Here is a 57,671-nt window from a genome sequence, read left to right on the forward strand (position 1 = left end):
AGCGCGAGGGTTCCGCAACAAGCAACGATTCCGCGATGCCATCTACTTCCATCTCGGCGGCCTACAGTTGTATCCGGCTGGAGTTCGTCAATGATTACCCACCATGATTGGGGAAGACCCAAAATGCTAGAATCCTGCGCCTTTGCCAACCCAAGCCTATACAGGAGACCCCATGTCCAAATCCGATGCCGAAATGCACACAGAGTGCCTGAATCGCTTTATCGACCTCGCCAACACCATGAAGAACGAGGGGGTGGGCACACACGTGATTTCCGCCGCCATGATGTCCGCCTCAGCCGTGTATGCGAACTTTGTGGCTGTTGGCAATACCGGCGGACTGACGGAGTCGGGCGTGGACAAGATTGTCGAGGCCTACCGTCACCAGATGAAGCAGGTGCAGGCGGCGAAGAAGGCGGAGTTTGAGCGGGTAAGCCAAACTGACCCGGGAGCGTAGAGCCTTCTTGAGTCAGGCAGCGGCCTTGCGTCTGTCTGGCAGTACACGGCGGTCTTCGATAATCAGCATGCCGTTGACCTTGAGCGGGAAAGTCACCGGCCTGCCGCTGCGCCGGTCCGTGGTGCTGCGCTCGACCATCTGGCTGGCGGTGCGCGTCAGGGGCCTTGTCCGCCGGTGTTTTTCATCGCTCGACACATAGTTCCTGGCCGCCACGGTGAACACGTACGCGGAGATTGCAATAGCGCCGAGTCCTAGCACACCGAGGATGACAAGTATAATGTCCATTCTTTTCGCGGACCTTGATCAATGCAATCGCGGAAGCACACAATCGCTACTATTTTTATGCAATAAGCACGCCCAGTTAGTTTGTGCTTGTTTTTATTGGATTTAAACGCAATGGTAGCTCGCTGCGATGGTCGCAACAATAGAAAAGTGTAAATTATACTGACACTGGAAGACCGTGTCAGCGGCAGGCTTCAGGCGCTCAGCGAGCGCCCTTGCCAAACAGGACCACTTCAACCGTGGTGAGGCAGATCATGATATCCAGAAACAGACTGTGATTCTTCACATAGTAGAGGTCGAACTGGAGCTTCTGCCGTGAATCGTACTCGGATGCGCCATAGGGATAACAGAGCTGGGCCCAGCCGGTAATGCCCGGTTTCACGCAGTGGCGTAGCTCATAGTAGGGAATGCGTTCGTTCAGCTCTTTTACAAATTCAGGTCGCTCGGGCCGGGGGCCGATAAACGCCATATTTCCGGCCAGCACATTGATGATCTGGGGTAGTTCATCAATCCGGGTTTTGCGAATGAAATTACCCACTCTGGTCACCCGGCTGTCACCTGGAGTGGCCCAGCGGGCCTTGCCGTCACCCTCCGCGTCTACGCTCATGCTGCGGAATTTCAGAACGGAAAAGGTTTTTCCGTGCAGACCGACCCGCTTTTGCCGGAAAAAAACCGGCGCGCCTGCACCGTCCTCGATCCAGATTGCCATGGCGGTCAGCAGCATGATCGGCCAGGTAAACATCAGCAGGCCAAAGCTGGCAGTGAGGTCGAATACGCGTTTGGCTCGATTGGGTGCTCCACAGCATTTGAATCCGTCATTGAACGCCATCCATCCGGGGGTGGTGTAATCCACGAGGATCTTGCCCGCTTCCCGCTCGAAGAAATTGACCAGGTCCAGCACCTTGACGCCGTGCATCCGGCAATGCAGCAGCTCATCCATATCCACCTGGCTGCGCTTGTCGTCGAGGGCAACCACAATCTGGTCGATCTCGGTCTGTTTGGCATAGACCTCCAGCGGCTGACGCAGGTTGATGATGCGTTCGCCTTCGACCAGGGGCTCTTCGCCGTCTACCCGCACATAGCCCACGATGGTGAAGCCCTGTCGATCGGCGCGACGTCGCATGGTGGTATTAATGGTGCTGGCGGCGCGACCCGATCCGTAGACCAGCACCCGGCTCTTGAACTGCTCGCGTTCGGTGAGGCTGCGGAAACAGGAGCGGCTGATCAGGTTGGCGGTAAATGCAACGGCCAGGGTATAAAAAAATATACCGCGCCAGAGGTGTAATTCCGGAAGCAGGTAAAACAGTACGATCATTACGATGGCGGAAGCGACAAATCCCCCGCCGGTTCGTAGCAATATGCCTGAGGCTCCTTCACGCATCCGGGGTTCATACAAACCCATGGCGCCAAGGCATATCACCGTTATGATCGCAAACAGGGCGGCCCGTGCCGGGATCTGGGTTATATATTGCTGCAAGTTGCCCGGTTCGGCCATGAAATAAAGATAGGCTCCCAGGTAAAACGAGAGCACGAAAAGCACTGCATCTACCAGTGCGAGCCAATAAAAGGACGAGTGAACGTGGTGATGGAACACTCTGACCGTAGCCATGGTGAAATCCCTTCCCCGGGCAGGACTGCGCTCTAATTTGCGGGGGTGTCAGCCCCCCTCCAAGCAAACAGATTGCACCTGTACCCTGACTGTAAGTGTGAGCGGAAAATTGCGCCCGGTTGTGAGCCAGAATCGCCGCGGACGCATGATTCTGGACTGGTTAAGCTGAAAGCAAGGATAAAAGTAGCAGAGGAAATCAATGCTTGCCGAGAATTTTTCCTGATTTGTGAATCAGTTCAAATAATGTCCAGTGGTGATTTAAGCGCGATAGCCGTTGAGTGAGGCGAATACCTCCCGAACTTTGAGGTTCAGATTTCTCCAGGCTGCTCGTTATAATCAAATGTGATAACAAGGCAGAATCCAGCCGGTGATGTGCGTGGATTTTGCGCAGTTAAAAAAAGATGGGCGAAGAGCGCAGTGAACTGACTCGGAACGGGGCAATCAGGCCTCTTTCGCAAAGCTTAACGAGGTCTGAAATCTTTTAATTATTAGATGGTTAAGCGCTGGCTACCGATACGGCGCGCTGTTCAACCCGGCTCCCCCCGTTCGCCAGACGCGCCCTGGACAAGCCCGCCGCGATGCGGTCCTCCAGGGTGAGGTACAGTTTTCGCAGGTCATCGCGAATATTGGTGATAGCCGTCTCGCTGCTAACGAAGTAGGGCGTACGTCTGCCGTGATACTCTGTTGGGTCTCCCGCCTTCTCCAAGCAGACCCCTGACATGCGCAGCCAGCGGGGCAGGTTACTTTCCATCATAGCGAACCCCTGGCTCCGACCCGCAAGGTCAGCTAATGCGAAGGCGGAGAGGAAGGCAGCAATACCGATAAGCGAAAAGGTGCGTTGCTCCTGGTGGCAGCAGTCGAAGGCATCGTATTCGCCCACTCGCGTATGCTGCTCACCAGGGCGTTTGCGGAAACTGTAATCCACGGCCAGCCGGGAGACCTCACACATTGTGTTTCTATTCTCGGCCAGGGTCTCGAGGTAGCCCAGGTGCAGGGCTCCTGCGCAAAAGTCTTCCACCGGCAGGCTGTGCTCATCGGAAGCGCAGATAAGCCGCACGCAGCCCGCTGGCCGGCCCGAGCGGCGATGTGTGATCAGGCTGTGTAGTGAATGGCTGTCGTACTGATCCGACTCCCGTAGGTCCGGAAAAGACTCTGCGGGTTCATAGCCGAATTCCCGGCAGTAAACCCGGTAGCGAATGCGCTCTACAAACTCTAGCTGCCTGGGTGTGGTCACCAGATCCACATCAAAATAATTAAAAAAAGCTTCCGTGAGGGACGGAAATTGTTTGATCATAAGCCGTATCACCTCAGTCGGAGGTGCACCAGCGCAAGGGATCGCTTGCGGGTAAAAGTGTTTTGGATTTCATGTGCCAACCTACGTTGGGCGATGAACTGGAAAGATTATACACAAAAGTGTGATCTGGTTCTCACTTTTTAGGTGATGCTGGGTTGTGTTTTTCCCGATGTCCGTTCCGATGTGCCCGAGCGATGCCTTTGTTGTAGATGCTGGTTGGCGGTGAGTTTATCTGTGTTTCAGTTGTGGCAGTAGCTGGGCTATTGTAGCCTCTAATCATAGGGTCTTGATTTCAGTAGATATTCTGTCCACGGATCCGCTGCAAACAGGAAGGGGTTCATGAAACGTGGCCTGCTGCGCACACGGGTAAAACAGATTGGTTTGGGCGCCGTCCTGCTGCTGTGGGGCCTGACGATACCTGCGGCATTGGGCTCCAGCTTCCCCGATGTCATCGACAGGGTGCGCCCCGGGGTGGTAGGGGTGGGTACTGCCTATCCACCGCGGCAGCCAAACCGTAAGGGTGATGCCGTCAATTACCGGGGCACGGGTTTTGTGGTGGGCAATGGGCGCCAGGTGATCACCAATGCTCACGTCATTCCCGACAAGCTGGATACAGACAATATGCAGACGCTGGCGGTCTTTGCCGGTCGTGGCGCCAGTGCCAGGGCACATACCGCTGCCGTGGTGACGATCGACAAAGCGCACGATCTGGCGCTGCTGACCATTCAGGCAGGCCCACTCCCGGCACTCGAGCTGGGAGATTCGAGCAGGGTGAGGGAGGGCCAGGAGGTCGCAGTAACCGGCTTCCCGATTGGTATGGTACTGGGGCTTTACCCGGTGACCCACCGCGGTATCGTCGCGTCGATTACCCCCATCGCGCGGCCGGTTGAAAACGCCCGCAGCCTGAATGCGGCGCAGATAGCCCGTTTGCGTAACAATCGATTCGATGCATTCCAACTTGACGTCATTGCCTACCCGGGCAATAGCGGCAGCCCGGTGTACGAGGCCAGCACCGGCAAGGTGATCGGGGTGATCAACAGCGTGTTCGTCAAGGAGAGCAAGGAGTCAATGCTGGAGCGGCCCTCGGGCATCAGTTACGCCATACCCGTCAGCCACGTTCGCGCCCTGTTGCGGGCGGGAGACGCTGGGGCACGGTGAAACGGTCCCCTGGGCTATAACTTGCCAGCTTCCGGTCGAGGGCGTCCGCGTGTGATGAAGGTGCCAAATTGACACTGTTTAAGCGTAAATTCGGCGTCCTCTTTATCTGTACAGAGAATATCTGCCGCTCACCGATGGCAGAGGGGCTGTTTCGCCACTATGCTCGACTCAATAGTGTCAATAACAGGATCAACGTGCGTTCCGCCGGAATCCGGGCGTCACAACCGGGCGCCAAACCCGATCAGCGGGCCCAGCGGATAGCCGCGGCAAACGGCGTCCGGCTCAATAAAATCAGGGCGCGGCAGGTGTCAGAGGACGATCTGGCGCGCTACGACCTGATTGTGGTGATGGACCGAAGCCACCTGGGAGCGCTGGCCGAACTGTGCCCACTCGACCTGGGCAGTAAAACCAGCCTCCTGCTGAGCCACGATCCCGAACAGGTCCTGGAGGAGGTCCCCGACCCCTATTACAGCAGTTATGACGGCTTTGCCGAGGTGTATGGGATGATCGATAGTGCGGTCGTCTGTTTGCTAGACCAGGTCGTCAAGCAAGGCCTGTGAGCTATTGAAAATTCATCCAATGGCGCAGCGAGTGGAGCTACAAAACAGATTTCCATTCGGTGTTTGCCACTACTATCGTGTGCCACTGACCTCCCCATACCTGCGCCACCCTGGCAGTGGATTTTCCCCCGCAGTTCACGCAAATCGTCATTATTGCTTAATTCGAAGCGACCCTATCGGTCTGGCGGTTAATGTCTGCTAACATGGTCCCACGTTGGCTCCACAGATCTCTGCTTGATATGGCAAAATGCAGGAATTGCTTGATTTCGGACGCGGTTCCCGGGGTAACTCTGACGGGTGGAATCTGCTCTCTTTGCCAGGATTACGCTCCCAGCGCCAATCAAGTTGTGGAGGCAGAGGCCGCGAGAAAAGAACGGGAAGTCGACCTCGAACAGGCTCTCGAAGCCGCCAGAGGCCAGGCCGAATACGACTGTATTGTCCCCCTCAGCGGAGGCAAGGACAGCGTGGCCCTCCTGTACAAGTTGAAGGAAGAATACGACCTCAAGATTCTCGCTTTCACCATCGACGCGAACTTGCCTGATTTGGCGTGGGACAATATTAATCGCACGCTTGCCAAACTGGATGTCGATCACATCGCCTACAGGCCTCGCAACGGTTTCTACGACAAACTATTCCGTTACCTGCTTCGCAATCAGGAGGAGCGGGGCGCGGTGTATTCGGTTTCTTATGTGTACGCCCCACTATTTGAAGGGGATGCGATAAAACTGGCTATCGAAAAGGGTATTCCGCTGGTTCTGGCGGGTTATTCGCCGGGCCAGCCGGAACCAGAGCGAATGCACTATGAATTTTCACAGGCATTGATGACCTCGGTGGACTGGACGCCACCCGGGATTCGTGACTCTGGCGAATTCAGCGACGAGGAGCTTGCGCGATTCTACAACCCCACTGTTTATCCGGCTGGGACGCAATTTCCCAGGTACCTGGCACCTTTTCACGCCTGGGAGTACAACCAGGACGCGCTTATTCGCCAGGTCGTTGAACTCGGCCTGGTCGCATCGAAAAAGCACGCCAGCCCGATTCACAGTAACTACCCGATCAACTGGCTGTTAATGTACTCGGATCTCAGGCATTTTGGTTACAACCCCTATCTGCCCGAGTTTGCGGCGCTAATCCGCGAAGGAAAGGCGAGCAGAAACTACTGGCGAATTATGGCGCCCCTGGTGGACTTTCTGATTAAAAATCGCCTTGGGCCGGCTGGGGAAGTCAGTCGTAGCCTGAAGAGGCTTGGCTTGACCGCTGGCGATCTGCGGATAAACCGACCCTTTGGCGCCTATGACCCGGTTCTGCCCTGATCCATGAGCACGAGCCCATCAGCCTCCTCTTCTCGAGCCGGACAGGGGACGAGTGTTCCGGCCGTCTGCTCGCTCGGGGAGGCCAGCCAGACAGCGGCAGCGGTGACAGGACTGAAGTATCCCGGGACTATTCCCGGGTTTCTGGCCTGGCGGCTAGCCCAGAGCCCCGAAGCGGTAGCCTGTTATCACCGGGAGGGAGAGTCCGGGTGGAAGGCAACGACCTGGTCTGAGTATGCCCACAGCGTTCAGCAGATTGCGTCTTTCCTGCGGCGCAGAGGCCTGGAAAAGGGTGATCGGGTGGCAATCATGATTCCCACCGGTCGAGAATGGGAGTATGCCGAAAAGGCCGCGCTGTCTCTGGGCTGCGTGGTGGTTGGGATCGAACCCCACGCGACTTCCCTGCACAAGCGCTTTGTTATCGGCCAGTCCGGTGCTACAACTCTCATCGTCAGCAGTTACGACGACCTCGCAGCCCTGGAAAATTGCCCGGTCGATGCCCTGAAACTGGTCTTGAGCCTTGAGGATTCCGCGGCGCAGCACGGTGATAATAGGTTTCCCTGGTCTGCCGCGTTTGGTGAGGTCGATGACCTGGATGAGCATCTTCCGCGCAGTTCAGACCCGGCGACACTGATTTACACTTCCGGGACGACGGGTGATCCAAAAGGCATCTTGTATACCCATCGCCAGTGCATGCTGGCGTGCCAGTCTTTACTGGAGGTCTACGACAATTTCGGTGCCGACGACAACGTTATCTGCTGGATGCCCCTGGCAAGCCTGTTTCAGCGCATCATGAACCTGTGCGCCATAGGAACGGGCTCACGGGTTTACTTTATCGCAGATCCGCAGGCGGTGATGGAGTATGTCGCTGAAATAAAACCAGCGGTCTTCATCGGCGTGCCGCGATTTTATGAGAAGCTCTACAGTGGCATAATGGAACGCATTGCTGGCATGTCGCCATTAGTGCGCCCCGTGGTCACCCTGGCCCTGGAAATTGCCCGGCGACAAACCGGTGTTGCCAACCGCGATTCGGCTTCGCCGCGAGCCCAATCCCTGGTTTACCGGATTTCTGACCGCCTGATACTCAATCGTTTTCGCGCTGTGATGGGCGGAAATATCCAGTATCTGATCTCGGGGTCGGCACCCTGTCCCGCAGAGGTACTTGAGTTTTTCGCAGCCATCGGCATGCCGCTGCTTGAGGCCTATGGGATGAGTGAGAACATCATACCCGTTACCGCGAACGGGCCCGGCGACTACCGCCTGGGCAGCGTCGGCAAGCCGATGCGGCTGAATGATGTCTTGATCGCCGAGGATGGCGAGGTCCTGGTGCGGGGCGAGGGGGTATTCTCCGGTTATTACGCTGAAAACGACCCGGACAGGGGTTTCAACTCCGACGGTTTTTTCGCCTCCGGCGACTATGGTCACTTCGACGAGGAAGGCTATCTGTTCCTGCAGGGCAGGAAAAACGAGATCATCAAGACGTCCACGGGACGCCGTATTGCCCTGAACCGGATTGAAGCCCGGCTGAAGCAGGTGCCGCTGATCGACCAGGTGGTCGTCATCGGTTATGCCCGGAAGTTCCTGGTGGCCGTCCTCTCCCTCGATAGCGATCGGCTGGCCGCCATGAAAAGCACCGGGATCGGCGACAAGGACCATCAGTCGCAGGGCATTGACGCAGCGACACTCACCGCAGTGCTGGCTAAAGAGATACCCCGGGCATGTGCGGATCTAGCCCAGTACGAACAAATTGCAGGCTGTATCATTCCCAGTGAGACATTCACTGTAGAAGGTGGGGAACTCACGCCCAACCTCAAAATTCGCCGGCCCGCGATCGAGGCTAAATACCACGATGAGATCCAACAACTGGATGCAGACATCGAAAGACTCGCCGACGAGAATTCGTCGGCGGTGCACAAGTCAATGCGCTTCTTATGCCTGAACGAATTGTACTGATCACAGGTGCCACCGGCGCCGTTGGCAGTGCGGTCGTACCGGTTTTCCTCGAGGATCCGGCTACGACAGTGTACCTGCTTATGCGCGCAGACTCGGAGGCGCACCTGCAGCAGCGTCTGCGGGACTTGCTGGCCTTCTGGCAGCCTGAAATGAAAGTCGACGAGGCATTGCTGGCGCGGATAAGACCCCTGCGTGGGGATGTATCCGAACCGCGCCTGGGTCTCACCAGTGACGAGTATGAAACACTCGCCGGCGAGCTGACCCATATCGTTCACAGTGCCGCAAACGTAAAGATGAACATGTCGTCTGAAGAGGCGCGTAAAATTTCTGTCGATTCCGCAAGGGAGATAGCGGCGCTGGCAGAGGCTTGCCAGGCTAATGGCCAGTTCTGCAAACTCGAATATATCAGCACAATCGGCGTTGCCGGCAGACTGCGCGGCCTTGTGCCTGAGCGGCCGCTAAGCGAGCCGCGTGAGTTCCACAACACTTACGAGTCCTCCAAGGCGGAGGCGGAGGCCTTTATCCTGGGGAGAATGGAGGCGGGGCTGCCGGCCACCGTTCACCGGCCCAGTATGGTGGTAGGGGACTCGAGGACGGGCAAGATCATTCATTTCCAGGTCTTTTACCACCTGTGCACCTTCCTGTCTGGTCGGCATACTCACGGCGTCCTGCCCAACCTCGAGGGGTCCTGCCTGGATATCGTTCCCTGCGACTACGTTGCGCGGGCCATTGTTGGCTCCAGCGGCCAGTTGGATTTGGTCGGTGAGATTCTTCACCTCTGCTCAGGCCCTGAACACGCGATCAGTCTGACAGATCTCCAGGCTAGGGTGGCAAAAACATTCTCCGAAAACGGAACAGCGCCCCGGACAGTGACGGTGCCTGCTGCCATGTTCAAATTACTGGTATCAGGCTTGGGTCTGGTTGCGGGAATAAAGGGAGCGCGTTCTCTGGGTGCTTTATCCATTCTGCTGGACTATCTGGAGGAGTCCAGGGTGCAATTCTTTGATAGCACGCAAACGAGGGCCCTGCTTGCTCGCCAAGGGATTACCCTGCCGCCTGCGGAGACCTATGTGCAGGGCGTACTTCGTTACTATCTGCAGTCCAAATACCCTGGTTGAACTGGCGTTGCTCCTGGTTTGCGGCGAAGGACGGTTGAGAGCCATTGTGGACGCTTCAAGAGCCAGCGGAAATGCACTACCTGGTAGAGTAGGGTAAGCCTGGTAGGCAAACCGAAGTACGATTTCAGGAGGGTAGGGGGCTATTGGCGCAGTGTAACACTCTCCAGGGCGCTAATCTGTCCGACCCTCTTCGTCAAATGAGGCCGTGATTCTGTCAGAAATTTTTACAAACTACAGTCGCCAGCTTGTGTCACGCATTGATGAGAGAACACTAAATGCCATTAAAAACATATGGTTAGCAATTTTTTAAGGTTCTTGGCACGCACCGTGCATATGTATGAGCAAGCTCGCATTTCGAGCGCTTTTACCAAAACTAGGAGAATTGCTATGTTCACGTTCAAGCCTCGCGCAGCCCTTGCTGCTATTGCTTTAGGCTTCGGGGCGTTGTCGCTGAGCGGCGCTGCGAATGCATTTAATATATATGAACCCGTTACGGGCTTTGAAGACGATAACCTGGAGTACCTGAGCGTCGACCTTGACGGGGATGGTAACTTGGATGTTGGAGACCAGTTGCGAGGAGTGGTTGAGTTCACCAAGATTTTCGGCGTATTTGGCGGCGGATCGAATGTGCCGAATCCCGAGCTGACGGGGATTTTTGAGTTCCAGGTTGCGGATAAGATTGACCTGGGTAACGGTCTCTTCAACTACGCTTTCGCGCCAACCGCCGCGTTCCAGGCAACCTATGGGGCGGGTGCGATGATTGCCATGTTCGAGGGCGGCGGGGATCTTGATGTTGTAACGCCGAACTGTGCAACCATTGCGGCCTGTGAGACACTTGCCACCGATGGTGCCTTCCAGATGACACTCGGCTACGCTGACGCGGATGATATCTGGTTTACTCTGGGTGCACGCGAGGACATATTTAACGTTGCAAATATTCCGGCCTCGACTTCCGTAGGCGAGAATGAGTACTTTCTCAGTATCTTGGATAACCAGACCGGATACGACTATGCGCAACAGGACATCAGTTTAATTACTGGTGGGGTATGTGTGGATGATTGCCTGGTTGACGTGATTGGCTCAGGGCAGTCACTTGGTGGTCAAGGGCTCGCGAACGGTTATCAGATCCGCAGTGATATTGACGCCCAAATAGCATTTATTGCGGTCCCCGAGCCTGGCACTTTGGCTCTGACTGGTCTCGCCTTGCTTGGACTTGGTCTGACCCGTCGCCGTAAAATAGCGGGTTAGTAATTTCTGGCAGAATTTCTGCCCCGGAAGGCTTAAGAAAGGTGTGGCACTGTGCCACACCTTTTTTTGTGCTGCTCTTATGAGACGAGCGATTACCTGGTCTAACTGGATGCTTCCAGGTCAAAGAATTCCAATCAATCAAGAGTGATCTCACCTGTCCGCCGGGGGTAGGCAAGGGCAGGTAGAGGGACTGAGCCAAAGCAAGCAGAGCCTCCAGGTCGGCTGACCCCCTCTCCATCCTGTTCGCCTCCGCAGACCTCGTTCCTGGATGATCATCGGCGTGCAGCCTTCTCTCACTATTGCTGATGACAAACAAGGTCATATCCGACCCGGTACACACCCGAACCCGGCGAGTGATAAATGCTGCCGGTTGGCTTAAGAGCATAAGCAAGGTGGTGGTTTGCCGGGTTGCCCAATTCCTGCTCCCATTCCACTGGGCCGGCGCTTGCGGTTTCAGTATGCCCAGCGTGGCGACCAGCGCACTGCGCAGCCGCCATAGCAGGCATCTTTCTTCCTACCGGACCAGTTTGGCGAGTAGCTCCTCAGCTTCCGCCCGCTCGGGGAACCTGGCGGCGCTGCTGCCAAGGAGTGCCTGCAGTGTCACAATGGCTTGGTCATTGTCTCCCAGCGCTGACTCGATCATCGCCTTGTGGTAGCTGATGGTGGGGTTGCCCGGCGCCGCAGTCAGGGCACGCTGGATGTTGCGATAGGCGACGCGGTGCTCACCATTGAGGTGTTCGATCACGGCCAGTGTATCGAGCACTGCAGCCTGCTCTGGCGCCAACTTGGCAGCCTTGCGAATGTACTCCAGTGCTCGGCTACTGTCCTCGAGCCGCAGGTTCCACGCCAGGTTGTTGAGGGCATCGATATTGTCCGGTTCGACATCCAGAACGGCCTGGTACTGCGCGTTTGCGGCCCGGGTATCGCCTTCGAGGAGCAGGTATCTCGCAAGTTTAAGACGCACCAGCGTATCGCCGGGGTGTTCCGAGAGCCAGTCATGGAGCAGCTTCCACGCCCGGTCCTGCCTCCCGGCTGCTCTCTGCAGGACTGCCAGTTCCAGCACCGTCTGGGTTGAGGGGCCAGCCGCGTAGGCACTCTCGGCGAACTTGGCCGCATCGGCGGCATCGCCGGTTCTTCGCGCAGCCAAAGCCTGGAGGCGGAGGACTTCAGTTGACTCCGGGGCAATCTTCACGAGCGCTTGCAGGTAGCGATCGAAATCCGCTGTCACCTGCTCTTCCATCGCCAGCCTCGCCAGCGCTGTCAGCGAAGGCACGTGAGTCGGGTCGAGCTCTACCGCGCGAAGCAGCGCCTGCTTCATCCGCGTTGCATCGCCTGAACCGCCGGCAGCTCTCGCTAGCAGATAGTGGTATTGCGCTGTCGCGGGGCTGGCTTTGAGCATCTGTCCCAGAGTCAGGTAGGCATCCTCGTACTCTCCCTGAGCAAGTTGCACCTCGGCGGTTAACTCCAGTACGGGAAGGGCCTGACGCTGCATCTCGCCCAAGGTCGCGAACAAGGGAGTCACCTTGTCGAGTTCGCCAGCGCGGAAATAGGAACGCGCCAACACCAGGCGAGGACCGAGCGCGGTAGGGTGGGCGTCAATAGCCTGTTGCAGCCGCGTGACCATTGCCTCCTGGTTTCCCTCGCTGGCCTCCAGCCACGCCAGTTGCACCAGGGTGGGTAAGTTGTCTGGATGCACCTCCAGAATCGCCCGGTAGTGGCTGCGGGCAGCCTTGGCATCGCCGGAATCCAGTGACATTTTCCCCAGGCTGAGGTTGGCGGCCGGGTCGCCGGGGGCGAGTTCCAGGGCACCGGCGAAGGCGTCGCTGGCCTCGCCGGTCCTCTCTGCGGCCAGGTAGGCCCTTCCCAGTAAGTTGTAGGCCAAAACTTTGTTGGGGTGGCTTTCTTGGTACGCTTTAGCCGCCGCTACCGCACCCTCGAAATTCTCGTTGCGCAACTCGTTCATCACCAGCAGAATCTCCGCCTGCTGGAACTCCGGGTCGATCGCCAACGCGGCCTCCAAGTGCCGCCCGGCTTCCTCTGGCGTGCCCGGCGTCATAAGCGCCAAGCGCACCTGGGCCTCGGGTGAATCGGGTTGAAGCTCTGCGATTCTGGCCAGCAAGTCGAGACCCTGGTCCGCCTTGCCGTCCAGCAAAAGGGCATTGGCCATCAGGTTCAGCGCGCCGATGTCATTTGGTTGCGCGTCAATCACGGGCTGTAGCAGCTCCTGTACCTCGCGGGGCTGACGCTGCTTCAGGCGGATGTTGGCCAGCAGCTTTCTGCCTTGCACGCTATTTGGGGCTAAACTAACGTAACGGGTAGCAGCGTTGGCGGCCTGGTCCAGGTTACCCTCAATGAAATGAGCACTACCCAGATAAAAAAGCACGCGGGGAAGCTGGTCTGCGGCGGGTTCCGCGAGAGAGAGCGCGCTGATGGCTGCCGCATAGTCCCTGCCCTGAAAGTCGATCAGCCCCTGGATGTAATTGCCGGCGGGGCTTGTCGCTGAAGTCTTAAGCAGGCTCGCCGCATCTGCACGAGCGGACTCGACCTCCCCTAGCTGCAGGTTGACTAGCCCCCGCTTGAATCGGACATTGTCAGAGTGTGGTGCATGTTTGATCGCCTTGCCAAAGGCGTCCCGGGCCTCTGCCAGCTCCTGCCGTTGCAACAGGAGTTCGCCCTTCAGGTTCCAGGCGTCTGCCTCGTCGGGCGCTGCTTCCAAGACCTCCTCCAGTACGATGAGAGCTCCCGTGGAATCGCCCTGCATGGCAAAAATCCGCGCCTCCACCAGCTTTACCTCGACAGATTCCGGGGCTCTTTCCAGTGCGTGTTCGACCAGGCTGGCAGCCCGCCCGGAGTCGCCCAGTGCCGTCGACGCCATTGCCTTGGACGCCAGGATGTCGGCAGCTGCGAGGGGGGGCAGGTCGTCGTATTCGAACGCGAAGACCTCAGCGTACTTCCCCTGGCTTAGCAAGGCCCGGGCCAGAGCGGGGCGCACATCTTTCTCTGACCAGCCCAACTCCCGGGCCTGGCGCAATTCCTTGTCGGCCAATAAAATCTCGCCGGTATCCAGGTAGAGCTTGCCCAACAACCAGCGCGCCTCCGCAGCGTCTGTATCTAGGCGTAGCGCATTCTTGAGTTCTATGGCAGCGGCCTTGTAGGAAGACGCTTCCAGGTGCTGCCGGGCCTTCTCGATATACTGATCGCTCGACTCCGAACCACCGCAGGAGGCGAGAGCTGACAGAAAGGCAAAAATCAATAGGCGTCGCATCATCACTCCGGACAATTGCTAGAGGTTTGTTAATCTAACCCGAACAGGTGGGGTATGTCGATGAACCAGTTCGCAGTTTCAAGCTTCTGTTAATCCTCCAGGCGATATCTGGTCGACGCCGTTTGCGGGTATCACAAATTCCTTGCTGGTGGCATGAACAATGTGTTGTGGGCAGTGTCGTTGTGATATCTTCAGGCCGGCCGGTCTTTTTGGCTTGTGTAGCGGTTTGGCTAATAAAGATTCTACAATCCGGTTGGCTTCTTTCAAGAAATACATGCGCGTGATCACGTAGGCGATTTGCGCAGTGACTGACATCGCTAGGGGCAGAGGACTGACATCTATGTTTGGATCAGTTGCCTCTTAATGCGAAATCTGGATACGACACAGGAGAGACAAACATGGCGGTATCCCAACTGCCTGCTGCACTGGTAGAGCGACTTTGCACCCAGCTTGGCCCCGAAAATGTCGTTGTAGAAGGGGATCAATTGGAAGAAATCTCTCGCACCTGCATTCCCTATCGGCAATATCCTGCAGCGGCGGTGTATCCCTGTTCTGTAGAGCAGGTCAGCGAATTAGTGAAAGCGGCCGCGGAGTATAACGTGCCCGTGTGGCCGGTAAGCACGGGTAAAAACTGGGGCTACGGGGAGAAGATTGCCTGCTATCCCGGTGGCATTACCCTGGTACTCGAGCGAATGAATAAAATTCATTTTGTCGACGAAGAACTGGGCTATGCCGTTATAGAGCCAGGCGTCACCTATCAGCAACTCAGCGATCACCTGCGGGAGAGCGGATCGCGGTTCTGGTCTGACTCCGCCGGTACCACCCGTTTTGCCAGCGTACTGGGTAATGCGCTTGATAAGGGGCGTGGACTGACGCCCTATGCTGATCACTTTGGTTGCCTGTGTGGAATGGATGTCGTGCTGCCGGATGGTAGTCTGCTTGAAACCGGTGGTGGTCCGCAGGGCAACAATGAGGTGAGGCATACCTATAAGTGGGGCGTGGGCCCGTATATGGATGGCCTTTTTGTCCAGTCCAACCTGGGGGTCGTCGTCCAGGCCGGTATCTGGCTAATGCCCGAGCCAGAGCAATTTGATTTTGCAGTGTTTGAATACACGGCACCTGACGATAAATACGGCGCCTTTATCGATGATATGCGTGAGTTGGTGTTTCAGGGCGCGCTTCGCTCCCACCCTCATATTGCCAACGACTTCGCCATGATGTGTATTCTTTCGCAATATCCTTTCGAATTGTTACAGGGTGCCCGAAGCCTTAACGCCGAGGGTGCCGAGACCTGGAGAAATAAGCAGGGCGTTGCCCGGTGGACCTTCGCGGCGGGATTATATGGTAGCCGCGAGGAAGTCAAATTCCAAAAGCGCACCCTGAAGCGCGTGCTGGGTAAATACGGGATTTTACGGTTCCTGGGTGCGGTAGCAAAAGACAATTGGTACGGCGCGCTTTGGCGAGTGGCAGCTCGATGGGGTAATCGCCTGTTGGGCAAGTCAGATGACCTGTACCAGTTGTTGGACCCCTCAATCAACCTTTACCGCGGAGTCCCGACGGACTATTTTGTTCGACAAGCCTATTTCAAGTCACACGACGAAAAACCGATGGAGGATATTGATCCTGCCCGGGACCAGTGTGGTTTTGTCTGGATCGGGCCGACTGTTCCATTCTCGTCCCGTCACGTGGAAAAATCCCTTGATCTGGCCAGGGCATTATTCACTGAGTACGATTTCGATTTTTTTGTGGAAGTAATAATAGAGAGTGCGCGCTCAGTCTTCCTACTGGCTGGCGTATTCTATGATCGCAATGATCCTGATGAGGAGGCGCGGGCTCTCGCCTGGTATGAGGCCATGCGCGAGACCTTTGTTGCACATGGTTACCCCCCATACCGGGCTACAACCATGAGCCAGGCACAGGCACTTGATACCAATCCGGTTGCCAGGGACGTCCTGGCAAAAATCAAGGAGTCGATCGATCCCGCCAATGTGATCGCTCCCGGGCGTTATGGCACACCACTGCGGGTTGATACATCAGATTAAGCTGCGCATCTGGAGCAAATCTGTGCACAGCGCCAGCTTGCCTTATTGCCTGCCAGGGCCCCTTATGCGTGATGCCGCTTGCGCTTGCCATACACCAGAATGAGCACAGCGGGGAGTAATAGTAGATCAAACAGCAGGGCAGCCAGCAGCCCGACGCAGGTCAGCAATCCAAAATAGGTGATGGGAACAAAGTCGGCTGCCAGTAATATCAGGAACTGGGTACAGAGAATAACTGTAGTGGCAGTGATGGCGCGCCCTGCCTGCCGGTACGTTCTAACGAGGGCGGTAGTAGCGTCTGCCCCTATTCTGAGTCGATAAATAAAGCCGTGATACACATGTATGGTGTCGTCCACGGCGATACCGACGGCCACGCTGGCGATCATGGCCGTGCCGAAATCCAGGCTGATGCCGAAGGCCCCCATGGCGCTGAATATCAGCAGTATTGGCGCAACGTTAGGTATCATGCAGATCAGTGCGTCCTTCCATGAGCGCCAGAGAACCAGCATCAGGATAAAAATCAACCCGATCGCCCCAAGGATGCTTTTCAGTTGGCCTGCTATTAATAAATCCTCTTCGTCCGCAAACATGCGGCTGATCCCTGCGATATCCCACTCCAGGCTGTCTCCGATATTCTCAGCCAGATAGTTTCTCATTCGACTCATCAGGTCGCTTATTTCGTTGGCTCCGTGCACATTGACATTCAGGCTTATGCGGGTGGTGGAAAATTCCTGGTCAACAAAGTCATACAGGTCTTCTCCGTCGTAGACAAACACGTACTGCCTGATCAGGTCGGGGTTATCGGGAATCCTGCTATATGCAAGATTTCCCGCGTTAAAGCCACGGTGCATTTCTTCGACAAAATCTGCGATCGAAATGCTTTTGTCGACCTCATCCTGGCTTGTTGCCCATGTTTGAAAATTTCTGATCTGCTTGAGGCTTTCAGGCGAGATCAAATCGCCCCGTTCGCCGGGGGAGAGCACTACTTCCAGGGACGATGTGCCTGCCATCGTCCGCTGTACATGTTCTGTGGCGATTCTTGTTTTATGCTCGGGAAAGAAAAACTTCAACAGGTTTGTTTCCGCCTCGATCTTTCCTATGTTGGAAGAAAAAATGGCGACAAGGGCTGCAGTGACAGATATCACCAGTACAGGGCGCCTGACACCACATTTAAATAGAATAGCGACAATACCGTCCAAACGATCTTTTCGGGTTGGTTTACTCGGCCACGGTTTGTGGTCGAATCGAATGAAAATGTGCTGCAGCAGATGGTACACAACAATATAAATCAGACCGACGCCCACGGCAGTGAACAGGCCGAGCATCCTGATAGGGGGTATTGAACTCAGGCTCAATGACATGAAGCCGGCCATCGTGGTCAAGGCGGTATAAAGTGCCGGGCGCCTGATTTCCCTGAGGGCTGCACTGATGCGTCTTTCCGGGTCCAGTCCACGTTTTGACGCGTACATAATTGCATTGAAAAAGTGAATGAGTGCCGCAAGTGTCAGTGCCGACAGCATCGGAGGAAGGATGCTGGATATCATGTTAAATGGCTGATCGAACAGTACATACAAGGCGATGGTCGAGTTGATCACAATACCCAGCACGAGCAGGCTAATGCTGACCGCCAGGACTCTGTGGAACAGTATCCAGATCAATCCTAATCCAATCAAAGCAATTGCCGGTATGAAGACAATGTTTTCTTTTATCGAGGCTCTGGTCTGTTCCACATCGGTCGTGATTTGACCTGCGACGGCAGACAGGTAATCACCGAGGTCATTCTGCTTGACCAGGTCAATGATGTAGTCCTGGAGTGCGAGCCGTTCAAGGCTGTTATCGATAGGAACTGGGAGAATGGCTATGGCCAAAGCACTCCCATCCGGCGAAACAAGAAGGCGATTGGCAAACCGGTCCGAAAGAATTCGTCGCTTGAGTTCGCCAGGTAAGTATTTTCTCAAGTCGCCGGCATCGACCAGTGGTTCGATCAAGAACCCGTCGCTTGTACCTGATATATGTTCCTGAGTTGTAATGCTGACAACTTTCTCGATTTGGGGAATGGATATTATCTGATCGGTAAGCGCAGATAGTGCCGCGATAAATTCAGGCTGGTACAGCCCCTGTCCTTCAAACAACAAAACTATTCCCTGGTCACTGGGAAATCCTTCCCGCAGTTTGTCATCTATCAACACTGCAGGTGCGTCCGGTGGGATATACACCCGTGGCGAGTTATTTAAGGTGAGACTTAAGTTCAGTATCAGCGAAACGGTCGTTAACAGGACCAAAAACAATATGACCGCGTAAGATTTAACAGATTTATTTCCCTGGGAGCCAATTGACTTGGGCTGACCGCTGGTTGCATTGAGATCCTGCTCGGGAGATTTATGCTGCATGTCTTTCCAGTCTTCAGCTTCTCTCAAAAGTAAGCGCGCCAGCCAACTGTCACCACGGAATTATCCTGGTGAAACCCGCCCGGGGTTTCTTCGCTGCCGGCAAAATAGTGGCCGGCCAGGTAAATGGAGTAAGCGTTTCGGGGGCGATAGCTCAGCTCGGGATTCACATACACATCGTGCTCGTTGATACCGGTATAAAAACGAATATTCAGTTGCCATTTATCGTTGGCGAAGGGCATGTCGAAGGTCCCATTGAAGGAGTAGGTCTCTTCCCGGTCGAGAACCGGGCCGGCGTCGAGCAGGCTGAATCCGGTGATCTGCAGGTTTAGCCTGGCATCGCCGTCGCCGGGGAACAGTTCCAGCCCTACGCCCCAGTTGATACTTTCTGTCGTTGAAAATTCCCCATTGATTTCGGTGAGCGGAGTATCACTGAGCCATGCCGCTTCAAGTCTGAGGGTACCACCCAGCGCCTCGAAACCCACGTCTCCCCCTAGCACCCATGTGCGTGGATAAACGGATTCCAGCACGTTGCGAGCCGGGTCGTAGGCAAAATAAGGTGTCGTAGCGCGACCTTTTTGCGCAGTCAGACCATAGTCAAACATGGGCGTGATGCCGGTGAAACGGATGCCTGCTCCCCCTTCCGAATCGTGTTCATCCAGCGATACCTTGCTGTTCCTGATGATGGTCCGGCTTAAGGGTGTTGGCTCGAGGCCAATGATCACACCCTCACGCTGGTTGATCGGAAACCAGACGCTGTCTTTGTCGGGTAACTCGGCTCCCCTGAAACGGGGTAGAACGAAAGCGTCGAGTTTGTTATTCCCAACAAAATATTCCAGCCGCATCGCTAACGATGCGCGCCGGCGGTCAGTCATGTCGTCCAGTATAAATCGGGAAAGATCCTGCGTGCTGAGTCGATCCGTCGGTGGTAACTCATCAATTCTTCCCCACAGAATTTTCTGCGCCCCCAGGGTCATTCGCAGTCGATCCTTGTTGTAGCGAATCCATGATTCGCCGTAATCGACCTTAAGCTCTTCCGCGTCCGCTGTCCCGTGCTGATAATAGCCATCGATCCTGCCGGAAAGCTTGAACTCCCATTTTTCTTCGAGGTTCCAGTTCAGGGACGCGCGCCCGCTCAGGTACCCTTGCCCATCAGCTGCGGAATCATCATCGGGAAAAACGCCGTATTCCGCCCACAGTCGGTCGACTGAAAAGCCCTGGCTTTCGCTTGCGCCGTGCTTGACCTCTGCATCATCGCGGGATGGTGTATCCTGTAATTCGACCGTAATTGGCTCGCCTTCTGTATCCTGGTCGATGATGATTATCTCATCGGCGTCGTCGGCAACATCGATCAGGGTTTCGTTACTGGCGACTACCCCATTTGACGGGCTGTACTGGGCTATATGCTGGTGTTGTGCTGCTGCCAGGCTATCGATTGGCATGGCCGCCACCAGCAATGCGCACCAGCCGGGCCAGCGGAGTACATTCGAGGTAAATTCAGGCACCATGCGGTGAAACATCTCGCTAGGAACCCTGGGGCCTGAAAGCTAATTCAGCGCTGTCGTCAGCCAGGGCCTGGTGGCTAAACAGGTTATCCGGCAAGCTCTGGTCGTATACGATCTGCGAGATATCCAGATGTGTTGTGTGGCCTGTCTTCAGGTTCTGCATCCTGCTACTGTAAACAGTCCAGTATCCCTGGACCTTACCGATTTTTCTTGCGGTCATTCGCTTGATGGCTTGGTCACTCCCCCGGGTGTAATAGTCGATCCGCAGCGGGATCAGCAGCTCAGGGTGTATCCAGCTGACCCGCCGGGAGTAAACCGAGTTATCCGAATCGACAGGGACGCTTTCCAGCTGGTAGCACTCGATGTCCCCAATCCGTTCCTTGCCGATCAGGGTGTGCTCATCCTTGGCGACCTCGCGGTCCCTGAGGTCTTCATAGAAAAAATCCGAGCCGACGAAACGTCCGCCGCGGCGTGAAGAGGAGATTCTCCGCACGCGGTCCAGCGCGGGCAGGTAGAGCCATTGCTCGCTGTCGGCGCCGGCGGAGTCACGCGTCAACAGCCCTGTACCCTCGATATCCGCCGGTGTCATGAAACGCATCAGTGTCCAGCGCTGGGACGTGCCCTTGTCCTTTGCATAGCTGTAGAGCAGGCGAAGCCTGGGATCTGACTTCTCACTCTGAAGAGACATCACAACCCTAGCGCTGGCATCCTGGCCCTTTGGTCGGTCGTAAACCCGTTGTGCCAGTTGCAGCCCGGTGATATTTTGATCGTTATCTTCGGCGGCCGGGGCTACTGCCGCCATGAGTAGCAGTGAGCAGCAAAAAAAGAAACCCAGCGACCCTGCTAATCTAGTCATCGACAAACCTTAAGTCCTGCGTATCCTCAGGCAAACGAGTCTGGCAGGTGCACGTTTGTTGAGATTAATGCTTGAAACCGCACATGGTAGCACCAGACCAGGCAGCCTAGCTTCGAGGAGTATATTCAGACTCCAGTATTCCCTGGATGTCCAGGTAGAGTGCTTTAAGTTCGGGGTACATGTTGTCCAGCGTTTCCCTCAGTGTAACGAAATAGGGTGCACGCATTCCGTGATAGTCGATATCACTGCCCACCTTGGTGACACCTATGCCCGCATGAGAGAGCAGCCTGGGCAGGAAGGGTTCCATCATCGCAAAGCCGTTGGTGCAGCCCGCCATCCCCCCAAGGGCCGTGGCGGCGAGGTAACATGATACTGCGATGAGCGGAAAAGTGCGCTGTTCCTCCAGAGAGAATTTTTTCTCTGCAGCGACACCAAAGCGGGTTGTCTGCTCTCCCGACCGGCGGCGGAACTGGCTGTCAACTGCAAGTCGAGAGATTTCGCACATGCTATCTCTCTCCATGGGGTGCTTTTCGAAAAAATCGGCATCAAGGCTACCCTCGCAGAATTTTTCAAACGGCATCTGACCGCCACCCCTGGCAAGTACCACGCGAACACAACCAGCGGGAGTTCCGCTGGGCTTATGGGTTATCAGGCAGTGAAGCGAATCAGCGTCGAATTCATCTCGCTCGATGCCATCGGGAAATGAACTGGCGTCCTCATAGCCGAACTCTTCGCAATACACCCTATAACGCACTCTACCAACGTTTTCCCTCTGATATTCCTGTTTTGCATAGGTAATATCAAAATATTCCAGGAAGTTTTCGGCCAGGGACTTGCTGCGGGCGTTCATAGGATACGTTATATCCCCTTGACGTTAATAGCGAGCTGTCAGAGTTTGCCTGTGCTGCAGACTTATATTATCTGGTTTATTGTAATCCTCGGCGACCAAATTGCCAGTAAATATTGACGGAAAGAAGCATTACCGGGTCCATCTGTTGTATCCAAGGGGCAGAATCAAGTCCCCACTGGTTCATGATGTCGCTATGGCAATGGAATCGTGGCCATTAATCAGCGAGCCAAGGGGCACCTCGATTCCCAACGCCACAGCATGGCCGAATGTCGGGAGCTGAATGAATCAACCAGCATCCCTGGCGCATACTGGAGCTGGCTTCTCGGCTCAGAATCGCTGCGGTTTGACATGGTCGCAAAGATTACGCACCATTCCGCCCGCGTTTGCCATGACTTGAGTCTCGCGAGTTGCCGGTGGGATTCAGTGCTTTGTTTCCAAATAGTGACCAGCGGTCCAACGGAGAGAGTCGCACGATATTTACCGTGGGAAGCCCGCGTGGGTCGTCGGGCCTTTTTTCGCATTATCCGAGCTGACCTGCGGTCGGATTTTGCCGGAGACAGGCCCTTAATTGACAAATCAGGATTTTTCTGTACTTTTCTGCGCAATCTGTTTGACTGCCGACCAGAATAATAAGATTCTGCAAGTGTAAAGGGCAAACCCTCCTAAAGGGGGGGACGCAAAATCACCGGCCTAAGGGTGAAAACCTAGGGTAGCGGGATTGCCGGCAGTAAGAGCCATCAGCGGTACATTCGTTGTACCAGCCCGTGGTTGACACTCCCCTGCAATCCCCCCGGGAGTGAAATCAACCGTGGAGCTTTTAAAAATGTTTTTCTCTAACAAGCAAGGTCTTGCGGGACGGCGCCCGGGCATTGGAAGTCTGGGAAAATCCATGCTGGTGGCGCTTGGTTTGGCTATCGCCAGTGGAGGGCTCCAGGCCGCGCCAGATAGTGATAACCCCTGGCGTGAAGGTCGGATTCTGGTTAAACCCAAAGCCGGCCTGTCAGATGCAGAATTTGACAGGATACTCAAGCGGCAAGGTGGCCGGGCGATCGGGCGGTTGCGGAAACTTGGCATCAAGGTGGTTAAGGTTCCGCCCCAGGCAGAGGACGCAGTGGCGAAGGCTCTGGCCAGAAACAGACACATCAAGTTCGCCGAAAAAGACATGCTGGTGGAGGCGTCGGAATTCATTCCGAATGACCCCAAGTATGCCGAAGCCTGGCACCTGCCAACTTTGAAAGCTCCGCTTGCCTGGGAGATGACTACGGCTCACGGGATCACCATCGCCATCCTGGATACGGGGGTAAATAGCGCTCACCCGGACCTGGTCGGTCAAGTCGTTGCGGGCTGGAACTCTGTGAGCCGCAATGCCGATACGGAGGATGTTAACGGGCATGGTACGAAGGTGGCCGGCACCGCCGCTGCCACGACTGACAATGGTATCGGCGTAGCGGCGATTGGTCTGGGTGCGAACATCATGCCGATTCGTATCACAAACCGCAGCGATGGCTACGCCTACTGGAGCGATATCGCCAACGGGCTGACCTGGGCTGCAGATAAAGGCGCCGATGTGGCAAATATCAGTTACTCGGTCACCGACAGTTCCTCTGTCACCAGCGCTGCCCAGTACATGCGCAAGAAGATGGGGCTTGTTGTGGCAGCGGCAGGTAACGATGGTTCGGATCCGGGCTGGGGCGATAATCCCGCGATCATATCGGTATCGGCCACCACGTCCGGTGACGCCAAGGCAAGCTGGTCGAACTATGGCAGCTACATAGATGTCGCCGCGCCGGGTGTGGGAATCCGGACCACAACCAGTAGTGGAAGCTACGGTTCGGTCTCGGGCACGTCTTTTGCCAGCCCGGCAACAGCTGGCGTCATTGCGCTCATTATGGGAGCCAATCCTGGTCTGTCGCCGGATGAGATCGAGTCCATCCTCGAAGCGTCAGCCGATGATCTGGTCGACGGTTCTGACTGGCACGCCTACTATGGCCATGGGCGCGTTAATGCTGCGGCTGCAGTGGAAATGGCTCTTGGCACCGATCAGACGTCGATGGACTACGAGGCGCCGCAGGTGACAATCTTTTCACCCTCCACCGGCAGTACCGTCAACGGTATGATTACGGTAGACGTGAATGCAGTGGACAATGTCGGGGTTACCGAGGTCGCACTGTACGTGGCTGGCGAACTCGTCGGCACGGATTCCACCGCACCTTACCAATTCAGTTGGGATTCCACCCAATCCTGGGATGGAGAAGTCGCCTTTTCTGCGGTCGCCTACGATGCGGCTGGGAACGAGGGTGTCTCTGCCAATGTGGTGGTTGAGGTGGACAACGTTGCCGATGTCACCGACACGACACCACCCGCTGTGGACATCAGTAATCCTGCAGACGGCAGCACGGTAAGCAGGACAGTCGCCATCCGCGTGCAGGGGTGGGATGATGTAAACGTCGCCACGGTCAGGTTGTATATCAATGGGCAGCTCAAAAGTTCGGCTTCGTCCGCTACTCTCGACTACTCCTGGAATACACGTAAGGAAGCGGACGGCGCCCACACCATAGTTGCAGAGGCAACTGATACTTCTGGCAATGCGGCCACCAGGTCTATTCAGGTGAACAAAGGGTCAGGCAACGATACGGGTAGTGATACGGGTAACGATAGCGGCAACAAGGGCAACGGGAAGAAAAAGAAGTAGAGCGAGATGTGGGGGTCCAGCAAAACCCAGTATGCAACCGTTGTCGCGTAGTGCAAGGAGGATGAAAAATGCCCGGAGGTATTAGCCGCCGGGCAGTTTCGTTTCGATCAGTGGAGGAGGTATTGCCAGGGTTTTATGCCCAGGCTCTCCGGAGGCCGAGCAGGCCGAGGCTCAGCAAGAGCAGGGTTCCGGGTGCGGGAACCCCAGAGGGGGGGCCGCCGCCATCACCGACTAAGCCATAGAAGGAAACATGAGAGATGCTATCTCCCTGTCCACCACACAGCGGTGCACAGAGCAACTCAGGCCCGCCTTTGGTGAGCTGCGCTTCATCAGCGACTGTGTAAAAATTGCTGCCGTTATCCCCGTCTTTTGTAACAATCACGTAAAGTAAATAGTCACTGGCAGATAAATCCCAACTCACCGTGTACCAAATGCTTTCTCCAGGGTCATAACTGCCATCGAGAACAATGCCGGGATTAATGCCTTCATCATCTTTGTCGTCTTTGAACAAGAGTTCCAATTCCAGGGTTTCCCCCCACTGATCGGAGGCGCAAAGCTCAGCTTGTGCTAGTTCCTCACTGGCATTGTTGACGTTTAATACATTTTCGCAGGACTCGTTGAGCAATAAGAGTGCATTTGCGTCAGCCGGTAGTAACGCATAGATCAAGATTGCTAACAGGGAGAGCTTCGCAACATGATGCCCAGCACCGTTCTTCTGGTATTCTTGGTATCCTTCTAATGTACTGACTTTCACAGCCACTACCTCCTTTCAGCCATTACAAAACCCGCGCTTCCTTAGCGCAGGTTGCACCTCTGCTTGTGCTTGGATGATTCAGCACTATTCATGCCAGAATGGATTTTTTTGTGCATTTTTAATGTGTTGGTCGTTGGCTTCAACATGATCAGCTGGAAATTAGCTCAGAATCGTAAAAAAAACTGACACTTTGCAAATAACGGGGATGACGAGAATCGGAGTTTCTGGGCGGGCACTAGCTATGGTTTCAGGCCGTATTTCTCCAGCATATTGTAGAGGGTAGGGCGAGTAATGCCGAGATTGCTTGCAGCATCGCTTAGATTTTCGCAGTGCAACAGGGCGCGTTTAATGGCCTTGATTTCGGCGGCTTCGCGTACCTGCTTGATATTGAGCGGTATCGGGCTTTCTTCTGGTACGTCCAGATCCATGTCCTCGCAGGTGACGAAGCTTCCCTCGGCCATGATCGTGGCCCGTTTAACCCGGCTTTCCAGTTCCCGTACGTTTCCTGGCCAATCATAGGCTTCTATCGCCTGAAGTGTTTCGGCGTCGAAACCTTTTATGGGGCGTTTCAAATCGGCACTGAAACGATCGAGGAAGGACTTGGCGAGCAGTACCGCGTCACCTTCCCGCTCCTTGAGCGTTGGTATGTTGATCGTTAGCTCGCTGACCCGGTAATAGAGATCCTCTCGAAAGCGGCCCTGGCGGATGTGCTCCTCGAGATTCTGGTGAGTCGCACAAATAATGCGCACATCCACGGGAATCTCCCGACGCCCCCCCAGTCGTTCGACGACTCGCTCCTGCAGGAATCGCAGCAGCTTGGCCTGCAACTCCATGGGCAGGTCGCCTATTTCATCGAGGAAGAGTGTTCCTCCATCGGCGTGCTCGATCTTGCCAATGGTCTGCTGGGTGGCCCCGGTAAACGCGCCTTTTTCATAACCAAACAACTCACTTTCAAGCAGCGTATCGGGGATTGCCGCACAATTGATGGCGACAATGCGTTTGCCGGCCCGCGAACTGAGCGCGTGCAAAGCCTGGGCGAAACGCTCCTTGCCGGTTCCGCTGGCGCCAAGGAGGAGGGTGGTGATATCCGTCGGCGCGACCTTTTCGATGGTGCGGCACACCTCCAGCATCTGCGGACTGGCGGCAATAATGCCGTCCAGCGGCGACTCCTGTCGCGCTTGTTGCAGCTGGCGGTTCTCGCACTCCAGTTCGAACACATGGTAGGCGCGATCGACGATCAGCCCGAGTAGTTCCGGGTCGGCGGGTTTCTGGTAGAAGTCATAGGCCCCCAGGGCTATTGCCTTAACGGCATTAGCCCGGTCATTGTCACCGGTAACCACGATGACTTTCGTCTCCGGAACCAGGGAAAGAATCTCCTGCAGGGTTGCCAGCCCTTCGGACACCCCCCCGGGGTCCGGTGGTAGCCCGAGATCCAGTAACACCACCCCCGGCTGGGTTCGGCGGAGCTGGGCAATGGCGTCTTCCCGGTCGCCGCTGATCACTACTTCATAGCCCTCGAAGGCCCAGCGCAGCTGCTTCTGCAACCCCTGGTCGTCTTCTACCACCAGCAGGTGTTTTTTATTCCTGGTCAAAAGCTGTTTCCCCGATGTCACTTTGGCATTCCCCGGTGGGAGTATAGCGAGGCAGTCGGATGGCGAACAACGACCCCTCACCCGGTTTGCTGCGCACGAGAATATCCCCGCCCAGGTTACGCACAATCTCGCGGCTCTCAAACGCGCCGATGCCCATGCCTGTCAGCCCCTTGGTCGAGTCAAAGGGTTTGAATAGCCGGTAGGCGACGAACTCGTCTTCCATGCCGGTTCCGTTGTCTTCTATCTCCACAATCGTGTCACCACCCTGTTTCTTAAGACGCACGGTAACCTCGCCGGATTTATCCGTCGCTTCCTGCGCGTTCTGGATAATGTGGCAGCAGACTTTCATTAACTGATCACGGTCCGCGCGCACCTGCAGGATGCCTTCCGGTAGCTCGAGCCGGGGGGGCGGGGCTGTTTTCCGCCGTTCTTCAACCGCTGCAGAAAGTAGCTCATTCATATCCAGGGCCTGTTCTTCCCGCCCTTGCAGCCCGCTGCGCATCTGCGCCATGAGCCTGGTCATGCGCTGCACGGAGTTCTCTACCGTTTCTATCATATCGTCGACAAATTCCGGGTTTTCACGGTGTTTTTTCGCATTGGAAACCATCAGGGACTGCTGTGCGAGAATATTTTTCAAATCGTGAATAACGTAGGCCGACAGGCGATTGAAGGCTTCAAACTGGCGCGATTCAACCAGGGCCTTGTCGGCCTGGTATTGGGCCAGGTGACTCGCGGCCTGGCGTCCGGCCAGTTTGAGCAGATCCCTGTCTTCCCAGTTGATCTCCTTTATCAGCTCAGACTCCCGCAACAGCAGTATGCCCTGTAGCCTGTCGGCAAAGAACAGCGGGATGATCAGCCAGGCGCCGGGAATCTCCTTTACCACGGTGGGAAGTTGCATGTTGTTGTACAGGTCTGGTGACTGGCGCCACTCGCGCATGTCTATGATCCAGCCGGAGCTTTCCAGCCAGGGCGCGAGGGCAGTAAGATCGGTATCTTCCGCATCCAGGGCCATGTCCCATCGATGGATAAGATTGTAGGTGCCTTGTTCAGTTCGCGCCCAGAGCAGCCCTGCGGGGCTTGAGCAGAGGTTTGCCATCGCCCTGACTATGTTCTCGGGGATGTTTTCGCCGCCGGTGGCCAGGGTGTCGGTGAACTTTAGCCATTCGTTGCGATAATCGTATTTGTAGCTGAAGAAGTTCTTGCTCAGCCATACCCGTGTTTTGGCCCGCGCCTGGCCGGAGAACAGCAATGCCAGCAGCAGAAAACCGGCGGCGCACAAAAAAGCTATCTGCAGTACTGCTCCCCAGTTTCCCCCCAGGAATTGCAGGTAGTAGCCCACCAGGGCCATCAGAATCAGGTAGACGCCGGAGGCGAGCAGCGTCGCGCTATAGAAAACTACATGACGCGATACGTGGAGACCCCGTTGCTCCTCGAGGCGGCTTGAACGCCCCAGGGCAATGGCGATAGGCAGGGCCGCCAGGGCAATGACGAGGCCGCGCGCCTGCCACAGGTTGCGGTCCAGTTGGCGAAAGAGCAGGGCTTCGGCGTACATGAAAAAATCGTACGCGAAGATAAAGCCAAGCCCCAGACACAGGAATTTAAGCGACCATCGTTCTGCCTGGGTGCTGTTGCGGTAGAGCTGTTCGAGTAGTAGCAGGCCCAGCAGGGCCATGCCCAGCCAGGCGGCAAAGGCGATGTCCAGGTATAGTTTGTCGCTGAACGAGAGTATTTTCGCCAGCGAGGGGACCGAGAAGATAAGCGCGACTAAGGTTGCAATAGCGCCAATAAACCAGGGAATCCAGCGCCAGGATTCCAGCCAGTGACCACTGCCGTGCAATTTCAGTCTCAGTGTCTGCAGCAGAAAGAAACACCAGGCAGCATTGCGGGCCACCTCCGCCGACTGCATCAACTTCACCTGCGGGTAGGGCAGCAGGGCGGATATAACCACGGTGCCTGCCCAGAGGGCGGTAAGGCCGCTTGCCACGGCCATCAGCTGCCCCCGGGAGTGTCGGCTGCGGTGCAGGAAAGCAAGGCCTGTGAGCAGGCTGTAGGCGATCAGCGCTGCGCCATAGCTGTATAGACCGATATTAGTTTGCACGCTCCGTTTGCCCCGTGTTAACGCCTTTTTTCAAGAATTTGTGGACCACGTCACGATCTCTCATGGTTCGTTATGTGTATTGACACTATACTCTGCCCGCTAAGGTGTAAATGCTGCTATCTCGTTACTGAGAAGAGCTTCACAGAACGCAAACAGGAGCGCGGAGACCGGTGAGCAAGGGGGCAAATTGGCAGGAGCGATAGCCGTGGTGGGTTTGGGGTATGTCGGGCTGCCTTTGGCTGTGGCATTCGGCAGCAAGCGGCGCACCCTCGGTTTTGACCTGAACGAGAAAAAACTGGCCGCTTACCGCGCGGGGCGTGATCCCAGTGGCGAAGTAGGGCCAGAGCAGCTCGCGGCTGCGACACTGCTGGAGTATACCAGCGACGCCGCCCGCCTGAAGGAGGCGGAGCTTGTCATTATCGTCGTGCCAACCCCTATCGATGCCGCCAGGCAACCCGACCTCCGGCCGCTTGAAGGGGCCTGTCGTACCGTTGGCGATAATCTTGCTCCGGGGGCTGTGGTGGTCTTTGAATCGACAGTGTATCCCGGCTGCACGGAGGAGGTCTGCGTACCGCTACTGGAGCAGCATTCGGGCCTGCCATGGGCTGGCCGGCCCGGGGCTGAGCAGCGGGGAGATGGCTTTTACGTCGGTTATTCACCGGAACGCATCAACCCGGGTGACACCGAGCACAAGCTGGAAAGCATCGTCAAGGTAGTCTCCGGCGATACGCCACAAACCCTTGAGCGGCTGTGCGATCTCTACGGCGAGGTGGTGCACGCGGGTATCCACCCGGCGGCCAGTATCAAGGTCGCCGAGGCAGCAAAGGTGATCGAGAATACCCAGCGGGACCTGAACATTGCCCTGATGAACGAGCTGGCGCTGATTTTCAATCGCCTGGACATCGATACCCTGGACGTCCTCGAGGCGGCGGGTACCAAGTGGAATTTTCTCCCTTTCAGGCCCGGTTTGGTTGGCGGACACTGCATTGGCGTCGACCCCTATTATCTCACCTACAAGGCCGAGGCGGTGGGCCACCATCCCCAGGTGATCCTGGCGGGGCGGCAGACCAATGACAATATGGGCAAGTTCGTGGCCGAGCAGACCGTCAAATGCATGGCCCAGCGCGGGCATCGCATTTGTGATGCCAAGGTGGCGGTACTGGGCCTGACTTTCAAGGAGAACTGTCCCGACCTGCGTAACTCCAGGGTGGTGGATGTGATCTCAGAGTTGCGGGAGTATCGCTGCAATGTTGTCGTCCACGACCCGCTGGCGGATGCAGCGGAAGCCCGGGAAGAATACGGCATCGAGCTGTGCGCTCGCGAGGAGCTGACAGACTGCCAGGCGGTCATCCTGGCGGTGCCCCATGCTGAGTATCTGCAGTTGGATGTTGCCGCATTCGGCGCGATGATGGTCGCAGACGCGACTATAATAGACATTAAATCCGTGTTGAATCGACGTGATTGCAGCGCGGCAGGGCTAAATGTGTGGCGTGTATGATCGTGACAGGGAGGAAGGTGGGCCGGCAGCGTCAGCTATTTTTACACCCCCACCCTCCGCAGACTGAGAGGAAAAGAAAAAAACGAATAAAATCAGTGAGTTGCTGGTTTGGTGTGATTTTTGCAGTAGAACTTATGGGGCCGTGCGCCCCGATGACATTCGAGGTCTTACGTGTCAGATAAAGTGGAAACAAAAGACAAGGAAATCAACCCTTTGAGCGACGAGTTCAAGGCCAGGCGGCGTCTGCTGAAAGCGTCGGCGGCTGCGCCGCTGATCGCTACGCTGACACCTAACGCCTCCGCGGCATTGGGCAGCGTAGCGCAATGTGCCCTCAATGGAATCGATGACGGAAGCTTGCAGGGTACGGCAGAGATAACCACTACTGAGGATTTTCTCTCCAACAACCGGACTGCAGTGCGGTGCGAGGGAATTATCTACACCAAGAATGACAAGACTCCCATATATCGGGTACCGGCCGATTCTGTGGATTATTACTACAGTGACACGGGCTACTCGGTCCCTGACAACAAAATTCCTAACAAAAATAGTGACAACGTCGGGTGGGCCGAGCAGCCTGCTTGGTTTTTGCAGCGATTCAACATTGCGGCAGACGGCAGTTTCACGCCGCCGGAAGGTAAGGTTTTCTTTCTGGCCCCTGATGGTCACGCAATTGCAGGTACTTGCTGGACATCAATAATGGCGGCGCCTTAATATCCACGCGAGCCCTTACCCTGAGGGTCAGTATTTTTAGAGTGGGTAAATAAGCTGGGTGCCGCTTCTCTGATGAAAGCTGTCTGGGTGTCGAAGCAACCGCCTCATATCCTCGTCGAGGACATCGACGGGTTTCTGGTTTGTTATTGTGCAGCGACGGGGCAGACGCATATCCTTGATGCTTTTCCAGCAGAAATTCTCCGGTCGCTTATGGGCGGATCGCTAAGCCTGGAAGAAATTAAGCAGCACCTGTCTGAGTTGCTGGAAGAGGAGATTGACTGGACTGATAAAGTCTGTGAGGTTCTCAGTGGACTGCAAAAGCTGCAGTTAGTCGACGTCCGCGCTGCATGAGGCTTGGAGACCTGGAACACTCGGCGCTGGCCCGGCTGGCCGGGAGCAAGGGTTTGCGCTACCGCGTAGGGCCGTTTGTGGTGCACCTGCGATCGGACGTACGGCAATTCCTCGAGGTACTATCCCGCTTTTATGCCCCCGTGGAGATGCTCGATACCGACCAACCGGCGCACTATCACCTGTCTATCGATCGCGTACGGGGAGTGCGCCGCTGGTTGCGACCGCAGGTGCAATTTACCGTGGACGGAGTCCAACCCTTCGAGCGCTACCCCCTTGATCACGCCTTTCCCATGTATGAATGGGGGCTTAACTGGTGTATCGGGACCACGGCGCACCAGAACCTCATGTTGCACAGTGCCGTGGTGGAAAAATGCGGTCGCGGCGTCATACTGCCGGCCCTTCCTGGTTCGGGGAAAACCACGCTGTGTGCTGGCCTGGTGGCTCGCGGCTGGCGTTTACTGTCTGATGAGTTTTGCGTTATTCGGCACAGTGATGGCTTGATGCTGCCGCTACCCCGCGCAGCCCCCTTGAAAAACACGTCGATCGACCTCATCGGTAAATTTGCGCCCGAAATGGCATTGGGGCCGCACTACGAGAAAACCCGCAAGGGAACTGTTGCGCACCTGGTGCCGCCAGCGGAAAGCCTGCAGCGTCAGCTGGAGCCGGTACATCCGCGCTGGATCATCTTCCCCAGCTACCGGCCGGGCGGGCAGACCATGCTAAAGGGTCAGCACCGCGCTGAAGCTTTGGCAAAACTGGTTAATAACTCGTTTAACTACCCGGTAACCCAGCAAGCGGGCTTTCTTAGCCTGACCCGTTTGGTGCGCAGTGTCGATACCTATGACTTACCGAATGGAGATCTGGAAGCAGCCGTGTCGGCGATAGAGCGGCTATTGCAGGACGACCTGGTGTGAACCCTCTTACTGGTGCCCTGACCAAGCCAGAACGTCTGGATAAGCTCAACGGACGGCAATGGGACGAGTTGCTAACGCTGGCCCGCTACACCAGGTTGACAGGCAGGCTTTACACGCTGGTGGTACAGCGGGGCGTGCTCGAGACGATTCCCCCGGTAGCCACCGATGTGCTGATTGGAGCTTCTATCTACACCGACCACATGCAACTGCTAGTGAGGCGCGAATTGCTCGCGCTCAATTCTGTGCTCGCGGACGTTGACTTCCCGGTTGTATTGCTCAAAGGCGCCGCCTACCTTCTGTCGGGACTGCCTGCAGCAGAGGGGCGCAGGATGAACGACATCGATATTCTGGTGCCGCAGGCAAATCTCGCGGAGATGGAGGAACGGCTTGAGTGTGCCGGCTGGGGCTTTGACGAGACCTTGTCCGCTTACGATAACCACTACTATCGCGAGTGGAGTCATGAGCTGCCCCCGATGCGTCACCCCAATAGCCCCATCGAACTGGATGTGCACCATAACCTGATTCAGACCACGGGGCGCATCAAGCTTGATGCCAGCCTGCTTTTTGTTGACCTGGTGCCAGTTGAGGGTACGGTTTTCACCACCCTGTCTCCGCTGGACATGGTATTACACAGTGCCACCCACCTGTTTATGAGCGATGAACTGCGCGGCGGCTTGCGCGACCTGGTGGATATGCACACGCTCAGCGCTTATTTTTCAGCGCAGGATGAGCAGTACTGGCAAAAGCTTGCCGAGCGCGCCAGCGAGCTTGGCTTGCAGCGCCCACTGTATTACGCGGCAGCGGCGATGCGGCGCAATCTGCATACGTCTATTCCCGAAAGCGCCTGGCGCACCATAGAGTCGGGGCGGCCACCGCGGTCGGTAGACCGGATTATGCAGCGGGCAATAGATCGACACATCGCTCCGGAAAATATTACCCGGCTGCGTTCACCTGTTACCGAGCATCTGCTCTATCTTCGTTCCCACTGGATTCGCATGCCGCCGCTTATGCTCGCCAGGCATCTGGTGTACAAATGGTGGGTGGGCATCAAGGGGGAGTGAATCAGTGCAGGGCCATTAGCCATTGTGGCCTTTTGCGTCTAAGCTTTTGTGAAGCTTGTCACATAAACTTGTAGTCATTAGTTTGTTTTTTGAGCGCCGTGCTAGACTGAGGTCAGTAGGAGCGTTGGATCCGTTTGAACAGGGGGACGTGGGGATGACCAGGCAATATGGTGTGCTGGGGCGTTATTTCGCAAAACTGGGCTTTCTGGGAATGGTGCTGGCGGTCGCGGCCTGCGGCTCGCAGCCAGACCTGCCGGAGGTCGCTGATGATCAGCGCTTCCCCGACCAGGACTACATGTACGTGGTCGGCCCCGGCGATACCATGGAAATTTTTGTCTGGGGCAACGAAGAACTGACCACCTCGGGGATCGTTAGGCCCGATGGCAAGTTCACCACCCGTCTGGTGGAGGACCTCGAAGCCAGCGGAAAAACATCCACCCAACTGGCCCGGGATATCGAAAAAGCCTATAGCGAGTATGTCAGGTCCCCGGTGGTCAGTGTGATTGTCAACGGTTTCGTCGGCGTTCCGGAACAGCAGGTGCGAGTTATCGGCGAGGCTACCCAACCGTTAAGCGTTCCCTATAAAAAGCATATGACCCTGCTGGACCTGATGATTGCCGTGGGGGGCATGACCGAATTCGCAGACGGCAACAATTCGGTGCTGGTGCGTCTTGAGCAGGGCGGGCAGCGCAGCTACGGCTTGCGCCTTGATGACCTGATCAAGGACGGGGACATATCCGCCAATCTCAACCTGATGCCCGGAGATGTCGTCATTATTTCTGAATCCTGGTTTTAACCGGGCATCCGGGTTCGGTTAGGGGCAGGCAATGCAGGAACTTCTGGCACAAGTATTTACCTACGTGTGGGCCGCCTGGCGGCATCGCTGGCTGGCGCTCGCAGTCACCTGGGTGGTGGCCATCGGCGGCTGGCTCTTTGTATGGCAGTTGCCGGAAGCCTACGTCGCGACCGCCAGGGTGTATGTCGATACCAACAGCATCCTGCGCCCATTGCTGCGCGGTCTCACCGTACAGCCAGATATCCAGCAGCGGGTCAGTATGATGAGCCAGACCCTGCTCAGTCGCCCCAACCTGGAAAAACTGATGCGGATGACGGACCTGGACCTGGAGGCCAACACGGAAGCACAGAAAAACGATATCCTGGCCGATTTAAGCGAGGCCATTACCCTCACCGGTGACCGACGCAACCCGTCTCTTTACTCAATTTCAGTAGAAGACGAGGACAGAAACACTGCCAGGCGCATCGCCCAGGCCCTGATCACAGTGTTTATCGAGAGCTCGCTGGGCAGTAAGCGCGCCGAAAGCTCGGGGGCGCAGAGCTTCCTCGAGGAGCAAATCGCTGAGTACGAGGAGCGCCTGGTCGCCGCGGAAAACCGTCTGGCGCGATTCAAGCAGGAGAATGTGGATGTCTTGCAGGGCAGGGGTGATTTTTACGCCACACTGCAGGCGGCGCGGGAGGACCTCAGTGCCGCCCGCCTGATGCTCAGTGAAATGGAAAATCGCCGCAGCGAACTGGCGCGACAGCTCGAGGAGGAGGACCCGGTGTTGATGCCCAGCGAGGTAACTGGCGACTTCGGCAGCATGTCACCGCTGGATACCCGCATCGAGAACCTGCGCACCTCGCTGGACGAATTGAGTATCCGCTACACCGACAAACACCCTGAGGTCCGTCAGCTGACGGAGATGATCGAGCACCTGGAAGAAAGGAGAGACGAGGAATTTACCCGTGTGAGCACCGATCCCGCCATGACCAACAGCCCGGTGTATCAGGGAATGCGCAGTATGCTGACCGCTACCGAGGCCAACGTGGCTGAGCTGCAGGTGCGTGTTGCCGAGTATGAACAGCGCGTCGCCAACCTTGAGTCCAAGGTCAATCACGTGCCGGAAATCGAGGCAAGATTGAAGCAACTCGACCGCGATTACAACGTGCTGCTGGGCCAGCAACAGCAGCTGCTGCAGCGGCGCGAATCGGCGCGTATGTCGGAAGATGTCGAACAGAATGCCAGTGACGTTACCTTCAGGGTGATCGATCCGCCCTTCGTACCGCAAACGCCCAGCGAACCCAACAAAACCCTGCTCAATGCCGGTGTGCTGTTGCTTAGCCTGGGAGCTGGAGCAGGAGTGGCGCTGCTGATTTCAATGCTGAACCCGGTCATTATTGACGGGCGGATGTTGACCGACGTGACCGGCTTGCCGCTGCTGGGAACGGTAACCATGAACTTGCTGCCGGAACAGAAACGCAAGGAAACGCTGGGGCTGCTGACCTTCTCGGCGCTGGCAGGCTTTCTGCTGGTCGTTTATGTCGGCATGAGTCTGGTGCAGGGCGGCGTGCCAGCCAGCTGATGGGCTGTGATGGATACACGATAACAAAAGAACCGGGCTGTAATTAACGGGGACGACAATGAGCATTATTGAAAAGGCGGTCGATTCTTTGCGGGGTCAGAACCGTTCCAGCGATGAAGGTGAAGCGGAGGGCTACCTGTCCAGTGAGCAGGCAAGTGATACCGTGCAAAAGGCTGCCATGGCGCAGTCCGTGGATCGCCAGGAGCAATTTGTCCAGCAGGGTGAAGAGACCTTGTCAGCTGCCAGCGGCAATCATCGAGAGCAAGTTGAGATCCCGTTTGATAAATTGCAGGAGCTGGGCTACCTGACCCCAGCTGTGCCGCGCAGCGGTGTCGCCGAGGAATATCGCCGTATAAAGCGCCCCCTGTTGATGAATATCGCCGGGCGGTCGGCGGCGCCGATTGAAAATGCCAACCTGATCATGGTGACCAGTGCTCTGCAGGGCGATGGCAAGACCTTTTCCTCCATCAACCTTGCCCTGAGCATCGCCATGGAGAAGGATAAAACCGTGCTGTTTGTGGATGCGGACACCGCCAAGGCGGATGCCGGCCGGGTTTTGGGCGTCCCCCCAGGTAGTCCCGGCCTTATCGACGTACTGGAGAACAAGGGCGTTGAACTGGCAGACGTGATCCTGCCCACCAACGTGGAAAAACTCAGGATAATACCTGCCGGTAATATTAACGCCCATTCCAATGAACTGCTGGCCAGCAACGCCATGCGCCGGCTGATGCTGGAATTGTCGGAGCGCTATCCCGACCGGGTGGTGGTATTCGATTCACCACCCTTGTTGCTCACTACCGAAGCTGGCGTGCTGGCCAACCTGATGGGCCAGATCGTGTTTGTGGTTGGCGCGCAGGGGACCCCCCAGCATGCAGTCACCAAGGCCATGGAGCACATCGGCCAGGACAAGGCAGTAGGCATGCTGCTGAACAAGGCACGCCAGCACAGGGGGCTGTTCAACTACGGCTACGGTTACGGGTATCGTTATGCCTACCGCCAATACGGGGAAGGCAGCAGGGACCGTGACCCAGTAGCGGGTGAGTGACTCTGGACATGCTGTTTCCCGCCACTGAATCGCGCCCACTACAGAACCTGGGAAAGATTTTTCTCGGGCTGGCGCTTGCACAGGGCGCAGCAGCCGCCCAGTGGACCACCAGTGCGGGAGTCGGCACTTCCCTAGTCTATACAGATAACGCCTGTTTGTCGGAGAGCGCGGAACAGGATGAGGTCTATGCGACCGTCACCCCTCGTGCTGGTATCAGCGGAGAAGGTCGGCGAGCAAATGTCGCGCTCTCCGCCTCGATAACCGCAAATAGCCTGACAGACAGCAGGTTGGAAGATCTCGGTTGCACCCCGGCGGGTGCCGGCAGGGATGATTATTTCCCCAGAATCAATGGTAGTGCCTACGCCGAGCTGATTGAGCAGTGGCTGTACATCGATGCCAGCCTGAATGTCTCCCAGAATTCCGTCAATCCCTTCGCGCCGGGTGCCGGCGACCCCCAGGACCGCACCGGCAATACCAATACCACCTATCGTTATGCGGTTAGCCCCTATGTGTCCCGGCAGTTCAAGGACGTGGCCAATCTGCTGTTGCGCTACCGTTGGAGCGACCAGTACAACAGCAAGGATGTTGTAGGCGACAGTGCCCGGGAGAATGTCAGGTTTCTTCTCGACAGTGTGCCCGGTACCTCCAGTTTGTCCTGGGGTCTGCAGGCGGACTACGACAATATCGAGTATGAAGAAAGGGGCGACCGGCCAGCATCTAATAGCGAATTGAAATCCGCCCAGGTTAATTTGGGCTACCAGCTCAACCGCCACTGGCAGGTCAACGGCTACGCCGGGGAAGAGTGGAATGACTTTGTTTCCCTCAACGATGAAATTGACGGCAGCTATTGGGATGTCGGGGTGCGCTGGACACCGAATTCGCGCACCGTGGTGGATGTGGGTACCGGGGACCGATTTTTCGGCAGCACCCCGCGATTTTCAGCCCAGTATTACCACAAGCGCAGTACCCTGAGCGCGAGTTACGCCAGAACCCTCTCCTACGATCGCAATATACGCACACTGGATGGTTTTTTCCCCGAAGATTTTCCAATTTTTCTGTTCGATCCAGAGACCGGAGAGTTCTTCCAGTTGGATGGTGCGCCGACCACGATCAGTAACAGCCCAATCGTGGATGAGCGTTTTCGACTTGCCTATTCTTACCAGGGACGGCGCTCGAATTTTTCTGTAGCCGCCAGTCAGTCAGAGCAGAGGCGGCTGGAGGATGGGCGGGATTCGACCTTCAGAGGGGTCGTTGTCTCTCTCAACCGGAACTTGTCGAGCACCTGGACCGCGACGGGTACAGTAAGCTGGGATGAGCGCGAGCCGCTCGGGGAACGTAGCGAGTCAGTTAACCAGTCGGAGACCTGGCGGCTTCGCCTGAGTGCGGACAGACCCATTACGGACTGGATAAATTTTGTGCTCAGCTACCAGTACACCGACCGCCAGTCAGAACAGGCGAGCCAGCAGTACCAGGAGAACCGGATCACCGCCACCCTGCGGTTTACCTTTTAGGTTTCAGGATGATGAGCTCTGCCACTAAAGCTGGGCATGTTCTTTGCGTTGTTGGCGCCCGGCCGAACTTTATGAAAATCGCGCCCATCATGCGGGCCTTCGGCGCACTGGAGTCGGGCTCCCGCGCCCGGCTGCTGCACACCGGGCAGCATTACGATGCGGCAATGAAACACGCCTTCTTCGATCAGCTGGGCATTCCCGAGCCGGAGGTCGACCTCGAGGTGGGTTCCGGTTCCCATACCCAGCAGACCGCGGGAATAATGAAGCGCTTTGAGCCGGTGCTGGATGAGGACCCACCCCGGGCCGTGCTCGTGGTGGGCGACGTCAACTCCACCATTGCCTGCGCCCTGGTGGCGGTCAGGAAGGGGATTCCTGTCCTGCACGTGGAGGCCGGTCTGCGCAGCGGCGATCGCAGTATGCCGGAAGAGATCAACCGCATCCTCACCGACCAGTTGTCTGACCTTTTGTTTACCACGGAGAGACTGGCGGAGGACAACCTGGCGCGGGAAGGCATTTCCCGCGACAAGGTGCACTTTGTCGGCAACGTGATGATAGACACCCTGCTGTATAACCTGGAACGTGCGGTACCCGCGGCAGTGTCGCTGGAAAAGGCCGGGGTGGCAGCGCCGGCTGCCACCGGCTATGGCCTGGTCACCTTGCATCGCCCTTCCAATGTGGACAACCCTGAGGTGCTCCGGCGCCTGCTGGAGACACTGGTTCACGTCAGCCAGACCACGCCTCTGTTGTTTCCACTTCACCCCCGAACCAAAGCGCGGATTGCCGCAGCGGGTTTTGAGGGGCTGCTGGCAGATAGCGATATAACAATACTGCCACCACTGGGCTATCTCGAAATGCTGGGCTTGATGAAGGATGCCCGACTGGTTCTGACCGATTCCGGTGGCATCCAGGAGGAGACCACCGCCCTGGGCACTCCCTGTATCACCCTGAGAGAGAGCACCGAACGTCCGATCACTGTATCCAGTGGCACCAATACCGTGGTGGGCACCGACCCCGACAAAATTCTGGCCTGCTACCAGGATATCATCCAGACCGGGGGCAAGGCGGGAAGAGTGCCTGAACTCTGGGATGGCAATGCCGCGCAACGCATAGTGCGCATTGTCAATGACTGGCTTGCCGGAGTTTAGTCATGCACCAGTCGATGGGGTCTCCTGTCAGCTCGCCGCTGGTCAACGCCATGACCGTCGATGTGGAGGATTACTTCCAGGTTTCCGCATTCGAAGCGCATTTTGACCGCTCACATTGGCACCGGGTGCCCTGCAGGATCGAGGCCAATGTCGACCGCATTCTCGAGCTGTTTGCCGCCCACCAGGTGCGGGCGACATTTTTCACCCTGGGCTGGGTGGCTGAACGCTACCCGGGCCTGATCAAACGCATTGTTGACGACGGACACGAAATTGCCAGCCACGGCTGGGAGCATATCCGCGCCAATACCCAGACGCCCGAGCAGTTTCGCGAAGACGTTTCTCGCACCCGAAAACTTTTGCAGGATACCAGCGGGCAAGCGGTCACTGGCTACCGGGCAGCCAGTTTCTCCATCGGCGCTGGCAATCTCTGGGCCTGGGAAGAGCTGGCAGCCGCGGGCTATCGCTACAGCTCCAGCGTCGTGCCAGTCAACCACGACCACTACGGCATGCCGGAGGCCTCCCGGTTTGCATTCGAGGCGGTGGCCGGTGAACTGCTGGAGGTGCCGGTAACAACGCTGTCACTGGCGGGGCGGCAGATCAACTGCGGCGGTGGCGGCTGGTTCCGGCTGTTTCCCTACGGATTTTCCCGCTGGGCGCTAAACCGGGTCAACCGGGAGGAAAAACAGTCCGCCATATTCTATTTCCATCCCTGGGAGATCGACCCGGAGCAGCCACGGCCGCAGGGCATGGCTGCCAAGACCCGCTTCCGCCACTACCTTAACCTGAACCGGACCTACGGCCGACTAGAGCGCTTGCTCAGGGATTTCCAGTGGGGACGCATGGATCATATCTTTCTTCCGGGCGCTGCGCCGGGGAAAGCTCGCTGATGCCCCTGCAGATAAAAGCGCTCGATTCTGGGGTATATGATGCGTGGGACGATTACGTGCGCCGGACTGACGACGCCACCTTCTTCCACCGCGCCGGCTGGGCTACCGTGTTGCAGCGCGCCTTCGGCCACAGGGCCCACTTTCTCTATGCCCAACAGGGCGGTGAGATTGCCGGTATCCTGCCGCTGGCAGAGGTCAAAAGCATCCTCTTCGGGCATTCGCTATCCTCGCTGCCGTTCTGTGTTTATGGCGGTATCGTTGCCGATACGGAAGAGGCTGCTGCAGCCTTGCGTAAAGCAGCCTGCGAGCTAGCCGACCGTCTGCAGGTGGGGGCGCTGGAGTTGCGCAACTGTCACCCCAGCGATTCAGGCTGGCCGGTGAAAGAACTCTACTATACCTTCAGAAAAACCATTGAACCGGACGACGACACCAACCTGAAGGCTATCCCCAATCGCCAGCGTGCGATGATTCGCAAGGGCATTGCCGAGGGCTTGCAAAGCGAGTGGGACACGGGCATAGATCGTCTCTACAGGGTATACTCGGAAAGCGTGCGCAACCTGGGCACGCCGGTTTTCTCGGCCAGTTACCTGCGCATACTGCGAGAGGTGTTTGCCGAGGACTGCAGCGTGCTGATGATTACCCAGTCGGGCAGGGACGTGGCGGGGGTGATGAGCTTCTACTTCCGCGACCAGGTACTACCCTATTACGGGGGCAGTACCGCCCAGGCCCGCACGATTAAAGGGGTGAACCATTTTATGTACTGGGAGTTGCTGCGGCGCTCTTGCGAACAGGGGTTCAGGGTTTTCGATTTTGGTCGCAGCAAGGCCAGTACCGGCCCCTTCAGTTTCAAGAAGAACTTCGGCTTCACGCCCCAGCCGCTGCCCTACGAGTACTATCTGGTGACGGCGTCGGCCGTACCCGATGTGAACCCCCTGAACCCGAAGTACAAGCTGATGGTTAATGCCTGGACCAGGCTGCCCCTGCCCTTGGCGAACCTGTTGGGGCCGCCGCTGGCCCGGAATCTGGGCTAGAGCCGTGAGTGCAGCTATTTCAGCACCGGAACAGACACTTCCCCCCGCGCAGGAGCCCCGGGGCGTGAAAGCTCCGTTGCTGTTCCTGTGTCACCGTATCCCGTACCCGCCGAACAAGGGCGACAAAATACGCTCCTTCCATCTACTGCATCATCTGAGCCAGCATTTTGATATCTACCTGGGCAGTTTCGTGGACGATGAGGACGACTGGCCCTGGGCGCCCGAGGTGGAAAAGTTTTGCCAGGCGATGTGTCTGCGCCCCCTCAATCCGCGCCTGGCAAGGTTGCGCAGCCTGCGGGGCCTGCTTTCCGGTGAGGCGTTGTCGATTCCCTACTACGCCGATGCCGAAATGCGCCAGTGGGTGGCCAGGGCAGTAGTCAGGTACGGCATCCGCCATGCGATAGTCTACTCCTCGGCCATGGCCCAGTACCTGCCGGGAGGTGGCGGGGGCTTCCGCCGCAAGGTCATTGATTTCGTGGACGTGGACTCGGACAAGTGGCAGCAATATGCACGGCAAAAGCCCTGGCCGCTGAGCTGGATTTACCGCCGTGAGGGGCGCTGCCTGCTGGCGCTGGAAAAAGCACTGGCGGCGCAGTTTGATGCCGGATTATTCGTATCCTCCTCAGAAGCGGACCTGTTCCACCAGCTGTCACCCGCCACGGCCCACAAGATCGGTTTCTACAATAACGGCGTCAACTGTGCCTATTTTGATCCCGCCTTCGACCGTGAAACCCCGCAGCCCAATCCCTTCCCGGCGGACAGCCTGCCGCTGGTGTTTACCGGGGCGATGGACTACTGGCCCAACGTGGATGCGGTGGTCTGGTTTGCCCGCGAGGTTTTTCCCGCATTGCGCCAGGCCCATCCGGGGTTAAGCTTTACCATCGTCGGCGGCAAACCCGCACCGGCGGTGCAAGGGCTGGCGGAGCAACCGGGCATCGTCGTGACCGGGCGGGTAGGGGATGTGCGTCCCTTCCTGAAACATGCGCTGGCGGCGGTCGCCCCCATGCGCATCGCCCGCGGGGTACAGAACAAGGTGCTGGAGGCCATGGCCATGGCACGGCCGGTCCTGGTCAGCCACAAGGGCCTGGAGGGTATAGCGGCCATAGATGGCGAGGAGCTGTTACTGGCCGAGTCGCTTGCAGACTACCAGCGACTGCTGGCAGAAATCCTCGCTGGTGCCCATGATGCCATGGGAGACCAGGCCCGGGCGCGCGTGTTGCGGGACTTCAGCTGGGAAGACAACCTGCCGGAGGTGGTGTTGCTGCTCGGGCAGGAGGGCAGGGTGCCGCGTTATGGTCAGGAGCAAAGCCGTGACAGTTGACGTGATCAGTGAAAAGACGGATTGGAAAACCAGCACCAGCTGGGGCCTGGTCGTGATAATTGCAGCATACTGTACTGCAGTCGGCCTGCTGTTCTTTGACACTGTCGCCTCCATGGTCGATATCTGGATGCGCTCGGATACCTTTGCCCACGGAATTCTGATTTTTCCCATCAGTCTGTGGCTGGTGTGGCGCCAGCGAGCGGAACTGGCGGGCGCCGTGGCCGCCCCACGGCCCTGGGTGCTACTGCTGACCGCTGGCGGCGGCGTGGTCTGGTTGTTGGCCCAGGTGATGGATGTCAATGTCATCCGGCAACTAGCCTTTGTCGGCATTCTTATCACCGGTATCTGGGCGATCCTCGGTACAGCCCTGGCCTGGCGGTTGGCCTTTCCCCTGGGTTTCCTGTTCCTGGCGGTGCCGATGGGCGAGGGCCTGATCCAGCCGATGGTGGAGTTCACCGCTGACAGCGCCGCGGCCCTGGTGCGGGCCACAGGCATCCCACTGTACCGGGAGGGGAGGCTGCTGCACCTGCCCAGCGGCAGCTGGCAGGTGGTGGAGGGCTGCAGCGGAGTACGCTATATCATCGCTTCTTACACCCTGGGCCTGCTCTATGCCTACCTGACCTACCAGAGCCTGTGGCGGCGGACACTGTTCGTGCTGGTATCCATACTGACGCCGATTGCTGCCAACAGCCTGCGCGCATTCATGATCATCATGATCGGCCACTTCAGTGGCATGGAACTGGCGACGGGTGTCGATCACCTGATCTATGGCTGGGTTTTCTTCGGTTTCGTCATGCTGCTGATGTTCTGGGTGGGCAGCTTCTGGCGGGAGGATGAGGTGGCACAGCCCTTTACGCCTGCGGTAGCAGGTCAGTCAGCCGGGGCAAATGGCAGCATGGCGCCGCTGCCCGTGTTGGGCCTGGCCCTTATTGTCAGTGCGCTGGGTCCGATGCTGGCCCGGGGGCTGGTGGTTGATGCAGATACAGGAACGTTACAGCCCCTGCCCAGTCCGGCGATCACTCACGCAAACTGGCAACCAGCGCCGAATCCGGGGTGGTCATGGGCGCCGAATCAACCCGGGGCCGACCGGGAACTGGAGCAGTATTATCGTTTCGCGGGCGGTACGATCGGTCTGTTTGTGCGCCAGTACCTGGGAACACAGGAGGAGCACGAGCTGGTGCAGACCGCTTCACCCTGGCGCCCCTATGAGAACCGGAGTGCCTGGCGGGTCAGCAGGCAGGCAGGGGCGACTATTTCCGCCGCCAACGGTAAATCCATCAGGGTACTGGAAGGGCAACTGGTCGGTCCCGGGCAACGCCTGCTGGTATGGAACTGGTATCGCGTGGATGGCCGTTACACCGCGCAAAACTACCTGGCAAAGCTGCTGGAGACTCAGCAGCAACTGTTCAAGGGGCGACGGGAGGGCACCCGGATATTCCTTGCGGTGTCGGTGGCGGAGGACGCCGATCTGGAGCAGGCGCGCCGCCAGTTGCAGGCCTTTTTCGAAGAATACCAGCCGGCGATCGAACAGTCTCTGGACAGCCGGAATCCGCTGGAAAATCACGAGACCGATGAACACCTGTCCCGCAACCAGGGACGGCAGTGAGCGATGCCGGTGGCCGCCAACTCCCAAAAACCGCCGCTGGTGGCACATGTGATTTATGCACTGGGCACCGGCGGGCTGGAAAACGGCCTGGTCAATATCATCAACCGCTGCCCAAGCGATCGCTACCGCCACGCCATCATCTGCCTGACCACCGCGGATGCCTTCGTTGGGCGCCTGGCCGCACCGGATGTGGAGGTGATCGAGTTACACAAGCGGCCGGGGCATGACCCGGCCATGTACCTTGGCTTGTGGCGTACTCTGCGACGCCTGCGTCCAGCTATCGTCCACACCCGTAATCTTGCCGCGCTGGAAACCCAGGTACTCGGACTGCTGTTTCCTCGTTGCAAACGGGTGCACGGTGAGCACGGGCGTGACGTGAGCGACCTCGATGGCAGCAACAGCAGATACCGGAGATTGCGATGTTTGCTGAGTCCGCTGATTCACCGCTTTATTACCGTCAGCCAGGATCTCGCCCAGTGGTTGGTGGCTGAGGTGGGTATTGCCCAGGACAAGGTCACCCACATATACAACGGGGTTGATCGCAGCCGCTTTACCGCCCGAATTGGCAGCGATACAGACAAGGCGATCGCGGTGCCACGGCGATCGCTGGCCGGCATGCCCGCCGATTTCCTGGTGGACTCCGATTGCCGCGTAGTTGGCACCGTGGGCCGGCTGGCGGCGGTGAAGGATCAGCAGGCGCTTATTTGTGCAATGGCACACATTTTCTCAGAAAGTCCGCCACTGCGGCAGACACTGCGCTGTATACTCGTTGGCGAGGGGCCAGAGCGGATAGAACTGGCGTCAGCCATTACCAGGCATGGCCTCGAGGCTAATGTCTGGCTGGCAGGTGACCGGGACGACATTCCCGACCTGTTAGCCTGCATGGATGTGTTTGTACTGCCATCGCTGGGAGAAGGCATCTCCAATACCGTGCTGGAAGCGATGGCGACCGGCCTGCCGGTGATCGCCACCCGCGTGGGCGGCAATCCGGAACTTGTCCAGCAAGGGGTAAGCGGGCTGCTGGTGCCGGTGGCAGATGTGCCGGCGCTGGCTGCGGCGATCGCCGCGCTGGTGGATGACCCGGTTCGCTGTGAGCAGATGGGCCAGGCGGCGGTGCAGCGGGTGACACGGGATTTCGACTGGGAGCGCACCGTGTCCGCCTACCTCGGGGTTTATGACGAACTACTGGGGCGCTCCCAGCCTGCTGGGCAAATGGAAAGGGCCTGATTATGTGTGGTATCGCCGGTATTTTCGACTTGCAGCAGCAGCGAGAGCCCGATCGCGAGCTGCTGGCCGCCATGAACCAGACCCAGTTCCATCGCGGTCCCGACGAGGGCGGCATGCACACGGAACCGGGGGTGGGTCTTGCCCACCGGCGCCTGTCCATTATCGATCTTGCCAGCGGCCAACAGCCCATGTTCAGCGCCGACGGCAATCTTTGCGTCACCTACAACGGTGAAATCTACAATTTTCAGGCGCTTATGCAGGAGCTGCGTGGCCTGGGTTACGAGTTTCGCACGCACTGCGACACCGAGGTTATCCTCTACGCCTGGCAGGCCTGGGGCGAGGACTGTGTGCAGCGGTTCCGCGGCATGTTTGCCTTCGCCCTGTACGACCGGGCTGCGCGCAGCCTGTTCCTGGCTCGGGACCGCTTCGGGATAAAACCCCTGTTCTACAGCATCCTTGCCGATGGCCAGCTTGTCTTCGGCTCGGAACTGAAGGTACTCAAGGCCCATCCACAGCTGCCTCGACAGCTAGACCCCAGGGCGGTGGAAGACTACTTCGCCCTGGGTTATGTGCCTGAGCCGAAGACCATCTACCGCGATGTGTACAAGCTTCGTCCCGGGCATACCTTGCTCTTGAAGCAAGGACAGCCGGTGCCACAACAGAGACAGTACTGGGACATTCCCTTTACCCCGGTGGCGGTGGCTGACGAGCGGGACCTGCAGGCCGAGCTGCTGGCGTGGCTGCGCGAGGCGGTGCAGGTACGGCTGGTGGCCGAGGTACCCCTGGGGGCTTTCCTCTCCGGCGGCGTCGACTCCAGCGCCGTGGTGGCAATGATGGCCGGGCTGCAGGATGAGCCGGTAAATACCTGCGCCATCGGCTTTGACGTCAAGCAGTTCAATGAAACCGAATACGCCGGCATGGTCGCCGAGCGCTATCACACCAATCACTTCCAGGAGACCGTGAGCAGCGAGGATTTCGGCCTGCTGGATGAACTGGCGGCACTCTACGACGAACCCTATGCCGACAGCTCCGCCATTCCCACCTACCGGGTCTGTCAGCTCGCCAGGCGGCGGGTGACGGTTGCCCTATCCGGCGACGGTGGCGACGAGCACTTTGCCGGCTACCGGCGTTACCGCTGGCATATGCACGAGGAGCGGCTGCGCCGGGCCATGCCCCTCGGCCTGCGCCGGCCGCTGTTTGGCGCCCTGGGGCGCTTGTACCCCAAGGCAGACTGGGCGCCGCGGGTGTTCCGGGCCAAGACCACCTTCCAGGCGCTGGCCCGCGATTCGGTGCAGGCCTACCTCCACTCGGTGTCCATTTGCAGCGATGAGCAACGCGCAGCGCTGTTCAGTGAGGGCTTCAAGCGCGAGTTGCAGGGTTATTCCGTACACAGTGTGTTCGATGAGCACGCCGCAAACAGTCCCACCGATGACCCCCTGTCCCTGATCCAGTACCTGGATATGAAAACCTACCTGGTGGGCGACATCCTCACCAAGGTCGATCGCGCCAGTATGGCCCACGCGCTGGAAGTGCGGGTGCCGTTCCTCGACCACCCGTTCACCGAGTGGGTATCCGGCTTGCCCCCGGCGTACAAGCTGCGCGGCGCGGAGGGCAAATACCTGTTGAAGAAGTCCCTGGAACCTCACCTGCCGCACGACGTGTTGTACCGCGACAAGATGGGCTTCGGCGTACCCCTGGCCAAGTGGTTCCGCGGCCCCCTGCGCGAACGCCTGCGCCGGGACCTGCTGGAAAGCGGTGGCCTGGCGGCTACCGGCCTGTTCAACCAGGCCTACCTCACGCGGCTGGTGGACGAACACCAGGCGGGTATTCGCGACCACAGCGCTCCCCTGTGGACCCTGCTGATGTTCCAGGCCACCGTGCGCGACGATCAATTCGTTGTGAATGGGTGAGGGCACGGCCATGCGCATCCTGCATATCCTCGACCATTCCATTCCACTGCACAGCGGCTACACCTTTCGCACTCGCAATATCCTGCGCCAGCAACGTGCGCTTGGCTGGTACACAGCCCATGTTACCGGCCTGAAGCAGGGGAACTGCGAGAACGCAGAAGAAACTGTCGATGATTTGAGTTTTTACCGGACTCGGCCCACGGCCGGTCCGTTCTCGCGGCTGCCCGTGCTCGACCAGTGGGACGTGGTCCGCACCCTGGCCCGGCGGATAGAGGAGGTGGCGGCCATTGAGCAGCCTGACATCCTGCATGCCCATTCACCGGCCCTGAACGGCCTGGCGGCCCTGCGCGCGGGGCGCAAGCTGAACCTGCCCGTGGTTTATGAGTGTCGTGCCTTCTGGGAGGACGCTGCCGTCGACCACGGTACCAGCCGCGAGTGGGGCCTGCGCTACCGGCTGAGCCGGGCTCTGGAAACCCGGGTATTCCAGCAGGCGGATGCCGTTACCACGATTTGCGAGGGCCTGCGAGCGGAAATCGCCGAGCGGGGTCTTCCGGCGCGTAAAATCACGGTCATCCCCAACGCGGTAGATACCGACAGTTTCACTTTTGGCGCCGGGGCCGATCCCGGACTGCAGCAGGAACTCGGCCTTGCCGGTAAAACCGTGCTCGGGTTTATCGGCTCCTTTTATGCTTACGAAGGTATTCCGCTGCTGTTGCAGGCACTCCCGCAACTGCTGCCCCAGCATCCGGACCTGCGGCTGTTACTGGTGGGCGGGGGACCGCAGGAAGCAACAATCCGTACCTGCATCGAAGAGCAGGGTCTGCAGGATGTGGTGATCCTCACCGGCCGGGTACCCCATGACCAGGTGCAGGACTATTACAACCTGGTGGATATTTTTGCCTATCCACGCCTGCCCATGCGCCTGACGGACCTCGTTACCCCGCTAAAGCCCCTGGAGGCGATGGCCCAGGGGCGGCTGGTGGTGGCCTCGGACGTGGGTGGGCACAGGGAACTGATCGATGACGGCGTTACCGGGCAGCTGTTTAAGGCGGGGGATGCGGATGCGCTGGCTGCAGCAGTGGCTGATCTGCTCGACCATACGGCAAGGTGGCCATTGCTGAAAGAAAAGGGCCGCCAGTTCGTCGAAACCGAACGCAACTGGGCCACCAGCGTGGCGCGCTATGGTTCGGTGTATGCGTCTCTGGCGGGGGCGGGCTGATGCTGGAGACGAGTCCCCGCCTGGTGGTGTTTTCCACGCTCTTTCCCGGCAGCGCCCAGCCGACCGCAGGCCTGTTCATCCGCGAGCGCATGTTTCGGGTGGCGAATGAACTTCCCGTCGTGGTGGTGGCGCCCAAACCCTGGTTTCCCCTGCAGGGCCTGATTCGCCTGTTTCGTCCCGGTTTTCGCCCGTCTGCACCTCGCCACGAATGCCAGCAGGGCGTGGATGTATACCAGCCACGCTTTCTCTCCATTCCTGGCCTGGCAAAGTCCCTCGATGGCATACTGATGGCCCTGTCACTCTACTGGCCGATGAAAAGACTGCGGGCGCGTTTCGGTTTTAACATCATTGACTCACACTTTGGCTACCCGGAAGGCTATGCCGCTGTACAACTCGGCCGCTGGCTGAAATGTCCGGTAACCCTAACCCTGCGCGGCACCGAAGTTCGCCATGCCCGCGACAAAGCCCTCAGGCCCTTGCTGATCAAGGCGCTCACGGGTGCAGATCGGGTTATTACAGTTTCCGATTCTCTGCGCCGCCTGGCGCTGGAGTTGGGCGTGGCACCCGGGCGGGCCCAGGTGGTAGCCAACGGTGTAGACGCGGATAAATTCTATCCGGCCGATCGCGCCGCCATGCGCGCGAAATTCAACCTGCCCGCCGGGGCCAGGGTGTTGATCACGGTGGGTGGCCTGGTAGAGAGAAAGGGCTTTCACCGGGTGATAGAATTAATGCCGGCTTTACTGCGCCAGTTTCCTGACCTGCACTACCTGATAGTGGGCGGTGCCAGCGCGGAGGGTGACTGGGGACCTCGCTTGAGAGAACAGGTTGACACCCTGGGGCTTGCCGAGCGAGTGCATTTTCTCGGCACGATACCGCCCGAAGCCCTCCGCGAGCCTCTCTCCGCGGCAGATGTATTCGTGCTCTCCACCCGCAATGAGGGATGGGCCAATGTGCTGCTGGAAGCCATGGCCTGCGGCCTGCCGGTGGTGACCACCGATGTGGGTGGCAACGCCGAAGTGGTGGCGCAACCCGAACTGGGTATGGTAGTGCCCTTCGACGACGCCCCGGCGCTGCAACAGGCCCTTGCCCAGGCCTTGCAGCAGCAGTGGGATCACGATGCCATCGTCAATTACGCGCGGGATAATGGCTGGGGCCAGCGCATCGATCTCTTGTGCGGGATATTTGCCGAGCTGGCGAAGCAGGGAGCCATGAGCGGGCGCGAACTGCCGCAGGCGGGGGGCGCTGATTGATGGCCAGCTATCGGCTAGAAGAGTGGCTGCGGCGCCTGTTTGTCATGCGCAAGACCGTGGGGCAGGCTTTATCTGCCGGGCGCAACAGGGCGGGCCAGCATGTCGCCTTTATTGCCGGCGTGCAGCGTTCCGGAACCAACATGATGATGGACGTCCTGGAACGCAGCGCGGAGACCGATGTCTACCACGAGCGAGACCGGCGTGCCTTCGACAACTACCAGATGCGCCAGCCGGCAGTGATACACAGCCTGCTGCGGCGCTCCAGGGGGCGCTGTTTTGTGATCAAGTCCCTGTGCGAGCTGCAACACCTGCAACGCCTGATGGAAGAGTTCACGCCCGCGCGTACGGTTTGGATCGTGCGCGACTACCGCGATGTGGTCAATTCGATGTGCAAATCCTTTGGCAACCAGGGCAAACAGGTCAAGCGCATTGCCGTGGATCGCGATGCTGACGGCTGGCAGGGCCAGGGCATGAGCGATGCCACCCATGCGCTGGTGCGCGACCATGTCCACGACGCTATTAGCGACCCCAGTGCGGCTGCGCTGATCTGGTATTTTCGCAACCAGTTGTATTTTGACCAGGGCCTCGATGGTGACCCCCGGGTGTTGCTGGTGCGCTACGAATCACTGGTGACACAGCCGGAACCCGAGTTCCGGCGGATCTTCGCCTTTCTCGACCTGGCCTATCGGCGCGGGCACAGTCGCAAGGTGGTGCCTCACTCTATTCGCAAAGCACGCGAGCCCGATATTGAACAGCCGATCCGTGACCTCTGTGAGGCAATGATGGGGCGATTTGACGGCCTGCGCCCACTGACAGGGGAGCTCGCCTCATGAGCCCCTCGCTCTATACCCGGCTGGCAGCGGGTCTGGTATTTCCTCTTCACGAGGGTCTGAAAGGGCACAGTACCGTGAAGGTGCGCCGCGCGCTGGAGCAAAGCCAGTGGTGGAGCGCGGAGCAGTTGCGGGACCTGCAGATGGGGCGACTGCGCGACCTGCTGGAGCACGCCGCGGCCGAGGTACCTTACTACCGGGAACTGCTGCAGCGCTTGCAGCTGAACCCTGCAGATTTCCAGCAACTGGCCGATCTGCAGCAACTGCCCTTTTTGACCAAGCCGCTGATTCGGGCTAATGAGGAAGCGCTTAAATCCTCGCGGGCTCAGGGACTTTCCCGGTTCAATACTGGCGGTTCCAGCGGTGAGCCGCTGATCTTTTTCATTGGCAAGGAGCGGGTAAGCCACGATGTCGCCGCCAAGTGGCGTGCCACGCGCTGGTGGGGAGTGGACATCGGCGACCCGGAGATTGTGATCTGGGGCTCACCCATTGAACTGGGCACGCAGGATCGACTGCGAGCCCTGCGTGACAAACTTCTGCGGACGCGGCTGCTGGCAGCCTTCGAGATGTCGGAGAGCAAGCTCGACAGTTTTATCGACACGATCCGCAACACCCGGCCTCGCATGCTGTTTGGTTACCCCTCTGCGCTGGCCCACATCGCGGAGCGGGCCGCGCAGCAGGGGCAGCGTATGGACAAGCTGGGAATTCGTGTCGCCTTCGTCACCTCGGAGCGGCTTTACGACCACCAGCGGGAACTGATCGAGACCGTATTTGGTTGCCCGGTGGCCAATGGCTACGGTGGTCGCGATGCCGGCTTTATCGCCCATGCCTGCCTCGAAGGCAATATGCACATCACCGCGGAAGATATTATCGTCGAGATCGTCGACCCGGAGGGGCAGGTTCTGCCCCCTGGTCAGGCGGGCGAGATCGTGGTCACCCATCTGGCCACGCGCGACTATCCCTTCATTCGTTACCGCACCGGCGACGTAGGCGTGCTTTCGGCTGCCGCCTGTTCCTGTGGCCGGGGGCTCCCTGTGCTCGATTCCATCGAAGGGCGCAGCACGGACTTTGTCGTCGCCCGGGACGGCACGGTAATGCACGGCCTGGCCCTGATCTACATCGTACGTGACATTCCCGGAGTCGCCCGTTTCAAGATCGTTCAGGAGAGCCTGGATCACACCCGGTTTCTGCTGGTCATTACAGCCGAATTTGACCCTGGCTGTATCTCCGGCATCGAGCAGGCAGCGCGCCAGCGGCTGGGCACCGGCGTGCGGGTAGACGTGGAGCAGGTAGCGGAGATCCCCGCTGAAGCTTCGGGCAAGTTTCGCTACGTTATCAGCCGGGTCGCCGACCAGTCAGGCGTACAACAGGACTCCAGAGGTGCTGCATGAGAGACGTTTTCGTTACCCTGGTCATATTCGGCATATTGCCCTTTATTCTGTGGCGACCCTGGCTGGGCATACTGGCCTGGTCGTGGCTGGGTTATATGAATCCCCACCGCCTGACCTGGAGCTTTGCCTACGACATGCCCTTTGCGCTAATGATAGCGCTGGTGACATTGATTGGCTTGTTCGCGAGTAAAGAACCCAAGCGCATACCCTGGACTCGTGAGACTATCTTACTTTTGGTAATGATTTGCTGGATGTTAATGACCACCTGTTTTGCTCTGGTACAGAATCCGGCCTGGGAGCAGTGGGATAAAGTCTGGCGCGTGATGCTGATGACCTACGTAACCATGATGCTGATTACGGATGAATATCGCATTAAGATGCTTGTATTCGTCATTGCACTGTCGCTAGGTTTTTATGGCTTCAAAGGAGGAATATTTACCCTTACTGGGGGGAGTGTCCACCAAGTGTTAGGCCCAGCGAAGTCTTTCATTGGTGAACGCAACTCTATTGGGCTGGCGTTGATCATGACGGTGCCTCTCCTACACTACATGCAGTTACAGGTGACGCGAAGGTATGTCCGCTATGCATTGCTCGTGGGCATTGTATTGACTCTGGTTGCAATCATCGGTACCCACTCACGTGGTGCACTGGTTGGCATCACTGCCATGCTGTTCTTCTTTTTTCTTAAGTCCCGCAAGAAGATATCGACAGTGTTGGTCATGATTCCTTTGGTCTATGTCATGTACACGGTCATGCCGGATGAGTGGTTTGAGCGCATGCAGACAATTGAGACCTGGCAGGATGATAATTCGGCCTCGGAAAGAGTCAGAGCCTGGGGCAACGCCCTCAACCTGGCTAACTGGCGTTTTATCGGCGGTGGCATGCGGGCCCTGGTTTATTACGGCGGTCGTGACTCCCACAGCATTTATTTCGGCATGCTCGGTGAGCACGGTTGGGCAGGGCTAGGCATGTTTTTGCTCCTGTTGTTTTTTACCTGGCGCTCGGGGAGTTGGATCATCCGCAACACCCGAAAACGCAAAGACCTGTTCTGGGCGCGGGACCTGGCAGCCATGGTGCAGGTAAGCCTCGTGGGCTACATGGCCGCAGGAGCCTTCCTGGGGCTGCAGTATTTTGACCTCTATTATCATCTGGTGGCGATCATTGTGGTTACTCGAGTCGTTGTGGAACAACGACTCACCGAAGCGGAGAAGAGTGTGCTCGCCAAAAGCGACGGCGAGACGACAGATTCGGGAGGCCGCACATTACACGCCCCTGGTAGACCGCGGCGCGGCGCCGCTATCGTCGGAGGCGGTTGATGCTCCATCTGCTTGGAAGTCTGCGCTCCGGTGACGGTGATATGGCGATCGAAGCTGGCAGCCTGGCACGCTGCATGCAGCGACAGCTAAGCGTCGCCATACAGGGCCTGCCTCAGTGGCAGGATGCGGAACTGGCAGGAATGGCGCAGCGACACGGCCACGCGGCGGCGCTGCTGGAAGGCTATCACCGCAATGGCTCGAAGGTCCTGGAAATCCTGCACGGAGGGTTTGCGCTGGTTGTCCAGGATACAGGCAAGGGAAACTTGGCTCTGCTGGCCTGCGACCGCAGTGGCATCGTACCCCTGTTCCATGCCGCGAGTGGCGACGGGCTGGTATTTGGGAGCCGCGCTGACCAGGTGGCGGCCCATCCCGGCGTGGATGACGCTTTGCATCCCCAGGCGCTCTACGACTACCTCTATTTTCATATCGTTCCCGGGCCTGAGACGGTGTTCACTGGCGTGCAACGGCTCCAGCCCGGCGAATGTCTCTACTGTGAGGAAAACGAGACTCGCCTGGATCGCTATTGGGTAATGGAATACGACGAACAAGGCCTGGAAGGTAATCCGGCCCAATGGCGCCAGCAGTTTTTGGACCTGGTGCGGACGGCAGTGCAACGCCGAGCTGACGACGGGGTGAAAGTAGGTGCATTTCTCAGCGGTGGTACCGATAGCTCCACTGTCAGTGGAATGCTCAGTCAACTGGGCGAAGAGCCAGCACGCACCTATTCAATCGGTTTTAACGCCCCGGGCTATGACGAAATGGAGTACGCCCGCCTGGTGGCGCGCCACTTTAACACGGAACACCACGAGTACTATGTCACGGCAGAGGACGTGGTGGCGGCGATTCCGCAGGTGGCCAGGCAGTTTGACCAACCTTTTGCCAATGCCTCGGCGGTTCCCAGCTACTATTGTGCGCGCATGGCGAAGGAGGATGGCATCGAGCGCCTGCTGGCCGGTGATGGCGGCGACGAGTTGTTTGGCGGCAACTACCGGTATGCCAAGCAACAGATGTTCTCGTGGTATGAACGGGTGCCCAGGTCATTGCGCCGCCTCGCGGTAGAGCCAGTTTTACTGCGTACTCCCCTCGGCGATTTAGGTCCGGCGCGCAAGCTTTCCAGTTATATACAACAGGCGGTGCTACCCATGCCGGAACGCATGGAAAGTTATAACCTTCTTGATCGTCTCGGGCCGCGAAAGGTGCTTACCGATTCGGCATTGAGCCGAATAGATACCGGCGCGCCGATGCGGTTAATTCGGGAGACATATCACAGCGCCCAGACCCGGCAGATGCTCAATCGCATGTTGGCGGTTGATATGCGCTTCACCCTGGCAGACAGTGACTTGCCCAAGGTGACCGGTGCCTGCAGCATGGCGGGTATCGAGGTGGATTTTCCCTTCCTCGACGATGACCTGGTAGCCTTCTCGGCCTTGCTGCCAGTGCGGGAAAAGGTCAGGGGAACCCGGTTGCGCCATCTGTTCAAAGAAGCCCTGCGCGGTTTTTTGCCCGACGAGGTTCTCACCAAGAAGAAGCAGGGCTTCGGATTACCCTTTGGCCTCTGGCTGGTGGAGCATCCGGGTTTGCGGGAACTCACCCATGACAGCCTCACCAGCCTCAAGCGCCGGGACCTGGTGCGCCCCGAATTTATCGATGAATTACTGGGCCGGCACCATGGAGAACATGCGGCTTACTACGGCACCATGGTCTGGACCCTGTTGATGCTGGAACAGTGGTTGGCTGCCCGGGAACGGCCTTGATATGCAGCTCAAGACCATATTGTTATTCGGCATGCCACGATCGGGTACCACCTGGTTGGGCAAGGTATTCGATAGCCACCCGGGTACGCTTTACCGCCATGAGCCTGACAGTTTTGGAACCCTTGACGCCATGCCGCTTTTCCCCCAGTTGGAAGATGCTGGTAACTATGGCCAGATGCTGCAGCAGTTTGTGGCCACTTTGCCGGAATCGCGGTCGGCTCGCATAACCGGCAAGCTGCCACTGTTTCCCAAGGTATACCTTGACCCAGGGGCATTTCACCTGCGCAAACTGTTGTTGCTGGCGAGCAAGGCCCTGGGCCGGGCGAGTGCTGCTGAACTGCCCCTGCCGGCCATGATCAATCGGGGCTATAGTAGCGATGCCTGGCTGGTGTGGAAGTCTATAGAGTCCCTGGGACGGCTGGGGGTGATCGCCAGTTTGCTGCCCGATTGCCACGCGGTACAAATTCTGCGTCACCCCTGCGGTTATGTGTCATCAGTTTTACGCGGAGAGGCCGGGGGGCAACTGGGGGGCGACGTACCCGCCAGTGAGGACGTTGGCATTTACGAGCTCTTGTTAAACACGGCAGAGGCGCAGACACATGGACTGACATTGGATGGCCTGCGAAGTTTACAACCCGTGGAGAGGCTTGCGTGGCGATGGGTGATCTACAATGAAAAGGCCATTAATGATTGTGCTGGCCTCACGAAATACACCAGGGTGCGTTACGAAGACCTTTGCGCTGACCCGGTCACCGCCTACCAGGCGCTGTTTGCTATCACGGGGCTCCCCTGGGATGACCAGACAGCAGCCTTCGTGCGCAGCAGTACCGAAGGCGGCACCGGCAGTTATTACAGCGTATATCGCAACCCGCTTGAGGCGGCGCAAAACTGGCAGCAGCAACTTGCCGCCGACGATATTGAGCGCGTACTGGCCATAACCCAGAACAGCAGCGCTGGCGAGCTCTATGGCGACTGAATTATTCATATTCCTGTTGTTGGTGCCGCTCTCATGGGCGGCTGTGTTGTGGCACTGGCGCGCCACCGTCTGCCGCTCTTGGCAGGAGCCGGTGCTGTGCCGACCTGTACTCGTTATAGAGAGCGATGACTGGGGCCCCGGACCGGATTGGCACGCAGAGCGCCTGGCACAAATAGGGCAATGCCTGGTGAACCACCGGGATGCGGAGAATCGACCCGCGCTTATGACCCTGGGTGTGGTGCTTGCCGCTGCCGATACCGCTGCAATGGCGCAGAATGGGCTGGCGGATTATCGCCGCGTAACCCTGGATGATGCCCGCTGCAGCCGGCTGTTGAAGCAGATGCAATCCGGAGCCCGCGAGGGCTTCTTCGCTCTGCAGCTTCACGGCATGGAGCACTATTGGCCGCCAATTCTCCTGCGTGAAGCACGCCATGATAACCGCCTACGCGCCTGGCTGACGGGAGAACAATTTCCTCCCTATGAGGTACTTCCCTCCGCTTTGCAGAGCCGCTGGATTGATGGATCCCAGTTGCCCTCGCGACCACTGGCAGCAGGCGAAATTTCGCAAGCTGTGGTAGAGGAAACCACAACCTGGCGTCGTATATTTGATCGATCCCCCAGCGTAGTGGTTCCCCCAACATTCGTCTGGACCACAGAAGTAGAGAAAGCGTGGGGGGCATCCGAAGTTGAGGTGATCATTACGCCTGGACAACGTTACACGCATCGCGACGCCGCAGGCCAACCGGCCACTGAAGAAGGACGCATCTACAACGGCCAGATCTCCCCGGAAGGGGCGCGATACCTGGTGCGCGATATCTACTTCGAGCCCGAGCGAGGACATACGGTCGCGCGGGTGATAGAAGACGTTTCCCTGCGGTTCATGCTCGGGCGGCCGGCGCTGCTTGAGACCCATCGAAGTAACTTCATTGGCAACGATGGGGAATTCACGAAAAACTTGGCTTGCCTGGATGAATTGCTCGTATCCGCATGTAAGCGCTGGCCCGCGCTTGCTTTCCTTAGCCCGGAAGCACTGGCGCACATTTACGTCGATCAACCGCGGGAATGGGTTGCCAGTAGTTTGTGGGTGCGGCTGCACGTGTTATTGCGCCGCCTCGAGAGGGTGTCGCGACTGCGCAAACTGGTCTGGCTTACCGGACTCTTTGTGCTCGCCGCATGTGCTCGTGTTATTACAACACCCGCAGCGCGCAGGGCAGGGGTAGCCCTATGAAACCCCGCTATCTGGTCATCACCGAACTGTTCCTGCCGACCAAGGGGGGCACAGCGGTTTGGTTTGACGAGGTTTACCGGCGTCTGGGTGATCGCAGTACGCATA

At 57.8% G+C, this 57,671-nt stretch carries 45 protein-coding genes and 1 riboswitch (1 of these 46 running past the window's edge); of the genes, 34 read left to right on the forward strand and 11 right to left on the reverse strand.

The window, feature by feature from the left end; genetic code table 11:
- Window positions 1-172 precede the first annotated feature (172 nt).
- On the forward strand, window positions 173-454 hold the full coding sequence (locus tag DWB85_RS15845; RefSeq protein WP_117956503.1) for a DUF3144 domain-containing protein: 282 nt from the start codon (window positions 173-175) through the stop codon (window positions 452-454).
- A gap of 12 nt (window positions 455-466) precedes the next feature.
- On the opposite strand, the gene DWB85_RS15850 is transcribed toward DWB85_RS15845, so the two are convergent.
- The 3 genes from DWB85_RS15850 to DWB85_RS15860 form a co-directional block, all read right to left on the reverse strand.
- A complete protein-coding gene (locus tag DWB85_RS15850) occupies window positions 467-739 on the reverse strand; it encodes a hypothetical protein (protein WP_117956505.1) in 273 nt (90 codons plus the stop codon).
- Window positions 740-938: 199 nt separating this feature from the next.
- On the reverse strand, window positions 939-2,345 hold the full coding sequence (locus DWB85_RS15855) for a TIGR03013 family XrtA/PEP-CTERM system glycosyltransferase (protein WP_117956507.1): 1,407 nt from the start codon (window positions 2,343-2,345) through the stop codon (window positions 939-941).
- Between the two features lie 496 nt (window positions 2,346-2,841).
- Window positions 2,842-3,639, reverse strand: coding sequence for a PEP-CTERM/exosortase system-associated acyltransferase (locus tag DWB85_RS15860; protein ID WP_117956509.1), 798 nt, complete (start codon window positions 3,637-3,639; stop codon window positions 2,842-2,844).
- 339 nt (window positions 3,640-3,978) lie between these two features.
- Between DWB85_RS15860 and DWB85_RS15865 the strand changes: the two genes are divergently transcribed.
- The 6 genes from DWB85_RS15865 (at window position 3,979) to DWB85_RS19670 (ending at window position 10,986) form a co-directional block, all read left to right on the forward strand.
- Window positions 3,979-4,797, forward strand: a complete 819-nt coding sequence (locus DWB85_RS15865; protein WP_117956511.1) for a S1C family serine protease — start codon at window positions 3,979-3,981, stop codon at window positions 4,795-4,797.
- A 68-nt stretch (window positions 4,798-4,865) separates the two neighbouring features.
- On the forward strand, window positions 4,866-5,357 hold the full coding sequence (locus DWB85_RS15870; protein WP_133300640.1) for a low molecular weight protein-tyrosine-phosphatase: 492 nt from the start codon (window positions 4,866-4,868) through the stop codon (window positions 5,355-5,357).
- Between the two features lie 260 nt (window positions 5,358-5,617).
- Window positions 5,618-6,670 (forward strand): adenine nucleotide alpha hydrolase family protein, encoded by a 1,053-nt coding sequence (locus DWB85_RS15875; protein ID WP_205422761.1) that lies wholly within the window; start codon window positions 5,618-5,620, stop codon window positions 6,668-6,670.
- A 102-nt stretch (window positions 6,671-6,772) separates the two neighbouring features.
- On the forward strand, window positions 6,773-8,620 hold the full coding sequence (locus DWB85_RS15880; RefSeq protein WP_162846156.1) for an AMP-dependent synthetase/ligase: 1,848 nt from the start codon (window positions 6,773-6,775) through the stop codon (window positions 8,618-8,620).
- Window positions 8,599-9,738: an SDR family oxidoreductase gene (locus DWB85_RS15885; RefSeq protein ID WP_117956598.1), complete on the forward strand. Its 1,140-nt coding sequence runs from the start codon at window positions 8,599-8,601 to the stop codon at window positions 9,736-9,738. The genes DWB85_RS15880 and DWB85_RS15885 overlap by 22 nt, the downstream gene beginning before the upstream one ends.
- A 387-nt stretch (window positions 9,739-10,125) precedes the next feature.
- Entirely contained in the window at window positions 10,126-10,986 is an 861-nt protein-coding gene (locus DWB85_RS19670; protein ID WP_205422762.1) for a PEP-CTERM sorting domain-containing protein, read from the forward strand.
- Between the two features lie 514 nt (window positions 10,987-11,500).
- Here DWB85_RS19670 and prsT read toward each other — a convergent pair.
- A complete protein-coding gene (prsT, locus tag DWB85_RS15895) occupies window positions 11,501-14,251 on the reverse strand; it encodes an XrtA/PEP-CTERM system TPR-repeat protein PrsT (protein WP_162846157.1) in 2,751 nt (916 codons plus the stop codon).
- Between the two features lie 398 nt (window positions 14,252-14,649).
- Between prsT and DWB85_RS15900 the strand changes: the two genes are divergently transcribed.
- Window positions 14,650-16,293 carry an FAD-binding oxidoreductase gene (locus DWB85_RS15900; protein ID WP_117956519.1) on the forward strand — a complete coding sequence of 548 codons (1,644 nt, stop codon included), beginning with the start codon at window positions 14,650-14,652 and terminating at the stop codon, window positions 16,291-16,293.
- A gap of 62 nt (window positions 16,294-16,355) precedes the next feature.
- Here DWB85_RS15900 and DWB85_RS15905 read toward each other — a convergent pair whose 3' ends face one another.
- From DWB85_RS15905 to DWB85_RS15920, 4 genes are all read right to left on the reverse strand, one after another.
- A complete protein-coding gene (locus tag DWB85_RS15905; protein WP_133300641.1) occupies window positions 16,356-18,707 on the reverse strand; it encodes an efflux RND transporter permease subunit in 2,352 nt (783 codons plus the stop codon).
- Window positions 18,704-20,197, reverse strand: coding sequence for a hypothetical protein (locus tag DWB85_RS15910; RefSeq protein WP_117956524.1), 1,494 nt, complete (start codon window positions 20,195-20,197; stop codon window positions 18,704-18,706). The genes DWB85_RS15905 and DWB85_RS15910 overlap by 4 nt, the downstream gene beginning before the upstream one ends.
- Before the next feature lie 4 nt (window positions 20,198-20,201).
- A complete protein-coding gene (locus DWB85_RS15915) occupies window positions 20,202-21,038 on the reverse strand; it encodes an outer membrane lipoprotein-sorting protein (RefSeq protein ID WP_117956526.1) in 837 nt (278 codons plus the stop codon).
- A 106-nt stretch (window positions 21,039-21,144) separates the two neighbouring features.
- A complete protein-coding gene (locus DWB85_RS15920) occupies window positions 21,145-21,888 on the reverse strand; it encodes a PEP-CTERM/exosortase system-associated acyltransferase (protein WP_117956528.1) in 744 nt (247 codons plus the stop codon).
- A 641-nt stretch (window positions 21,889-22,529) separates the two neighbouring features.
- Window positions 22,530-22,614, forward strand: a riboswitch (cyclic di-GMP riboswitch).
- A gap of 70 nt (window positions 22,615-22,684) precedes the next feature.
- Between DWB85_RS15920 and DWB85_RS15925 the strand changes: the two genes are divergently transcribed.
- The gene (locus tag DWB85_RS15925) at window positions 22,685-24,580 is read left to right on the forward strand and encodes a S8 family serine peptidase (protein ID WP_205422763.1); all 1,896 of its coding nucleotides are present in this window, start codon (window positions 22,685-22,687) and stop codon (window positions 24,578-24,580) included.
- Between the two features lie 133 nt (window positions 24,581-24,713).
- Here the strand turns inward: DWB85_RS15925 and DWB85_RS15930 are convergent, their stop codons facing one another.
- The 3 genes from DWB85_RS15930 to prsK all read right to left on the reverse strand — a co-directional run bounded on the left by DWB85_RS15930 (window position 24,714) and on the right by prsK (window position 29,024).
- Window positions 24,714-25,334 (reverse strand): hypothetical protein, encoded by a 621-nt coding sequence (locus DWB85_RS15930; RefSeq protein WP_117956533.1) that lies wholly within the window; start codon window positions 25,332-25,334, stop codon window positions 24,714-24,716.
- 239 nt (window positions 25,335-25,573) lie between these two features.
- Window positions 25,574-26,926 carry a PEP-CTERM-box response regulator transcription factor gene (prsR, locus tag DWB85_RS15935; RefSeq protein WP_205422764.1) on the reverse strand — a complete coding sequence of 451 codons (1,353 nt, stop codon included), beginning with the start codon at window positions 26,924-26,926 and terminating at the stop codon, window positions 25,574-25,576.
- Entirely contained in the window at window positions 26,913-29,024 is a 2,112-nt protein-coding gene (prsK, locus tag DWB85_RS15940; protein WP_117956535.1) for an XrtA/PEP-CTERM system histidine kinase PrsK, read from the reverse strand. Before prsK ends, prsR begins: the two co-directional genes overlap by 14 nt.
- A gap of 205 nt (window positions 29,025-29,229) precedes the next feature.
- On the opposite strand from prsK, the gene DWB85_RS15945 reads away from it, so the two are divergent.
- The 25 genes from DWB85_RS15945 to DWB85_RS16065 form a co-directional block, all read left to right on the forward strand.
- Window positions 29,230-30,522 (forward strand): nucleotide sugar dehydrogenase, encoded by a 1,293-nt coding sequence (locus DWB85_RS15945; protein ID WP_239017353.1) that lies wholly within the window; start codon window positions 29,230-29,232, stop codon window positions 30,520-30,522.
- Between the two features lie 171 nt (window positions 30,523-30,693).
- The gene (locus DWB85_RS15950; protein ID WP_133300642.1) at window positions 30,694-31,233 is read left to right on the forward strand and encodes a hypothetical protein; all 540 of its coding nucleotides are present in this window, start codon (window positions 30,694-30,696) and stop codon (window positions 31,231-31,233) included.
- A 72-nt stretch (window positions 31,234-31,305) separates the two neighbouring features.
- On the forward strand, window positions 31,306-31,584 hold the full coding sequence (locus DWB85_RS15955) for a hypothetical protein (protein ID WP_117956539.1): 279 nt from the start codon (window positions 31,306-31,308) through the stop codon (window positions 31,582-31,584).
- Window positions 31,585-31,637: 53 nt separating this feature from the next.
- Window positions 31,638-32,498 (forward strand): HprK-related kinase A, encoded by an 861-nt coding sequence (locus tag DWB85_RS15960; RefSeq protein WP_162846158.1) that lies wholly within the window; start codon window positions 31,638-31,640, stop codon window positions 32,496-32,498.
- The gene (locus tag DWB85_RS15965) at window positions 32,495-33,559 is read left to right on the forward strand and encodes a nucleotidyltransferase domain-containing protein (protein ID WP_162846159.1); all 1,065 of its coding nucleotides are present in this window, start codon (window positions 32,495-32,497) and stop codon (window positions 33,557-33,559) included. The genes DWB85_RS15960 and DWB85_RS15965 overlap by 4 nt, the downstream gene beginning before the upstream one ends.
- A 154-nt stretch (window positions 33,560-33,713) precedes the next feature.
- Window positions 33,714-34,355 carry an XrtA/PEP-CTERM system exopolysaccharide export protein gene (locus tag DWB85_RS15970; protein ID WP_239017354.1) on the forward strand — a complete coding sequence of 214 codons (642 nt, stop codon included), beginning with the start codon at window positions 33,714-33,716 and terminating at the stop codon, window positions 34,353-34,355.
- A gap of 31 nt (window positions 34,356-34,386) precedes the next feature.
- A complete protein-coding gene (locus tag DWB85_RS15975; RefSeq protein WP_117956545.1) occupies window positions 34,387-35,919 on the forward strand; it encodes an XrtA system polysaccharide chain length determinant in 1,533 nt (510 codons plus the stop codon).
- Window positions 35,920-35,977: 58 nt separating this feature from the next.
- Window positions 35,978-36,964 carry an XrtA-associated tyrosine autokinase gene (locus DWB85_RS15980; protein ID WP_117956547.1) on the forward strand — a complete coding sequence of 329 codons (987 nt, stop codon included), beginning with the start codon at window positions 35,978-35,980 and terminating at the stop codon, window positions 36,962-36,964.
- Between the two features lie 8 nt (window positions 36,965-36,972).
- Window positions 36,973-38,475, forward strand: a complete 1,503-nt coding sequence (locus DWB85_RS15985) for a TIGR03016 family PEP-CTERM system-associated outer membrane protein (RefSeq protein WP_117956549.1) — start codon at window positions 36,973-36,975, stop codon at window positions 38,473-38,475.
- Between the two features lie 11 nt (window positions 38,476-38,486).
- On the forward strand, window positions 38,487-39,620 hold the full coding sequence (wecB, locus tag DWB85_RS15990) for a non-hydrolyzing UDP-N-acetylglucosamine 2-epimerase (RefSeq protein ID WP_117956551.1): 1,134 nt from the start codon (window positions 38,487-38,489) through the stop codon (window positions 39,618-39,620).
- A 2-nt stretch (window positions 39,621-39,622) separates the two neighbouring features.
- Window positions 39,623-40,507 carry an XrtA system polysaccharide deacetylase gene (locus DWB85_RS15995; protein WP_239017355.1) on the forward strand — a complete coding sequence of 295 codons (885 nt, stop codon included), beginning with the start codon at window positions 39,623-39,625 and terminating at the stop codon, window positions 40,505-40,507.
- A complete protein-coding gene (locus DWB85_RS16000) occupies window positions 40,507-41,538 on the forward strand; it encodes a FemAB family XrtA/PEP-CTERM system-associated protein (RefSeq protein WP_117956553.1) in 1,032 nt (343 codons plus the stop codon). Before DWB85_RS15995 ends, DWB85_RS16000 begins: the two co-directional genes overlap by 1 nt.
- 64 nt (window positions 41,539-41,602) lie before the next feature.
- Window positions 41,603-42,859 carry a TIGR03087 family PEP-CTERM/XrtA system glycosyltransferase gene (locus tag DWB85_RS16005; RefSeq protein WP_205422767.1) on the forward strand — a complete coding sequence of 419 codons (1,257 nt, stop codon included), beginning with the start codon at window positions 41,603-41,605 and terminating at the stop codon, window positions 42,857-42,859.
- The gene (gene xrtA, locus DWB85_RS16010) at window positions 42,849-44,465 is read left to right on the forward strand and encodes an exosortase A (protein ID WP_162846161.1); all 1,617 of its coding nucleotides are present in this window, start codon (window positions 42,849-42,851) and stop codon (window positions 44,463-44,465) included. The genes DWB85_RS16005 and xrtA overlap by 11 nt, the downstream gene beginning before the upstream one ends.
- 3 nt (window positions 44,466-44,468) lie before the next feature.
- Window positions 44,469-45,692 carry a TIGR03088 family PEP-CTERM/XrtA system glycosyltransferase gene (locus tag DWB85_RS16015; RefSeq protein ID WP_117956560.1) on the forward strand — a complete coding sequence of 408 codons (1,224 nt, stop codon included), beginning with the start codon at window positions 44,469-44,471 and terminating at the stop codon, window positions 45,690-45,692.
- A 2-nt stretch (window positions 45,693-45,694) separates the two neighbouring features.
- Window positions 45,695-47,602, forward strand: coding sequence for an XrtA/PEP-CTERM system amidotransferase (locus DWB85_RS16020; RefSeq protein WP_117956562.1), 1,908 nt, complete (start codon window positions 45,695-45,697; stop codon window positions 47,600-47,602).
- 10 nt (window positions 47,603-47,612) lie between these two features.
- Window positions 47,613-48,821 (forward strand): TIGR04063 family PEP-CTERM/XrtA system glycosyltransferase, encoded by a 1,209-nt coding sequence (locus tag DWB85_RS16025; protein WP_117956610.1) that lies wholly within the window; start codon window positions 47,613-47,615, stop codon window positions 48,819-48,821.
- A complete protein-coding gene (locus DWB85_RS16030) occupies window positions 48,821-50,071 on the forward strand; it encodes a glycosyltransferase (RefSeq protein WP_205422769.1) in 1,251 nt (416 codons plus the stop codon). The genes DWB85_RS16025 and DWB85_RS16030 overlap by 1 nt, the downstream gene beginning before the upstream one ends.
- Window positions 50,071-50,904: a sulfotransferase family protein gene (locus DWB85_RS16035; RefSeq protein WP_117956563.1), complete on the forward strand. Its 834-nt coding sequence runs from the start codon at window positions 50,071-50,073 to the stop codon at window positions 50,902-50,904. Before DWB85_RS16030 ends, DWB85_RS16035 begins: the two co-directional genes overlap by 1 nt.
- Entirely contained in the window at window positions 50,901-52,292 is a 1,392-nt protein-coding gene (locus DWB85_RS16040) for a phenylacetate--CoA ligase family protein (protein ID WP_117956565.1), read from the forward strand. The genes DWB85_RS16035 and DWB85_RS16040 overlap by 4 nt, the downstream gene beginning before the upstream one ends.
- Complete coding sequence (locus tag DWB85_RS16045; RefSeq protein WP_117956567.1) at window positions 52,289-53,608, forward strand: putative O-glycosylation ligase, exosortase A system-associated; 1,320 nt, start codon at window positions 52,289-52,291, stop codon at window positions 53,606-53,608. The genes DWB85_RS16040 and DWB85_RS16045 overlap by 4 nt, the downstream gene beginning before the upstream one ends.
- A gap of 41 nt (window positions 53,609-53,649) precedes the next feature.
- Entirely contained in the window at window positions 53,650-55,362 is a 1,713-nt protein-coding gene (locus DWB85_RS16050) for an asparagine synthetase B family protein (RefSeq protein ID WP_162846162.1), read from the forward strand.
- A 1-nt stretch (window position 55,363) separates the two neighbouring features.
- Window positions 55,364-56,338, forward strand: coding sequence for a sulfotransferase (locus tag DWB85_RS16055; RefSeq protein WP_117956570.1), 975 nt, complete (start codon window positions 55,364-55,366; stop codon window positions 56,336-56,338).
- A complete protein-coding gene (locus DWB85_RS16060; RefSeq protein ID WP_117956572.1) occupies window positions 56,328-57,566 on the forward strand; it encodes a glycosyl hydrolase in 1,239 nt (412 codons plus the stop codon). The genes DWB85_RS16055 and DWB85_RS16060 overlap by 11 nt, the downstream gene beginning before the upstream one ends.
- Window positions 57,563-57,671: the 5' portion of a glycosyltransferase gene (locus tag DWB85_RS16065; protein ID WP_117956574.1), read on the forward strand. It continues 1,040 nt past the right edge of the window; the window shows 109 of its 1,149 coding nt (coding positions 1-109); the start codon lies at window positions 57,563-57,565; its stop codon lies off the right edge, out of view. The genes DWB85_RS16060 and DWB85_RS16065 overlap by 4 nt, the downstream gene beginning before the upstream one ends.

Source organism: Seongchinamella sediminis (assembly GCF_003457605.1).
Lineage (GTDB): Bacteria > Pseudomonadota > Gammaproteobacteria > Pseudomonadales > Halieaceae > Halioglobus > Halioglobus sediminis.

Bases quoted from the DNA above. Each gene is read 5' to 3' on its own strand.
- DWB85_RS15845 (WP_117956503.1), top strand. From the start codon at position 173: ATGTCCAAATCCGATGCCGAAATGCACACAGAGTGCCTGAATCGCTTT.
- DWB85_RS15850 (WP_117956505.1), bottom strand. From the start codon at position 739: ATGGACATTATACTTGTCATCCTCGGTGTGCTAGGACTCGGCGCTATT.
- DWB85_RS15855 (WP_117956507.1), bottom strand. From the start codon at position 2,345: ATGGCTACGGTCAGAGTGTTCCATCACCACGTTCACTCGTCCTTTTAT.
- DWB85_RS15860 (WP_117956509.1), bottom strand. From the start codon at position 3,639: ATGATCAAACAATTTCCGTCCCTCACGGAAGCTTTTTTTAATTATTTT.
- DWB85_RS15865 (WP_117956511.1), top strand. From the start codon at position 3,979: ATGAAACGTGGCCTGCTGCGCACACGGGTAAAACAGATTGGTTTGGGC.
- DWB85_RS15885 (WP_117956598.1), top strand. From the start codon at position 8,599: ATGCCTGAACGAATTGTACTGATCACAGGTGCCACCGGCGCCGTTGGC.
- DWB85_RS19670 (WP_205422762.1), top strand. From the start codon at position 10,126: ATGTTCACGTTCAAGCCTCGCGCAGCCCTTGCTGCTATTGCTTTAGGC.
- prsT (WP_162846157.1), bottom strand. From the start codon at position 14,251: ATGCGACGCCTATTGATTTTTGCCTTTCTGTCAGCTCTCGCCTCCTGC.
- DWB85_RS15900 (WP_117956519.1), top strand. From the start codon at position 14,650: ATGGCGGTATCCCAACTGCCTGCTGCACTGGTAGAGCGACTTTGCACC.
- DWB85_RS15910 (WP_117956524.1), bottom strand. From the start codon at position 20,197: ATGTTTCACCGCATGGTGCCTGAATTTACCTCGAATGTACTCCGCTGG.
- DWB85_RS15915 (WP_117956526.1), bottom strand. From the start codon at position 21,038: ATGACTAGATTAGCAGGGTCGCTGGGTTTCTTTTTTTGCTGCTCACTG.
- DWB85_RS15920 (WP_117956528.1), bottom strand. From the start codon at position 21,888: ATGAACGCCCGCAGCAAGTCCCTGGCCGAAAACTTCCTGGAATATTTT.
- DWB85_RS15955 (WP_117956539.1), top strand. From the start codon at position 31,306: ATGAAAGCTGTCTGGGTGTCGAAGCAACCGCCTCATATCCTCGTCGAG.
- DWB85_RS15970 (WP_239017354.1), top strand. From the start codon at position 33,714: ATGACCAGGCAATATGGTGTGCTGGGGCGTTATTTCGCAAAACTGGGC.
- DWB85_RS15975 (WP_117956545.1), top strand. From the start codon at position 34,387: ATGCAGGAACTTCTGGCACAAGTATTTACCTACGTGTGGGCCGCCTGG.
- DWB85_RS15980 (WP_117956547.1), top strand. From the start codon at position 35,978: ATGAGCATTATTGAAAAGGCGGTCGATTCTTTGCGGGGTCAGAACCGT.
- DWB85_RS15985 (WP_117956549.1), top strand. From the start codon at position 36,973: ATGCTGTTTCCCGCCACTGAATCGCGCCCACTACAGAACCTGGGAAAG.
- wecB (WP_117956551.1), top strand. From the start codon at position 38,487: ATGAGCTCTGCCACTAAAGCTGGGCATGTTCTTTGCGTTGTTGGCGCC.
- DWB85_RS15995 (WP_239017355.1), top strand. From the start codon at position 39,623: ATGCACCAGTCGATGGGGTCTCCTGTCAGCTCGCCGCTGGTCAACGCC.
- DWB85_RS16000 (WP_117956553.1), top strand. From the start codon at position 40,507: ATGCCCCTGCAGATAAAAGCGCTCGATTCTGGGGTATATGATGCGTGG.
- DWB85_RS16015 (WP_117956560.1), top strand. From the start codon at position 44,469: ATGCCGGTGGCCGCCAACTCCCAAAAACCGCCGCTGGTGGCACATGTG.
- DWB85_RS16020 (WP_117956562.1), top strand. From the start codon at position 45,695: ATGTGTGGTATCGCCGGTATTTTCGACTTGCAGCAGCAGCGAGAGCCC.
- DWB85_RS16025 (WP_117956610.1), top strand. From the start codon at position 47,613: ATGCGCATCCTGCATATCCTCGACCATTCCATTCCACTGCACAGCGGC.
- DWB85_RS16030 (WP_205422769.1), top strand. From the start codon at position 48,821: ATGCTGGAGACGAGTCCCCGCCTGGTGGTGTTTTCCACGCTCTTTCCC.
- DWB85_RS16035 (WP_117956563.1), top strand. From the start codon at position 50,071: ATGGCCAGCTATCGGCTAGAAGAGTGGCTGCGGCGCCTGTTTGTCATG.
- DWB85_RS16040 (WP_117956565.1), top strand. From the start codon at position 50,901: ATGAGCCCCTCGCTCTATACCCGGCTGGCAGCGGGTCTGGTATTTCCT.
- DWB85_RS16045 (WP_117956567.1), top strand. From the start codon at position 52,289: ATGAGAGACGTTTTCGTTACCCTGGTCATATTCGGCATATTGCCCTTT.
- DWB85_RS16050 (WP_162846162.1), top strand. From the start codon at position 53,650: ATGGCGATCGAAGCTGGCAGCCTGGCACGCTGCATGCAGCGACAGCTA.
- DWB85_RS16055 (WP_117956570.1), top strand. From the start codon at position 55,364: ATGCAGCTCAAGACCATATTGTTATTCGGCATGCCACGATCGGGTACC.
- DWB85_RS16060 (WP_117956572.1), top strand. From the start codon at position 56,328: ATGGCGACTGAATTATTCATATTCCTGTTGTTGGTGCCGCTCTCATGG.